54 protein-coding genes and 1 pseudogene (2 of these 55 running past the window's edge) are annotated in these 57,671 nt (G+C 43.3%); 38 read left to right on the top strand and 17 right to left on the bottom strand.

Features of this window, described 5'->3' with window-relative positions:
- Positions 1–455: the 5' end (the start) of a DUF3549 family protein gene (locus tag OCU38_RS09320; RefSeq protein WP_261822878.1), read on the bottom strand. 589 nt of this gene lie to the left of the window's left edge; the window shows 455 of its 1,044 coding nt (coding positions 1–455); the start codon lies at positions 453–455; its stop codon lies beyond the left edge, outside the window.
- Positions 456–556: 101 nt separating this feature from the next.
- Between OCU38_RS09320 and OCU38_RS09315 the strand changes: the two genes are divergently transcribed.
- The 3 genes from OCU38_RS09315 to OCU38_RS09305 all read left to right on the top strand — a co-directional run bounded on the left by OCU38_RS09315 (position 557) and on the right by OCU38_RS09305 (position 3,296).
- A complete protein-coding gene (locus OCU38_RS09315; RefSeq protein ID WP_261824268.1) occupies positions 557–853 on the top strand; it encodes a YqcC family protein in 297 nt (98 codons plus the stop codon).
- Positions 853–1,584 (top strand): tRNA pseudouridine(65) synthase TruC, encoded by a 732-nt coding sequence (gene truC / locus OCU38_RS09310; protein WP_261822877.1) that lies wholly within the window; start codon positions 853–855, stop codon positions 1,582–1,584. The genes OCU38_RS09315 and truC overlap by 1 nt, the downstream gene beginning before the upstream one ends.
- A gap of 278 nt (positions 1,585–1,862) precedes the next feature.
- Entirely contained in the window at positions 1,863–3,296 is a 1,434-nt protein-coding gene (locus tag OCU38_RS09305) for an EAL domain-containing protein (RefSeq protein WP_261822876.1), read from the top strand.
- A gap of 187 nt (positions 3,297–3,483) precedes the next feature.
- Here OCU38_RS09305 and OCU38_RS09300 read toward each other — a convergent pair whose 3' ends face one another.
- Both OCU38_RS09300 and glnD read right to left on the bottom strand, forming a co-directional pair.
- Entirely contained in the window at positions 3,484–3,867 is a 384-nt protein-coding gene (locus tag OCU38_RS09300; protein ID WP_261822875.1) for a DUF3461 family protein, read from the bottom strand.
- A 234-nt stretch (positions 3,868–4,101) separates the two neighbouring features.
- A complete protein-coding gene (gene glnD / locus OCU38_RS09295; RefSeq protein WP_261824267.1) occupies positions 4,102–6,726 on the bottom strand; it encodes a bifunctional uridylyltransferase/uridylyl-removing protein GlnD in 2,625 nt (874 codons plus the stop codon).
- 201 nt (positions 6,727–6,927) lie between these two features.
- Between glnD and OCU38_RS09290 the strand changes: the two genes are divergently transcribed.
- Complete coding sequence (locus OCU38_RS09290) at positions 6,928–10,089, top strand: HD domain-containing phosphohydrolase (protein ID WP_261822874.1); 3,162 nt, start codon at positions 6,928–6,930, stop codon at positions 10,087–10,089.
- Positions 10,090–10,164: 75 nt separating this feature from the next.
- On the opposite strand, the gene map is transcribed toward OCU38_RS09290, so the two are convergent.
- The gene (gene map, locus OCU38_RS09285) at positions 10,165–11,040 is read right to left on the bottom strand and encodes a type I methionyl aminopeptidase (protein WP_261822873.1); all 876 of its coding nucleotides are present in this window, start codon (positions 11,038–11,040) and stop codon (positions 10,165–10,167) included.
- A gap of 344 nt (positions 11,041–11,384) precedes the next feature.
- Between map and rpsB the strand changes: the two genes are divergently transcribed.
- The 21 genes from rpsB (at position 11,385) to OCU38_RS09180 (ending at position 33,890) form a co-directional block, all read left to right on the top strand.
- The gene (gene rpsB / locus OCU38_RS09280; protein WP_021712066.1) at positions 11,385–12,116 is read left to right on the top strand and encodes a 30S ribosomal protein S2; all 732 of its coding nucleotides are present in this window, start codon (positions 11,385–11,387) and stop codon (positions 12,114–12,116) included.
- 129 nt (positions 12,117–12,245) lie between these two features.
- A complete protein-coding gene (gene tsf, locus OCU38_RS09275) occupies positions 12,246–13,088 on the top strand; it encodes a translation elongation factor Ts (RefSeq protein ID WP_261822872.1) in 843 nt (280 codons plus the stop codon).
- 169 nt (positions 13,089–13,257) lie between these two features.
- Positions 13,258–13,989: a UMP kinase gene (pyrH, locus tag OCU38_RS09270; RefSeq protein ID WP_261822871.1), complete on the top strand. Its 732-nt coding sequence runs from the start codon at positions 13,258–13,260 to the stop codon at positions 13,987–13,989.
- 61 nt (positions 13,990–14,050) lie between these two features.
- The gene (gene frr, locus OCU38_RS09265; protein WP_023403375.1) at positions 14,051–14,608 is read left to right on the top strand and encodes a ribosome recycling factor; all 558 of its coding nucleotides are present in this window, start codon (positions 14,051–14,053) and stop codon (positions 14,606–14,608) included.
- Between the two features lie 102 nt (positions 14,609–14,710).
- The gene (locus tag OCU38_RS09260; protein WP_261822870.1) at positions 14,711–15,466 is read left to right on the top strand and encodes an isoprenyl transferase; all 756 of its coding nucleotides are present in this window, start codon (positions 14,711–14,713) and stop codon (positions 15,464–15,466) included.
- Positions 15,467–15,476: 10 nt separating this feature from the next.
- On the top strand, positions 15,477–16,322 hold the full coding sequence (locus OCU38_RS09255) for a phosphatidate cytidylyltransferase (protein WP_261822869.1): 846 nt from the start codon (positions 15,477–15,479) through the stop codon (positions 16,320–16,322).
- Positions 16,323–16,346: 24 nt separating this feature from the next.
- Positions 16,347–17,543, top strand: a complete 1,197-nt coding sequence (gene ispC / locus OCU38_RS09250) for a 1-deoxy-D-xylulose-5-phosphate reductoisomerase (RefSeq protein ID WP_261822868.1) — start codon at positions 16,347–16,349, stop codon at positions 17,541–17,543.
- 11 nt (positions 17,544–17,554) lie between these two features.
- Positions 17,555–18,910 (top strand): sigma E protease regulator RseP, encoded by a 1,356-nt coding sequence (gene rseP / locus OCU38_RS09245; RefSeq protein WP_261822867.1) that lies wholly within the window; start codon positions 17,555–17,557, stop codon positions 18,908–18,910.
- Between the two features lie 46 nt (positions 18,911–18,956).
- A complete protein-coding gene (gene bamA / locus OCU38_RS09240) occupies positions 18,957–21,395 on the top strand; it encodes an outer membrane protein assembly factor BamA (RefSeq protein WP_261822866.1) in 2,439 nt (812 codons plus the stop codon).
- A gap of 18 nt (positions 21,396–21,413) precedes the next feature.
- Complete coding sequence (locus OCU38_RS09235; RefSeq protein ID WP_023403381.1) at positions 21,414–21,926, top strand: OmpH family outer membrane protein; 513 nt, start codon at positions 21,414–21,416, stop codon at positions 21,924–21,926.
- A gap of 6 nt (positions 21,927–21,932) precedes the next feature.
- Positions 21,933–22,952, top strand: coding sequence for a UDP-3-O-(3-hydroxymyristoyl)glucosamine N-acyltransferase (gene lpxD / locus OCU38_RS09230; protein WP_261822865.1), 1,020 nt, complete (start codon positions 21,933–21,935; stop codon positions 22,950–22,952).
- 107 nt (positions 22,953–23,059) lie between these two features.
- The gene (gene fabZ / locus OCU38_RS09225) at positions 23,060–23,491 is read left to right on the top strand and encodes a 3-hydroxyacyl-ACP dehydratase FabZ (RefSeq protein WP_261824266.1); all 432 of its coding nucleotides are present in this window, start codon (positions 23,060–23,062) and stop codon (positions 23,489–23,491) included.
- 1 nt (position 23,492) lies between these two features.
- Positions 23,493–24,284, top strand: coding sequence for an acyl-ACP--UDP-N-acetylglucosamine O-acyltransferase (gene lpxA / locus OCU38_RS09220; protein ID WP_021712054.1), 792 nt, complete (start codon positions 23,493–23,495; stop codon positions 24,282–24,284).
- A gap of 89 nt (positions 24,285–24,373) precedes the next feature.
- Positions 24,374–25,516, top strand: coding sequence for a lipid-A-disaccharide synthase (gene lpxB / locus OCU38_RS09215; protein ID WP_261822864.1), 1,143 nt, complete (start codon positions 24,374–24,376; stop codon positions 25,514–25,516).
- Complete coding sequence (gene rnhB / locus OCU38_RS09210; RefSeq protein ID WP_261822863.1) at positions 25,517–26,137, top strand: ribonuclease HII; 621 nt, start codon at positions 25,517–25,519, stop codon at positions 26,135–26,137.
- An 18-nt stretch (positions 26,138–26,155) separates the two neighbouring features.
- Positions 26,156–29,635 (top strand): DNA polymerase III subunit alpha, encoded by a 3,480-nt coding sequence (dnaE, locus tag OCU38_RS09205; RefSeq protein WP_261822862.1) that lies wholly within the window; start codon positions 26,156–26,158, stop codon positions 29,633–29,635.
- A gap of 46 nt (positions 29,636–29,681) precedes the next feature.
- Positions 29,682–30,641 (top strand): acetyl-CoA carboxylase carboxyl transferase subunit alpha, encoded by a 960-nt coding sequence (gene accA, locus OCU38_RS09200; protein WP_261822861.1) that lies wholly within the window; start codon positions 29,682–29,684, stop codon positions 30,639–30,641.
- 99 nt (positions 30,642–30,740) lie between these two features.
- On the top strand, positions 30,741–32,078 hold the full coding sequence (gene tilS, locus OCU38_RS09195) for a tRNA lysidine(34) synthetase TilS (protein WP_261822860.1): 1,338 nt from the start codon (positions 30,741–30,743) through the stop codon (positions 32,076–32,078).
- Between the two features lie 16 nt (positions 32,079–32,094).
- Positions 32,095–32,406 (top strand): c-type cytochrome, encoded by a 312-nt coding sequence (locus tag OCU38_RS09190; protein ID WP_261822859.1) that lies wholly within the window; start codon positions 32,095–32,097, stop codon positions 32,404–32,406.
- Between the two features lie 114 nt (positions 32,407–32,520).
- A complete protein-coding gene (gene glnB, locus OCU38_RS09185; RefSeq protein ID WP_023403391.1) occupies positions 32,521–32,859 on the top strand; it encodes a nitrogen regulatory protein P-II in 339 nt (112 codons plus the stop codon).
- Between the two features lie 143 nt (positions 32,860–33,002).
- Positions 33,003–33,890 carry an endonuclease/exonuclease/phosphatase family protein gene (locus OCU38_RS09180; RefSeq protein ID WP_261822858.1) on the top strand — a complete coding sequence of 296 codons (888 nt, stop codon included), beginning with the start codon at positions 33,003–33,005 and terminating at the stop codon, positions 33,888–33,890.
- Here the strand turns inward: OCU38_RS09180 and OCU38_RS09175 are convergent.
- The gene (locus OCU38_RS09175; protein WP_261822857.1) at positions 33,874–35,463 is read right to left on the bottom strand and encodes a LysM peptidoglycan-binding domain-containing protein; all 1,590 of its coding nucleotides are present in this window, start codon (positions 35,461–35,463) and stop codon (positions 33,874–33,876) included. The genes OCU38_RS09180 and OCU38_RS09175 overlap by 17 nt on opposite strands.
- 147 nt (positions 35,464–35,610) lie before the next feature.
- Entirely contained in the window at positions 35,611–36,369 is a 759-nt protein-coding gene (gene gloB / locus OCU38_RS09170; protein WP_261822856.1) for a hydroxyacylglutathione hydrolase, read from the bottom strand.
- Between the two features lie 38 nt (positions 36,370–36,407).
- Between gloB and OCU38_RS09165 the strand changes: the two genes are divergently transcribed.
- Positions 36,408–37,133 (top strand): class I SAM-dependent methyltransferase, encoded by a 726-nt coding sequence (locus OCU38_RS09165; RefSeq protein ID WP_261822855.1) that lies wholly within the window; start codon positions 36,408–36,410, stop codon positions 37,131–37,133.
- Between the two features lie 18 nt (positions 37,134–37,151).
- On the opposite strand, the gene rnhA is transcribed toward OCU38_RS09165, so the two are convergent.
- Positions 37,152–37,616 carry a ribonuclease HI gene (rnhA, locus tag OCU38_RS09160; protein ID WP_261822854.1) on the bottom strand — a complete coding sequence of 155 codons (465 nt, stop codon included), beginning with the start codon at positions 37,614–37,616 and terminating at the stop codon, positions 37,152–37,154.
- A 58-nt stretch (positions 37,617–37,674) separates the two neighbouring features.
- Between rnhA and dnaQ the strand changes: the two genes are divergently transcribed.
- Positions 37,675–38,397: a DNA polymerase III subunit epsilon gene (gene dnaQ / locus OCU38_RS09155; protein ID WP_261822853.1), complete on the top strand. Its 723-nt coding sequence runs from the start codon at positions 37,675–37,677 to the stop codon at positions 38,395–38,397.
- Between the two features lie 105 nt (positions 38,398–38,502).
- On the opposite strand, the gene fadE is transcribed toward dnaQ, so the two are convergent.
- Positions 38,503–40,953, bottom strand: coding sequence for an acyl-CoA dehydrogenase FadE (gene fadE / locus OCU38_RS09150; protein ID WP_261822852.1), 2,451 nt, complete (start codon positions 40,951–40,953; stop codon positions 38,503–38,505).
- A 303-nt stretch (positions 40,954–41,256) separates the two neighbouring features.
- On the opposite strand from fadE, the gene lpcA reads away from it, so the two are divergent.
- Entirely contained in the window at positions 41,257–41,835 is a 579-nt protein-coding gene (lpcA, locus tag OCU38_RS09145) for a D-sedoheptulose 7-phosphate isomerase (RefSeq protein ID WP_023403399.1), read from the top strand.
- A 35-nt stretch (positions 41,836–41,870) separates the two neighbouring features.
- The gene (locus tag OCU38_RS09140) at positions 41,871–42,713 is read left to right on the top strand and encodes a class II glutamine amidotransferase (protein WP_152819584.1); all 843 of its coding nucleotides are present in this window, start codon (positions 41,871–41,873) and stop codon (positions 42,711–42,713) included.
- Here OCU38_RS09140 and OCU38_RS09135 read toward each other — a convergent pair.
- The 3 genes from OCU38_RS09135 to purM form a co-directional block, all read right to left on the bottom strand.
- Positions 42,697–43,809 carry a S1 family peptidase gene (locus OCU38_RS09135; protein ID WP_261822851.1) on the bottom strand — a complete coding sequence of 371 codons (1,113 nt, stop codon included), beginning with the start codon at positions 43,807–43,809 and terminating at the stop codon, positions 42,697–42,699. The genes OCU38_RS09140 and OCU38_RS09135 overlap by 17 nt on opposite strands.
- A gap of 185 nt (positions 43,810–43,994) precedes the next feature.
- Positions 43,995–44,594, bottom strand: a complete 600-nt coding sequence (gene purN, locus OCU38_RS09130; RefSeq protein WP_261822850.1) for a phosphoribosylglycinamide formyltransferase — start codon at positions 44,592–44,594, stop codon at positions 43,995–43,997.
- A 2-nt stretch (positions 44,595–44,596) separates the two neighbouring features.
- Complete coding sequence (gene purM / locus OCU38_RS09125; RefSeq protein WP_261822849.1) at positions 44,597–45,637, bottom strand: phosphoribosylformylglycinamidine cyclo-ligase; 1,041 nt, start codon at positions 45,635–45,637, stop codon at positions 44,597–44,599.
- A gap of 291 nt (positions 45,638–45,928) precedes the next feature.
- On the opposite strand from purM, the gene upp reads away from it, so the two are divergent.
- Positions 45,929–46,555: a uracil phosphoribosyltransferase gene (gene upp / locus OCU38_RS09120; protein ID WP_023403404.1), complete on the top strand. Its 627-nt coding sequence runs from the start codon at positions 45,929–45,931 to the stop codon at positions 46,553–46,555.
- Positions 46,556–46,660: 105 nt separating this feature from the next.
- The gene (locus tag OCU38_RS09115) at positions 46,661–47,884 is read left to right on the top strand and encodes a DUF2066 domain-containing protein (protein ID WP_261822848.1); all 1,224 of its coding nucleotides are present in this window, start codon (positions 46,661–46,663) and stop codon (positions 47,882–47,884) included.
- A gap of 117 nt (positions 47,885–48,001) precedes the next feature.
- Here OCU38_RS09115 and OCU38_RS09110 read toward each other — a convergent pair whose 3' ends face one another.
- The 3 genes from OCU38_RS09110 to bepA are packed head-to-tail and all read right to left on the bottom strand — an operon-like array spanning position 48,002 to position 50,271.
- Positions 48,002–48,439 (bottom strand): DUF2069 domain-containing protein, encoded by a 438-nt coding sequence (locus tag OCU38_RS09110; RefSeq protein WP_261822847.1) that lies wholly within the window; start codon positions 48,437–48,439, stop codon positions 48,002–48,004.
- A complete protein-coding gene (gene arsC / locus OCU38_RS09105; protein WP_261822846.1) occupies positions 48,439–48,789 on the bottom strand; it encodes an arsenate reductase (glutaredoxin) in 351 nt (116 codons plus the stop codon). Before arsC ends, OCU38_RS09110 begins: the two co-directional genes overlap by 1 nt.
- 12 nt (positions 48,790–48,801) lie before the next feature.
- Entirely contained in the window at positions 48,802–50,271 is a 1,470-nt protein-coding gene (bepA, locus tag OCU38_RS09100) for a beta-barrel assembly-enhancing protease (protein ID WP_261822845.1), read from the bottom strand.
- 202 nt (positions 50,272–50,473) lie between these two features.
- Here bepA and OCU38_RS09095 point away from each other — a divergent pair, with 202 nt between their 5' ends.
- Both OCU38_RS09095 and OCU38_RS09090 read left to right on the top strand, forming a co-directional pair.
- Positions 50,474–50,695 (top strand): sulfurtransferase TusA family protein, encoded by a 222-nt coding sequence (locus OCU38_RS09095; RefSeq protein WP_261822844.1) that lies wholly within the window; start codon positions 50,474–50,476, stop codon positions 50,693–50,695.
- 8 nt (positions 50,696–50,703) lie between these two features.
- Complete coding sequence (locus OCU38_RS09090) at positions 50,704–51,807, top strand: AI-2E family transporter (RefSeq protein WP_261822843.1); 1,104 nt, start codon at positions 50,704–50,706, stop codon at positions 51,805–51,807.
- A gap of 114 nt (positions 51,808–51,921) precedes the next feature.
- Here OCU38_RS09090 and bcp read toward each other — a convergent pair whose 3' ends face one another.
- Positions 51,922–52,395, bottom strand: coding sequence for a thioredoxin-dependent thiol peroxidase (gene bcp, locus OCU38_RS09085; RefSeq protein WP_261822842.1), 474 nt, complete (start codon positions 52,393–52,395; stop codon positions 51,922–51,924).
- A gap of 16 nt (positions 52,396–52,411) precedes the next feature.
- Positions 52,412–52,939 (bottom strand): glycine cleavage system protein R, encoded by a 528-nt coding sequence (locus OCU38_RS09080; protein ID WP_261822841.1) that lies wholly within the window; start codon positions 52,937–52,939, stop codon positions 52,412–52,414.
- 232 nt (positions 52,940–53,171) lie between these two features.
- Between OCU38_RS09080 and dapA the strand changes: the two genes are divergently transcribed.
- From dapA to OCU38_RS09060, 4 genes are all read left to right on the top strand, one after another.
- Entirely contained in the window at positions 53,172–54,050 is an 879-nt protein-coding gene (gene dapA, locus OCU38_RS09075; RefSeq protein WP_261822840.1) for a 4-hydroxy-tetrahydrodipicolinate synthase, read from the top strand.
- Positions 54,051–54,104: 54 nt separating this feature from the next.
- Complete coding sequence (gene bamC, locus OCU38_RS09070; protein ID WP_261822839.1) at positions 54,105–55,157, top strand: outer membrane protein assembly factor BamC; 1,053 nt, start codon at positions 54,105–54,107, stop codon at positions 55,155–55,157.
- 215 nt (positions 55,158–55,372) lie between these two features.
- Positions 55,373–56,347, top strand: a complete 975-nt coding sequence (locus tag OCU38_RS09065; RefSeq protein ID WP_261822838.1) for a hypothetical protein — start codon at positions 55,373–55,375, stop codon at positions 56,345–56,347.
- A 132-nt stretch (positions 56,348–56,479) separates the two neighbouring features.
- Complete coding sequence (locus OCU38_RS09060; protein WP_261822837.1) at positions 56,480–57,016, top strand: PD-(D/E)XK nuclease family protein; 537 nt, start codon at positions 56,480–56,482, stop codon at positions 57,014–57,016.
- Between the two features lie 80 nt (positions 57,017–57,096).
- Here OCU38_RS09060 and OCU38_RS09055 read toward each other — a convergent pair.
- A pseudogene (locus OCU38_RS09055) lies at positions 57,097–57,396 on the bottom strand (CcdB family protein); the annotation flags it as partial.
- Between the two features lie 166 nt (positions 57,397–57,562).
- On the opposite strand from OCU38_RS09055, the gene OCU38_RS09050 reads away from it, so the two are divergent.
- Positions 57,563–57,671 carry the 5' end (the start) of a LysE family translocator gene (locus tag OCU38_RS09050; RefSeq protein ID WP_261822836.1) on the top strand. The gene runs 503 nt beyond the window's last position, so the window shows 109 of its 612 coding nt (coding positions 1–109); it begins with the start codon at positions 57,563–57,565; the stop codon falls past the right edge of the window.

Below are 57,671 nucleotides of genomic sequence, written 5' to 3'. Positions count from 1 at the left end.
TAAGTCAGTGCGTGGGCGTAGTATTGGCTCGCCGATAGGCCAAGCTCTGCGCTTACTTGGCTGTTAAATACCGCCAACTTATCTTCTTTGGGTTTAAAGGTGTATGGGTTGCTTGCCAGTTGCTCTTGAGCTTCTTCACTGAGCTCTTTTTGTAATCTAGAGCCCATCGCTTCTAGTACAAATTTAATAAAATTACCGATATCGGTCGCGCTTAATAGACCGCGCTCATCGAGGTCAAATTTAAGGAACCATATCCACGGCTGTTTTTGCTCATTCCAGTAGGTGATGGCAAATTGGGCTTGGCGCTGAATTGGATAAGGGTAGGCTTGTCGGCCTAATTCAATGTTTTCAAACTCGTCGTTTGCAATCAATTCAATGCGACGACCTAGGTCATGTACTTTAAATTGACAGTCGCTGTCGTTCAAAATTTGTGTCAGTGTTGAAATAGTTTTCATTTGCCTGCGTCTAAATAGCCCATACTCTCCCTATAACATGGTAATCTTGCGCCGAATTTCAAGAGCAAATGAGAAATACCTTGAATACTATCTCTAAACAAATGCAAAAATTGCTATTATCTGCACAAAGTAGGCTCCAACAAGCCGATTTGTGGGAGGCGAATAGACCTTCACTAGAGGCGTTGAGCAGTGAACAACCTTTCGCTATTGATACTTTGCGCCCAGAGCAATGGTTGCAATGGATTTTTATTCCTAAGATGAATCAACTGCTTAATGCAAATTTTGCCTTGCCGCGCGGGTTTGAGATTACTCCCTATTTTGAGCAAGTGTGCAGTGATGATGTTCGCTGGTATCCAGTGTTAGAAGTACTAAGACAGATTGATGAGGTTTGCGCGTAATGTTAGAAGTTATTTATCAAGACGAGTACATAGTGGCAGTCAATAAGCCTGCTGGTATGTTGGTGCATCGTTCTTGGTTAGATAAAAAAGAGACTCAGTTTGTGATGCAAACACTGCGCGACCAAATTGGTCAACATGTGTTTCCTTTGCATCGCTTAGATCGCCCAACTTCTGGGGTATTGGTTTTTGCCTTGTCTAGCGAAGTGGCTTCACAAATGATGCCGATGTTTGCCGAACACCAAATGCAGAAAACCTACCATGCGATTGTGCGTGGTTGGATTGAAGAGAGCGATAGACTCGACTATGCCCTGAAAGTGGAATACGACAAAATTGCCGATAAGTTTGCCAATAAAGATAAAGAAGCGCAGGAAGCAATCACAGATTATAAGCCTCTAGCAAAGGTAGAGGTGCCATTCTCAACTGGGCGTTTTCCAACCTCTCGCTATTGTTTAATGGAGCTACAACCTCTTACCGGTCGCAAGCATCAACTTCGTCGCCATATGAAGCATCTACGTCATCCCATTGTCGGTGATACCACGCACGGTGACGGTAAGCACAATCGTTTGTTTAAAGATAATCTGCAAAGTGACCGCTTACTATTACACGCTTCAAGACTTGAGTTTGAACACCCGTTTACTGGCGTTCAATTAGTTCTGGAAGCTCGCTTTGATGAAACTTGGCGTCAGTTGATAGAGCGCTTTACTTGGCAAGAGGTATTTGCTGAGGAGTAACTGGAGGGGGTGACCAAAAGAATAATGGATTTATCTTGAGGTGTTTTGTGCATTATTGACTATTTCTGTAGTAAGAAAATAGGGTGCTAATACGCCATTAGATCAATTATAGCTAGAGAAGTTCGTGAAGTATCTTTTAGTCAATAATGATCTTAAAACTAAACATTCATGCAGTTACTTTTGATAGTAAAGTGCCACTGAATTTAGGTGGTGACATATTTTTGTAATATTTAAATGAGACAGTAACTATTTAAGATTAAACTATATTTGATATGTTTTTGCAAAAGCTTCTATTAAAACTAGGTCTATTAAACTCTATAATATTAAGTTTTATAGTTAGTATTGCCACTGTGTTATTGTTATTTGCTTTTTTTATGGTAAAAGAAATAAATAGTGATTCCATAAAGCTATTAAATGTAATCTATCACGACATAAAACCAATCGTAGACTTTCCGGGTAAACATGAAGATTTAAATTATAATAAACAAGATCTTATGATAAAAAACAAAGGTTGTAATAATTTACCAAATAATAAAGACTGTTTGTTTGAATATAATAAACCATTGTATATATACTTGAATGATATTAATGGCTCAAATATAAATACGCCATATATGACGATAACTTCTCCATTAGATGAGTATGTGCAAATAAATGAGAGTGGAGGGATATATGCATATAATCTACCTCAAATTCTTTTCTTTTATGAGCATAATAAAAAAGAGTATCGTTATGTAAATGTAAGAGTAAATGACCACCATATAGCATCGACTAGGAAATATGAAAAGTTATTGTTTGGATTTAAAGTTAAAAGTAGTTTTAATCAGGAATGGCTTGATATTTCAATAACTTCTGTCGTTTCATTATCTCGATTGATTTTCGAAATTAAAGAAAATATAGCGAATGCAATATTTATATTTGTCTGTATATTCACGTTTATGTTAACTTCTATAGTTTGCTTAAAAAATAACAAAAAAATTTTAATTTATAAATACTTGTCCGAAGAAAGGTATGTGCCTTATTATCAACCTATCGTTAATATAAGAGGTGAGATTGTAGGTACTGAAGTTCTTGCTAGATTAAAAACACCTAAAGGTAAGATAATTTATCCAGATGGATTTATTGATATAATAGAGAGTAATAGGTTATCTTTCTTATTAACCAAACAAATGTTACTTAAATCTCAAAGTGAGTTATCACATATTCTAGAAGATAATCCTAATTTTTATTTTAGCATTAATATAGCATCTTATGAATTAATGAATGATGATCTTTTTAATTTTATTTCATCTAATGTTAAGTATTTAGATAATTTAGTGTTAGAGTTAACGGAGAGACATGAAATAAGTAAGTTCATTCTTATAAAAGAACAAATGAATAAGTTAAATAATATAGGTGTTACATTCTATCTTGATGATGTGGGAACTGGTTTTTCAGGTGCTAGATATTTAAAAGAATTACCTATAGATACAGTGAAAATAGATCGTTCTTTTGTCAATATATCAAATAATAAAGACGAATTATTATTAAGAGGTTTAATAGGAATGTGTCATGGAATGGGACTAAAGTGCTTAGCTGAAGGTATCGAAACTTTAGAACAATCCGAAAAGATAAGCCAAATGGATGTTTCTTTTCAACAAGGTTATTTTTTTAGTAAGCCTGTTCCAATTAATGATTTATTCGAGGTGATATCTAGATTCAACAATAAATAAGTGGGAGACTCGATTCTGTCACAAATATAAATTAGGATATGGTTGATCCTTTTTTCAATATCAATGGGTCTGCGAATGTATGAATTTTTCTAAGGTTATATTCTGCGTGCTATCTTATGACGAAAAAGCTCATAGGGTAGACCCTTATGAGCTTTTTTATTGGCTTTAAGTTATAAGCCTGTATGCACTATTTCAGCTTTTCTAAGTCCGCTTCTATCTCGGCAATTTTGCTTGAAACCACTTTTTCTAAATGGCGCAAATCTGACAATATTTTTTGCTTGGTGGTGAGCTTGGTTGGCGCAGTGGGTTTGGTCAGCATATTTAGCTCATCAATCACCAAGGTTAGATTACGGTTGATCTCGGTTTTGTTGCGGTATTGGCCGCTACCGTCATCAAGTAATACGCTTTTTACTTGTCTTGGGTATTTGAACTTGACGCTCTTTGCAAACAATTCACCTTTCTGCTTTTTAAAGTAGATCTTCAGTACATCTTTTTGAGCTTCTTGGCGCAAAGAATAGCGTTCAATCTGCGTTGGCTCATTAATTCCCAACCCGGTTAGGTGTGGATACATAGGCACCTCTGTGGACAAATATGATGGAGATGTTTACAAAAGGCAGAGCTGTACCATCGTAGTCACTCATGGCTCATTCTAACGGGCTAAAAGCCAGATATGAGTGTTGATTGACCGTGATTGATATTCAAGAGAACACCTTTTATATAGAGTCCTCAATTTAGCAGGGAAGCAAGCACTTAGGTAGCTACTTACCTCCCAACTCTGCTCTTATTCACACTAATATTTATGGGATTAATGGGGAGCCAGTTTACTGATGTTTTCAATCAGTTTAGTGCGCAGTAGTTGTTGCAGTTGTTCGTCTAATTTATTCCCCTCGGGAGAGGTGATAATAAACAAATCTTCCGCTCGCTCTCCAATGGTGGTGATCTTAGCGGCATGCAGATGCAAATCGAGCTTGGCAAAGGTTGCGCCTACCGCAGCTAGCAGTCCCGGAGTATCTAATGCCACCAACTCCATTAAGGTTTGGCTGTTATTTTTTGTGGCAATGAACTCAGTGTGAGTTTTCACCTTAAAGTGCACCAGATTACGCGGTGTGCGTCTTGGTTTGATTTTAGTTAGACGACCGTCTTTGATCACATCTTGCAGATGCTTAATAATCCCCGCATGTCGGCTCTCCTCTAGCGGCTGATTGTTTTGATCTAAGATGATAAAGGTATCTAAAATGTATTTATCACGACTGATCATCACCTGCGCATCGTGCACATTGAAGTTTCTACGATCAAGCTCCGCCACTACGCTGGCAAATAATACCGGTTGATCTTTGGTATACACAAATAACTCAGAGCCGCCACGAGTCGGTTGCGGGTTGATCAGTATCAGCGGCGAGTCTGGATCTTCTTGTTGTAAAATAGCTTGAGCGTGCCACGCCAACTGTTGTGGAGTATGGCGTAAGAAGTAATCGGCTTTAAAACGTTGCCACAATAACTCAATTTCTCGCGGGGTGAAGCCTTGGCTTCTTAACACCGCAGATGCTTGTTGTTGGTTATGTCTTATCCTTTCTCTGACATCGACTGGGTTTTCTAGTCCTCGTCGCAAAGCCCTTTGCGTTGAATAGAATAACTCAGTCAAAAGGGAGCGTTTCCAACTGTTCCATAGCTCAGGGTTGGTAGCACAAATATCAGCTACCGTCAGACAAACCAGAAACTCTAGATACTCTTCGGTTTTTACTTTTTTCGCAAAATCGGCAATCACTTCTGGGTCTTGAATATCTCGTTTTTGCGCCGTAACCGACATCAATAAGTGATGTCTGACTAGCCAAGCGACCAGTTTGGCTTCTGGCTTCGATAAATTGTGCTCAATACAGAAATCATACGCTTCACCTTCTCCGATAACAGAGTGATCGCCGCCGCGCCCTTTGCCGATATCGTGAAAAATTGCGGCAATGATCAATAGCTCAGGTTTTTGAATTCTAGGCAGCACTTCACAGCAAATAGGGTGCTTTTCTCTGTTTTGAATATCACTAAAGGTATTGATGTGTTTGAGCAGACGCATGCTGTGTTCATCAACGGTATACACGTGGAACAGATCAAACTGCATTTGCCCTACAATCTGACTCCATTGTGGTAGGTAGGCGGACAATACTCCGAGTTGATGCATTAGACTAAAGGCCTTGTTTAAACAGTTAGGGTGCTTAACCAATAACATGAATTTTTCGCGCGCTTCAGGAATATCATGCAGAAAACGGCTTAATCGTCTTCTGGCGGTGCGCAGTTGACGAAGGGTAGGCGGCGCCACTCCGGTAATGCTTGAGTCATTGGCGATATGGATAAACATATCCAATATGGTATCGGGACGAGCTTGGAAGAGTGCCGGTTTTCTGGCTTCGATTAAGTGCCCGCGACGTTGAAAATCGTCATTGATAATGTCTGCTGGAACTAACTTACCTTGATTTAAAATCGCTTGGTCAAAAAGTTTAAGCAGCATTTTGTTCAGTTCTATGATGCGGCGTAAAGTACGGTAGAACTCTTTCATCATGCGTTCAACGGGTTGGTTTCTCTCTCCGGTAAAGCCTAAGTTTTCAGCCACTTTTGCTTGGTAGGCAAAAGAGAGGCGGTTGTCATAGCGTTTTAATTCAATATGCAGGGCAAAGCGAATTTGCCAAAGAAAGTTCTGGCACTCTTGCAGTTCGCGGTACTCGGCATCAGTTAAGAAACCGTGATGGCTCATTTCAAGTAGCGAAGATGCACCAAAGTGACGTCTTGCTACCCAACTTAATGTATGGATATCACGCAGACCACCGGGGCTGGATTTAATATCGGGTTCTAAGTTGTAGCCGGTATCATGATAGCGTGCGTGACGCTGTTTTTGCTCTTCTAACTTAGCGCGATAAAACACCGCGCTTGGCCAAAAAGTCTCTGCATGAATTTCGTTTCGCAATAGCTGAAAAGAATTTTGGCTACCACAAATTAAACGTGATTCTTGCAGGTTAGTGGCAACGGTCAAGTCATCTTTTGCCACTTCAATACATTCATCGATGCTGCGGACACTGTGCCCAACTTCAAGTCTAAGATCCCACAACAAAGTGACAAATTCGCTGATCTTAGGTGTGACCTCGTCTTTTAACGGTCGTTTAGACAAGATCAGAATATCAATATCTGATAATGGGTGCAGTTCGCTACGACCATAACCGCCAACGGCTACCAGAGAGATGCCTTCCATATTGTGGAAGTTGAAGTAATTCCAAATTCGCTCTAGTAGCGAGTCCATAAAGTCACTGCGCTGTTGAACCAATCCACTGACTGGTTGGCGTTCTAGAAAAGCGCTTTTCTGCTGTTCACTAAACAGGTTTAGCAAATGACGTAGGTTTTGAATATCCAGTTGTTGATCAGACAGTTGAGCTGGAGATAGAGCATCGATGTTTGGCACGCACGAAGTCCTTTTATGCAGTAGAGTCACTACAATTGATATTTCCTGAAATTGTGAGTGATAGCAAGATAAAGTTGGAAAACAAAATAGTTTGCATATCTAAAATTAGACAAAAAAATCAATATATTCATACACTTTCATATTTATTGTTCTAATCTAATTTAGTGAGGGAGTTTCATTAATGAGGGTTGGATGAAAAGGCGATTTACGATAAAGGTGACGGTAATCAGTCTCTTTATCCTGACAACGTGTATAACCGCTGGTGTTGCAATTAGTTTGCAATACTATTTTAGTCGTCAACAAGCCCTTTATACTGCGCTAGAAAAGTATCAAGGTATCTCTCACAGCATTGGCAATGAAGTTCGTGAATTTGATGAGTTTGTTACCAATCTAAGCAAAGTCCTTGCCAGTCTTGAGCAAGAGCTAGAGCAATTTGAACACAACCATATCGCGCGCAATGCGTTTGCTCAGTTGATGGAAAACAGCCCGATGTTTTATAGCGTTTATATTGCTAGAAAAGACGGGCATTTTTATCAGCTTATTAATTTAGATTCAGTAGCAGATTTACGGCCGCGGATTGGCGCACAATCTCAAGATCGCTGGGCGCTGGTGGAAATAAAAAAAGACCAGCAGGCCAATATAAAGGTGACCTCTTACTTTAGTGACGACTTTGAGCTCAGAGAGAGCGTTAAAGGTAACAGCAAGTTTAATGCGGTTGAACGTCCTTGGTTTGTTGGCGCTGAACATGCCGAAGTGTATAAAACCGATCCGTATTTATTCCACAATGTGCAGTTAAATGGTCAAACTTACGCATCACGTATTCGCAACTCTAAATATGGCAGTGTGGTAGGGATTGATGTAGTGGTTGCTTCCTTAGCCCATGAAGTGAAATCAGGGCTAGGGCCAGTACAAACCCACTTACCTGCGCAGTTTTTCATTTATGACCAATCCGGCACCTTAAAAGCCTCATCTCACGAAGATCACTATTCATTACTACCCGGCGTTAGCCCTCTTAAACTCACCGCTGAGCAACGAGCCTTAGTGAAAAATTCAGATACGCTTGAAGTGTCAAACCAAACCGATTGGCCTCCTTTAGATTTTGCAGTGTCTGGTAAGCCTAGTGGGTATTTTGTTGATGTGATGCGCATTATATCGCTAAAAACAGGCATCCAATTTAAGTTCATTAATGGGCTCAGTTGGCTGGATATGGTGCAAGCCTATAAGCACGGTGATGTTGAGGTGTTATACCCCGTCGCATATAACGCGACCAGTCGCGGGTTGGGGGAGCTTAGTACCCCATTAGCCAATTTTGATTTTGCTGTGGCGGTTTCCAGTCAGCGCATTACCAAGCTGAGTGATTTAGAAGGAAGAAAAATTGGCATCTTAAAAGGGTGGTCGATTATTGACCAAATTAAACATGAACAACCTTCGGTTGAGCTAGTTGAATTGGATGATATATACGCAGGTCTCATACAAGTTGAAAACGGGCAGCTCGATGGCGTAATTGATCTGGCGGTAATTTTACAAAGCAAAATTGATCGACATTTTATCGAGGATCTCAAGGTTCATCAAATTGACGCTGAAAGCCTATTGCAAGTGCAAAACTCGTTTCATTTTGTGGCAAAAAACATAGACCCTAAGCTTGCTGAGATTATGAATTTGGCGATTGAAAGTTTAACGCCGAGTGAAATACATTTTCTGGAAAATAAATGGTTTGGTATAGGCAGCCCTAACAGTGTTGTGCCGTATAAGTTTTTGATTGATGCGACCAAAGATCCTAGCTTGCGCAATCAACTGTCTAAATTTGATGTAGATGGCGTACCTTATTTTGGTTTTGTGCAACAGCTGGATTTATATGAAGATGGAACCGAATATCTAAGCATTACCATTCCTGCTGAATCTTTGTTAAAGGTGGCACTGAGTAATGTCATGACGGTGACATTAGGATCTGCGGCTATTTTGTTGCTACTTATTCCTTTATCGCATGTTTTTTCCAACCCTATTGTTAAACCGATTCATGCCTTGATTGCGCAAACGGTGAAAGTCCGTGAGCGTAAATACAGCAGTGTTGAGATAGTGCCAACCATGATTAAGGAATTGGATGAACTGTCGATTTCTATTCAAACGACAGCGGATGAATTGAGTAATTACGAACAGCAACAGCAAGAGTTTGTAGACTCATTTATCAAGTTAATAGCGCAAGCTATCGATGATAAGTCGCCATACACCGCAGGCCATTGTAATCGAGTTCCTGAGTTGGCCATTATGTTAGCGAATGAGGCTGAAAAGTCGGCAGAGGGCTCGTTGGATCAGTTTGAATTTGCTAATGATGCGCAGCGACGAGAGTTTAAAATTGCCGCTTGGTTACATGATTGCGGCAAGATCACCACTCCAGAGTACATTGTGGATAAAGGCTCAAAGCTAGAGGTGAATTACAATCGTATTCATGAAATTCGAACTCGTTTTGAAGTGATGATTCGCGATCAAATTATTGCGTTTTATCAACAACAATCTCCGCAGCTTAATCCTGATATGGACAGTCAACTGCAAGCTAATATTGAAGAGTTAAAACGCGAGTTTTCATTGGTTGCCAAAGCTAATGTCGGTAGTGAAATGATGGATGACGAAGCCATTGAGCGCATACAACAAATAGCGCAAAAAACCTGGGTTCGTTATTTAGATAATCGAATAGGGTTGTCTCCAGAGGAGGCGCGTTATTATGCTGAAACCGATCTTGAACATGCTCAATCAAAATCTGCAAATACTTCTGTAAATATGCAGGCCATTGAGCCTTTGCTGGCGGATAAACCTGAGCATTGTATTCCTCATCCGCAGAAGGTGGAATTTGACCCAAGCTTTGCCATTAAGATGGAAGTGCCTAAGTATCTTGCCAACCGAGGAGAGATCTATAACTTATGTATTCGCAAAGGAACCTTGACCGAGGAAGACAGGTTTAAGATCAATGAGCATATTATTAGCACCATCAAAATGCTCGAAGCAATGCCATTCCCTGACGAGTTGTCGAATGTGCCGCGTTACGCTTCAACGCACCATGAAACAATGAAAGGCACTGGCTATCCAAGAAAACTCACAGGTGATGAGCTAAGTATTCCAGAGCGTATCATAGCGCTATCGGATGTATTTGAAGCGCTTACCGCCGCTGATAGACCGTACAAAAAAGCCAAAACGCTTAGTGAGTCATTGAAGATCATGAAGTTTATGGTGCTCGATGAGCATTTAGATAGGGAAGTGTATCGCTTGTTCTTGAGCAGTAAGATTTATCTTGATTATGCACAGCACTATTTAGCACCTGAGCAAATAGACGATGTGGATATAGAAGAGTATTGGGTGTGATTAGTGGGTGGTAATTAGTGACCGTAAACAAAAAGCCAGCAGATGCTGGCTTTTATCCATTCAACCACGCCTTGATTAGTTAATCATTAAACGAGGAATTGATTCATCACTGCGTAGAGTCAGTACTTCACAGCCTTGCTTAGTCACCACAATAGTGTGTTCCCACTGCGCTGAGTTTTTGCCATCACCTGTGTACACCGTCCAATCATCATTGGCATCGATAGAACAACCAAATTTGCCGGCATTGATCATAGGTTCAATGGTGAAGCACATGCCTTCTTTTAGCACGCGGCGGTCAAAGTTTTTGTAGTGCACGACTTGCGGCTCTTCGTGGAACTCGTTACCAATGCCGTGACCACAGAAGTCTTTAACAATGGAGAACTTATTGCGTGGGTTCTTTTTGTTATTTTCTTTGATGTATTTTTCAATAGCAGTGCCAATAGCACCAACGGTTGCGCCTGGTTTTACTTGTTTCATACCCAAGTAAAGCGCCTCTTGCGCCACCATACACAGACGTTTGTCACTTGGCGCAACATCGCCAATCAAGAACATCTTAGACGTATCGCCGTGATAGCCTTCTGGACGAGTGCTAAGATCGGCATTTTCATCGTCTGGGATAATCACAGTGATGTCGATATTAACAATGTCGCCGTTTTTAAGCACAGCCGGTTTTTTCTGACCGTTACTGCCCACTTCATCTTCAAGGGCAGGGATACCATGGCAGACAATATGGTTAATAGAAGTACAGATTGATTTCGGGAATCCGTGGTAATCCAGAGGAGCCGAGTAGGCACCGTTCTGTAAAGTAAATTCATGACAGAGTTTATTCAACTCTTCGGTGGTTACCCCTTCTTTTACGTGTGGGGCAATCATCTCTAAAACATCCGCTGCTAATTTACCTGCAACGCGCATTTTTTCGATTTCAGCTTCAGTTTTAATTTTTATCGACATGCTGTACTCAGTTAACTCTTGCTACAATTGCTTTTATTCTAACAATACTGCGCTTACTCGCAAATGAAAATAAAACTCAGCTAGCGACATCTTTAGTCTCAAACGCAAAATAAACAGGATATTTCTGGTAATTAGACCAAAAAATATGGTATAAAGCGCGCCGAGATAGATTCCATTGTCTTCCTATTTTAGGGCGATATGGATACCTAGCTCATAAACTAACTTAATTTAAATCACACACATTTCGACACATGATTCGGGGTGCTCCACGGTTTGCTTATGCAAATTGAGGGAGTCGAATTCATGGGGAATGTGGAGGCCTAACCCCAATAGAGGATTATAAAATGGCAACTGTATCAATGCGCGATATGCTAAAAGCTGGTGTTCACTTCGGTCACCAAACTCGTTACTGGAACCCAAAAATGAAACCATTCATCTTTGGTGCTCGTAACAAGGTTCATATCATCAACCTAGAAAAAACTGTTCCTATGTTCAACGACGCTCTAGCTGAAATTGCTAAAGTTGGCGAGAAAAAAGGTAAAGTTCTTTTCGTTGGTACTAAACGCGCTGCATCTGAAGCTGTTAAAGAAGCTGCTATCGCAAGCAACCAATTCTACGTTAACAACCGCTGGTTAGGTGGTATGTTGACTAACTACAAAACTGTTCGTCAATCAATCAAGCGTCTAAAAGAACTTGAAGCTCAAGCTCAAGACGGTACTTTTGAGAAACTAACTAAGAAAGAAGCTCTAATGCGTACTCGCGAAATGGAGAAGCTAGAGAAATCTCTTGGTGGTATCAAAGACATGGGCGGTCTACCTGACGCTCTATTCGTTATCGATGCTGATCACGAACACATCGCTGTTAAAGAAGCGAACAACCTAGGTATCCCTGTATACGCTGTTGTAGATACTAACTCTGACCCAGACGGTGTTGATTACATCATCCCTGGTAACGACGATGCAATCCGCGCGGTACAACTATACCTTAACGCGGCTGCACTAGCTGTGACTGAAGGTCGTAACAAAGACGTTGCAACTGCTGCTGATAAAGACGGTTTCGTAGAAGAAGCTGAATAATATCTGCTCCGCGTCACACTTAGTTGTTTGTCGGAATACCGATTAATAAAGACTAAGTGCTAGTATACATCAGGGGCCCCAATTTAGGCCCCTGAATTTTACCTTTTGAATCAACTTGAGGATTAGAGAATGGCTGTAACTGCTGCTCTAGTAAAAGAACTGCGCGACCGTACTGGCGCAGGTATGATGGACTGTAAAAAGGCTCTTAACGAGACTGACGGTGATATCGAACTAGCAATTGAAAACATGCGTAAATCAGGCGCTGCTAAAGCTGCTAAAAAAGCAGGTAACGTAGCTGCTGAAGGCAAAATCATTGTTAAAGATGCAAACGGCGTTGCTGTTCTTCTTGAAGTTAACTGTCAAACTGACTTCGTTGCTAAAGATGCAAGCTTCACTGCATTCGCAAACGAAGTAGCTGACGCTGCTCTAGCTTCAAAAGCTACTGCTGAAGAACTTCAAGCACAATTCGAAGACACTCGTATTGCTCTAGTTGCTAAAATCGGCGAAAACATCAACATCCGTCGCGTACAGTACGTTGAAGGTACTGCTATCGCTTCTTACCGTCACGGTGAGAAAATCGGTGTAGTTGTTGCTGGTGAAGGCGACGCAGAAACACTTAAGCACGTAGCAATGCACGTTGCTGCTTCTCGTCCTGAGTTCCTAAACCCAGAAGACGTACCAGCTGAAGTTGTTGCAAAAGAAAAAGCGGTTCAAGTTGAAATCGCAATGAACGAAGGCAAACCAGAAGCTATCGCTGAAAAAATGGTTGTCGGCCGCATGAAGAAATTCACTGGCGAAATATCTCTAACAGGTCAAGCGTTCGTAATGGAACCTAAGAAATCTGTTGGTGAAATCCTAAAAGAGCGTGGCGCATCAGTATCTGATTTCGTTCGCTTAGAAGTAGGTGAAGGCATCGAGAAAGCTGCCGAAATGAGCTTTGCTGACGAAGTAGCAGCGGTTCAAAAAGGTTAATTAATAGCCTTGTTAATATTTTAAAAGACCGTGGCTTATGCTGCGGTCTTTTTACGAATAAACACTAATATTTAGTGGTTGAGAATTGGGATTTAACTTAGCTTCTGTCAAAATTAGCAAGTCTCTATCCTCAACTGTTAATCGATAACTCTTTTAGAAGGTATACTTCATGACTACAAATCCTAAACCAGCATATCAGCGTATCCTATTAAAACTGAGTGGTGAGGCTCTACAAGGCTCAGAAGGTTTTGGTATTGACCCAACAATTCTTGAGCGTATGGCTCAGGAAATAAAAGAGTTAGTTGAACTTGGCGTAGAAGTGGGTGTTGTTATCGGTGGTGGTAACCTTTTCCGTGGCGCAGGTCTTGCAGAAGCTGGCATGAATCGCGTAGTCGGGGATCACATGGGTATGCTAGCAACGGTAATGAACGGCCTTGCAATGCGTGATGCTCTGCACCGTGCTTATGTTAACGCTCGCGTAATGTCTGCGATTCAACTGAAAGGCGTGTGTGACGATTACAACTGGGCGGATGCTATTCGTGAATTACGTCATGGCCGTGTGGTTATTTTCTCTGCAGGTACAGGTAACCCGTTCTTCACAACAGATTCTGCGGCATGTCTACGTGGTATCGAAATCGAAGCAGATCTAGTGCTAAAAGCAACAAAAGTTGACGGCGTATACAATGCTGACCCAGCGAAGAACCCAGACGCTGAACTTTACAGCCAGTTAACGTACAATGAAGTTCTAGATAAAGAGCTTAAAGTTATGGATCTAGCGGCGTTTACATTGGCACGCGATCACAACATGCCAATTCGTGTATTTAATATGAACAAGCCAGGCGCACTACGTCGCGTGGTAATGGGTGAAGCTGAAGGTACTCTTATCAGCAGCGCTGAATAATCGCCCTAGCACAACTTAGAATGGCCATTCATTTGGCCTAGACAATTTCAAAGGTGAAATCGTGATTAACGAAATCAAGCAAGATGCGCAACAGCGTATGGACAAAAGCGTTGAAGCGCTAAAGAACACTCTTTCAAAAGTACGTACTGGTCGTGCTCACCCAAGTCTTCTATCTGGTCTTTCAGTAGAATACTACGGCGCACCAACGCCTCTTAATCAAGTAGCAAACGTTGTTGCTGAAGATGCACGTACTCTAGCAATTACTGTATTTGATAGAGAACTAGCGCCTAAAGTTGAAAAAGCAATTCTACAATCAGATCTAGGTCTAAACCCTATGTCTGCGGGTACGGTTATCCGTGTACCACTTCCACCGCTAACAGAAGAACGTCGTAAGGATCTTGTTAAGATCGTTCGTGGCGAAGCTGAAGGTGCACGTGTTGCAATCCGTAATATCCGTCGTGACGCAAACAGTGATTTTAAAGCGCTTCTAAAAGACAAAGAAATTTCTGAAGATGAAGATCGTAAAGCACAAGACGAAATTCAAAAACTGACTGACGTAGCCGTTAAGAATGTTGATGAAGTTCTTGCTGCAAAAGAAAAAGAGTTGATGGAAGTTTAATCAAAACTGATTATCGATTGATTCTTAAAACGCTGCACATCTACAGTGCAGCGTTTTTTTCTGCTATTATCTCCCACCTGTTAATTATTCAATATCTTCTTTATGTCTGACACTTCAGTAACACCTAGCTCTATTCCTCAACACATTGCCATCATCATGGATGGAAATGGACGTTGGGCGAAATCTCATGGCAAACCTAGAGTTTATGGGCATAAGAAAGGGGTGAGCGCGGTCAGAAAAACCATTACCGCAGCCGCTAAGCTAGGCATTAAGTCAGTGACTCTATTTGCATTTAGCAGTGAAAACTGGCGCCGACCACAAGAAGAAGTCAGTCTTTTAATGGAACTGTTTATCACTTTGCTATCAACGGAAGTGAAGCGTTTGCATAAAAATGATCTTAAACTGAGAATAATTGGCGATAAAAGTGGTTTCAATTCTCGTTTACAAAAAAAAATAGCAGAAGCCGAAGCGCTGACACAAGATAATACTGGATTGGTTATCAATGTGGCGGCCAACTACGGTGGTAAATGGGATATTACACAGGCAACAAAACGCATTGCTGAAAAAGCAATGCGTGGTGAAATTCAACCTTTTGATATTACCGAAGATCTGATTTCACAAGAAATATGCCTCGCAGATTTGCCTGATGTGGATCTTTTGATTCGCACCAGTGGTGAATCACGCCTCAGTAACTTTTTATTATGGCAAGTTGCTTACGCAGAATTTTACTTTTGCGACAAACACTGGCCTGACTTTGATGAAGACGGCTTAGCCGAAGCAATCTCTTGGTATATTAATCGCGAACGTCGATTTGGTTGTACTGGAGAGCAGATCAAAGCACTTATGGATAACAAATAAGGAAGTAGCCTTGAAGCAACGTATTATAACGGCTTTAATCCTCGGCCCTCTGGTCATTTTAGGCGTATTTCAGCTGCCATTTATTGGTTTTATGCTGATGTTAGGCGCAATCACTTTGATCGGCTTATGGGAGTGGACTCAGTTTATTGAATCCGGCAACCGAGCAACAAAAATGATTTTGTTGTTAACGGGCTTTCTTACCTCTTTTTCCTGCATTCCCTCGCAATCTGTGCTCGCCCCCGAATTAACCGGCAGTTTAGCAGTGGTGATCGCAATCGGAGCCGTGTGGTGGATTATTGCTAGTGGACTGGCGATTACCTATCCGAAAAGCGCAAAATGGTGGAAAGATTCCGACATTCTTCGATTTGCGTTTGGCCTACTGACATTGTTGCCTTTCTTTTGGAGCATCGTCGCTCTTAGAGCGGTAAACCTAGATGTGGATTTCTACTATGGCGCTAAACTTGTAATGTACGTTTGTGCATTAGTATGGGCAGCCGATAGCGGCGCATACTTTACAGGCAAACGCTTTGGTAAACATAAAATGGCGCCACACGTTAGCCCAAATAAAACCATCGAAGGTTTAGTGGGCGGCTTAGTGGTTGCTTTACTAGTGGGATGGGGCATGGCGACATGGTTTGAGCTTGAATTCTCTACCCCTTGGCTGATGATACTACTGACTTTCGTGACGGTAGTGATTTCAGTGCTAGGCGATCTAGTTGAAAGCATGTTTAAACGTGTTGCAGGCATTAAAGACAGCAGCAACATCATTCCAGGACATGGCGGTGTATTAGACCGCGTAGACAGCTTAACCGCTGCGTTCCCTGTCTTTACCATTCTTTATTTCATGTTGCAGTAACCCGCACTTGATTGGTCAATTAGCATGAAAAACATCACTATCCTAGGCGCTACCGGTTCTATCGGTAGCAGTACCTTAAAGGTTATTGCCGAAAACCCTGAGCATTATCAGGTGTACGCACTAGGTGCGGGCACTAACCACGCGCAAATGTTCACCTTGTGCCAGCAGTGGCGACCTAAATACGTTGCTATGGCCGATAAGTCGGCAGCTCTCACACTACAAAAAGAGCTACGCGCCGTTGGCAATACAGCGCAAGTACTGGCTGGGGACGCAGGGCTTTGCCATATTGCTGAGCTTCCTGAAGTAGACATGGTTATGGCGGCGATTGTTGGCGCAGCTGGTCTATTATCGACCATGGCAGCTGTTAAAGCGGGTAAGCGAGTGCTATTGGCGAACAAAGAAGCACTGGTGATGTCTGGACAGCTATTTGTGGATGCGGTGAAAAAATATGACGCTGAGCTTATGCCAGTGGATAGTGAACATAACGCCATTTTTCAATGCTTGCCTGAGCACATTCAAACAAACTTAGGACACTGCGACTTAGATAAAGCTGGCGTACATAAAATCTTATTAACAGGCTCTGGCGGCCCTTTTCGATACAGTGATATCGAATCACTGAAATCGGTGACGCCAGCGCAGGCTATTGCTCATCCCAACTGGTCGATGGGGCCTAAAATTTCGGTCGATTCTGCGAGCATGATGAACAAAGGTCTTGAATATATTGAAGCTCGCTGGTTATTTAATGCCAACAAAGAACAGCTGAAAGTGGTTATCCACCCGCAATCTGTTATCCATTCAATGGTGCAATACAAGGACGGCTCCACTCTGGCGCAAATGGGCGAACCGGATATGTGTACCCCAATTGCATTGACGATGGCGTACCCAAATCGCGTCAAAGCGGGCGTTAAGCCCCTCGATTTTACCGAGATGGGCGAGCTTTCCTTTATTAAACCAGACTTCGCTCGATATCCGTGCTTGGAACTGGCGATTGAAGCTTGTTATAGTGGACAACACGCCACAACCGCGTTGAATGCGGCAAACGAAGTGGCGGTACATGCGTTTTTACAACAAAAAATCGCTTTCACTGATATCGTACAAGTGAACCGAAGTGTAATGAACAAAGTATGTGCAACTGAACACGCTCATCAATTGGATAGCTTGGAAAGCTTGATTGAGCTCGATAAAATGGCACGTATTTTTGCTAGTGAGCAACTAAATTAGGGATAGATGTAATGGCCTCCGCTTTATGGAATTTTGCTTCATTTATTGTGGCACTTGGCATCTTAGTTGCCGTGCACGAATACGGACATTTCTGGGTCGCTCGTCGTTGTGGCGTAAAAGTTCACAAGTTTTCGATTGGCTTTGGTAAGTCTATTTGGAAAAAAATAGGCAAAACGGGCACTGAATACTCTATTTCTGTGATACCTCTGGGTGGCTACGTCAAGATGCTTGATAGCCGCGTGGAAGAAGTCGCAGAGCACGAAAAACCTCTCGCATTTGATCAAAAGAAACTATGGCAACGTAGCGCGATTGTCGCCGCCGGTCCTATGGCCAACTTCCTATTTGCTATCGTGGCCTATTGGTTGGTCTTTTTGATTGGTGTTCCCGCCGTAAAACCCGTAATTGGTGAAGTAACCCCCAATTCCATTGTTGCACAAGCAGGAATTCAACAAGGAATGGAACTTAAATCCATTGATGGCGTCAAAACCGCAGATTGGGAATCTGTTAATATGGGGCTGATTGCCCGTATTGGCGATAAGCAGATGACAATGACGGTCGCATCAGCGGATGAAATTGGTCAACAGAAAACCGTAATTCTTAATATTGAAGATTGGCATTTTGATTTAGAAACTGAATCGGCAATGACCACTTTAGGATTTAGACCTTATTCTCCTGAATTGCATCTCACGTTTGCCAATGTTCAAGAGGGAGGCGCCGCGGCTAAGGCTGGATTAGAAGTAGGAGACACTGTTTTATCAGTGAATGGCAACTCTGTGAGCGAGTGGCAAGATTTTGCTTCCATTATCCGCCATAATCCGGACCGGTCATTACAACTTGAAATACAGCGCAATGGCACGACGTTACCTATTACCCTCATTCCTGGCGTTCGAGAAACGGCAGATGGCAAAATAGGATTCGCTGGTGTGTCGCCAAAAGTAGGCACATGGCCAGAGGAATATCGATTCGATCTGAGGTTTGGTCCTATAGATTCTATCGGTCGAGCGATTGAAAAAACTAAGCAAGTCACATCTTTGACCTTCAATATGCTGAAAAAGTTGGTGGTAGGCGATGTTGGATTGAATAATCTCAGTGGGCCTATCTCTATTGCTAAAGGAGCAGGTGCTACGGCCGATTATGGCTTAGTGTATTTCTTGGGCTTTTTGGCCTTAATAAGTATTAATTTAGGAATTATCAACTTGATGCCATTACCCATCTTAGATGGTGGTCATCTGTTGTTTTTTGCGGTCGAGGCGGTTACCCGTCGCCCGGTACCAGAAAAAATTCAAGAAATGGGGTACCGCGTCGGTGGCGCAATAGTGTTTGCACTGATGTCTATCGCAATTTTAAACGATTTTATGCGTCTGTAATTCTTTCGAGCTCACAGCGTATTTTTATAGGAAATTAGAAGTCGATATGTCGCTAAAACGTATCCTGCTTACCGCGTTACTACTTGGAAGTAGTGCAGTTTACGGTGCAGAAAATTTTGTGGTCCAAGATATAAAAATTGAAGGTCTTCAACGTGTAGCTCTCGGTGCTGCTCTGTTGGAGATGCCCGTTCGCGTTGGTGATACTGTTGGCGGAAAAGATGTATCTGACATTATCAAGTCTTTGTACCGTTCTGGTAACTATGAAGATGTAAAAGTGATGCGTGATGGCAACGTTTTAGTTGTCCGTGTGACTGAGCGTCCTACCATTGCTAGCGTGTCTTTTTCAGGCAACAAAGCCATTGAAGAAGAACAGTTACAGCAAAACCTTAATTCCTCTGGTGTACGTGTCGGTGAAGCGTTAGACCGCACGGCGCTAAGCACCATTGAAAAAGGGCTTGAAGACTTTTACTACAGCGTAGGTAAGTACAACGCTTCAGTACAAGCGGTTGTAACACCACTTCCTCGTAATCGCGCCGATCTTAAATTTGTTTTCTCGGAAGGCGTTTCAGCTAAGATCCAGCAAATCAACTTTATCGGCAACACCGTATTTACGGATAGCGAACTATTGTCTCGCTTCAACTTGAATGTGGATGTGCCTTGGTGGAACTTCATGGCCGATGAGAAATATCAAAAGCAAGTTCTTGCTGGCGATCTCGAAGCGATGAAGTCGTATTACCTGAATCAGGGCTACCTCAAATTTAAAGTAGATTCTAGCCAAGTGGCGATTTCTCCGGATAAGAAAGGCGTGTATATCTCGCTATTCTTAGACGAAGGTGAGCAGTACACAGTTAAAGACGTAAAAGTTCGCGGTGAGCTCATTGGTAAGCGCGATGAATTTGAACAGATGAACCCGTTCAAAAAAGGCGATGTTTACAGCGGTGGCGCAGTTACCGGAATGGAAGAGTCCATCAAGCGCGTATTGGGTGAGTCAGGATATGCTTATCCTAACGTTCGAACTATCCCTGAATTTGATGACGAGAACCACACAGTTTCGTTAGTGGTTAACGTAGAAGCGGGCAACCGTATCTATGTGCGTGATATTCGCTTTGTGGGTAACAACTCCACTAAAGATGAAGTGCTGCGTCGTGAAATGCGTCAAATGGAAGGCAGTTGGTTAAATTCTAAAAACCTAGAAACAGGTAAAACACGTTTAAATCGTCTTGGTTTCTTTGAAACTGTTGATGTGCAAACCGTGCGCGTGCCAGGCACAGATGACCAAGTAGATGTGGTTTACTCGGTAAAAGAAGCCAACTCAGGCAGTGTTAATTTTGGTATCGGTTATGGTACTGAATCAGGTATTAGCTTCCAAGTCGGCCTACAACAAGACAACTTCTTAGGTACAGGTAATCGCGTTGGTATTAATGCCATGATGAACGATTATCAGAAAAACGTTAGCTTAGAGTACCGTGACCCTTATTGGAACTTAGATGGTGTCAGTCTGGGTGGTAAGGTCTTCTACAACAAGTTTGAAGCATCTGAAGCGGGTATTGTTGACTATACCAACGAAAGTTATGGTGGCTCATTAACTTGGGGTTTCCCATTTGATGAATTGAACTTTGTGGAAGTCGGATTTGGCTACACACACAACAGTTTATCGAACCTAGACCCTTATGTTCAGATAGAAAATTTCCTTCAATCTCAAGGTAATAACTACAATGCGATTGAAAATACGTTAGAAACTGATGATTTTGACGTTTCTCTGACTTGGACGCGTAATAATCTAAACAGAAGTATCTTCCCTACGTCGGGTAACCACCAACGTTTGACCGGTAAGATTACCGTTCCGGGTTCTGATGCGCAGTACTATAAAATTCAGTACGATGCGAGACAGTACTTCCCGCTTAACCACAAACAAACTTTCGCGTTATTGTTCCGCGGTCGTTTAGGTTACGGTAATGGTTACGGCAAAACCGGTGGCAATGATAACTTGTTCCCATTCTATGAGAACTTCTATGCGGGTGGTTTCACTACCTTGCGTGGCTTTGGTTCAAACAGTGCGGGTCCAAAAGCGGTATACGATGATCCATCAGGCTGTTCTGGTAACGCCGGTGGCAACAACCCATGTTATTCCGCAACCGATGAATCGGCGGGTGGTAACGCCACTATGTTGGGTAGTATCGAGTTAATCGTACCGACACCATTTGCAGGGGACAGTTTCCGTAATCAGCTGCGTACCAGTCTGTTCTTAGATGTCGCCAGTGTATGGGACACAGAGTTCAACGACGTTGACGTAGATGAAAACTTGCCGGGCTCAGAATATTATTACGATTATTCAGACCCATTTGCGTACCGCGCATCAGTAGGTGCCGCAGTACAGTGGATGTCACCAATGGGGCCATTAGTGTTCTCATTAGCGACTCCGATTGAAATTTATGAGGGTGATGACAAAGAGGTCTTCACTTTCACAATTGGTAGAACCTTCTAAACATTTGAGGATAATAAATTGAAAAAACTAATTAAAGCAGCAGGCCTGAGTCTTGTAGTCTTGTCTACATCTTTGGTTGCGCACGCCGCAGAAGCTGCCCAAAAAGTTGCTTATGTAAATACCGCTCAAATTTTCCAAGAGCTACCACAACGAGAAGCTGTGCTTAAAACTCTTCAAGAAGAGTTCAAAGACAAAACAGCAGATTTAAAAGCAATTGAAGCTAAGATTAAATCTAAAGCGGATAAAGCACGTCGCGATGCGGCACTACTAGGTGATGATGGCGTTCGTAAACTACAAATCGAAATCGCTGGCCTAGAAGCTGAATACAAACTAAAAGGTCAATCTCTAGAGCGTGATGGCAAACGTCGTGAAGCTCAAGAGAAGCAAAAACTATTTAAAGTGATTCAAGACGCGGTAAATGTTGTTGCTAAACGTGAAGGTGTAGACATGGTTGTTGATGCGCAAGCTCTTCAATACGCTAAGCCTGAACTAGACCTATCACAAAAAGTGATTGACGAACTAAATAAGTAATAAATTATGACAGAACTGACGCTACAACAACTTGAACAAATTACCGGTGGTACACTTTACGGTGATCCCAACACTAAGGTTACTGCGGTAGCTGCAATGGATAAGGCCGAAGAAGGGCACATTACCTTCTTGTCCAATCCACGCTATAAAAAGCAATTGCCAGAGTGTAAGGCGTCAGTGGTTATGGTTAAGGAAAGCGAGCGCTCGCTATGTGTAGGTAACGCTCTTGTGGTCGCAGACCCTTATGTTGCTTACGCTAAGGTCGCTCAAGCGTTAAATACGCCTCAGCTTCCTGCCACAGGAATTGCAGCTTCGGCAAACATTGCTGATGATGCAGTTCTTGGCAATAATGTTTCTATTGGTCCAAATGCCACTATCGACTCTGGTGCGGTGCTAGGAGACAACGTCTCTATTGGCGCGGGTGCTTATGTGGGTAAAAATGCGGCCATTGGCGCGGGTACACAATTGTGGGCAAATGCGACGGTTTATCATCACGTACAAGTGGGTGAGCGTTGCGTTTTTCATTCTAGCTCAGTGATTGGTGCAGACGGCTTTGGGTACGCTAACGAGCGTGGCGAATGGATCAAAATCCCGCAAGTAGGCACAGTCAGAGTTGGCGATCGTGTCGAAATTGGCGCAAGTACAACCGTTGATAGAGGTGCGTTAGACGACACTGTTATCGGTAGCAATGTGATTTTAGATAACCAAATTCAAATTGGTCATAATGTCTGTATCGATTACGGCTCTTGCATTGCAGGTGGTACAGTAGTCGGTGGTAGTACTCACATTGGTAAATATTGTATTATTGGTGGTGGTGCTGCCATTTCAGGGCACTTAGAAATTGCTGACGGAAGCATGATATCTGGTCGTGCAATGGTGCTTCGCAGCATCACTGAGAAAGGCGTATATTCATCAGGTATGCCAGCGCTACCTAACCGAGAATGGCGTAAATCTGTTGCTCGCCTTAATAGGCTTGAGGACATGCTCCATCGCCTAAATGAACTCGAGAAAAAGCTCGGCTCTTAAATTCTCTATTAAGGCCTGCAATAAGCAGGTCTTTTTAGTCTATAATTCTTAAATAAATTAAAGCGTTACATTAAAGGAAATGCACTTTGACTTCTGAAAAAAAGACCATGGATATTATGGAGATTCAATCTCTTCTTCCACACCGTTATCCGTTTTTACTTCTTGATCGTGTAACCGATTACGAAGAAGGAAAATATCTAGTTGGTTTGAAAAACGTGACCTTTAATGAACCTCAGTTCACCGGTCACTTCCCACAATTGCCTGTATTCCCTGGGGTTCTTATCCTAGAAGCAATGGCTCAGGCAACGGGCTTGCTTGCATTTAAAACCTTTGGCGCACCAAAAGAAAATGAATTGTATTACTTTGCTAGCGTGGACCAAGCAAAGTTCCGTAAACCTGTTAGCCCAGGCGATCAAATGTTTATCGAAGTAGAACTGTTGAAAAACCGTCGCGGTATTGCGATGTTTAACGGTGTTGCAAAAGTAGACGGTGAAGTTGTCTGTTCTGCAGAACTAAAATGTGCTCGTCGAGAATTCTAATATGATTGATCCTACTGCAAAAATTCACCCAACTGCAGTTATTGAAGGCAATGTAACAATTGGTGCCAACACAACGGTTGGACCGTTTACATACATCAGTGGCGATGTTGAAATTGGTGAAGACAATGAGATTATGTCTCATGTTGTTATTAAAGGCTTAACCAAAATTGGTAACGGAAACCGCGTGTTTTCTTTTGCCATTTTAGGTGAAGAAAACCAAGATAAAAAATATCACGGCGAAGCTACCCAGCTTGTGGTAGGTGATCGTAATGTGATTCGTGAAAGTGTGCAGATGCACCGCGGCACAGTACAAGATAAGGGCATTACTCAAGTAGGCAGTGATAACCTATTTTGTGTGAACGCACATATTGCACATGACTGTGTGATTGGCGACAACGTCATTCTTGGTAACAACGCCACTCTTGCAGGACACGTAAAAGTACAAGACTACGTGATTCTTACTGCGCTCGTTCCTGTGCATCAGTTCTGTACTTTGGGCGCGCACGCGTTCATCGGTGGCGGTTCAACTGTAGCGCAAGACATCCCTCCATTTGTGATGGCGCAAGGTAACCACTGTAGCCCTATCGGTATTAACTCTGAAGGCATGAAACGTCGCGGCTTTGAGAAGCAAGATATTCTCGCTGTACGTCGTGCATTTAAAACCTTATACCGTTCAGGTCTCACTTTAGATGAAGCGAAAGTTGAAATTGCCAAATCAGCAGACGAATACCCTGCGGTTAAGCAATTCATTGATTACCTAAACAATGATGTGAATCGTGGCATCATTCGCTAATAACAGCGTTTAGTTTTCCTTTTTAAAAGATCGCTGTAATGGGCGATCTTTTTATTTGTATCCTTATTTTGTGTCTAGGAGTGCAATGTATGAGTCGACCATTACGTATCGGTGTTGTTGTTGGAGAGTTGTCTGGGGACACGCTGGGTGAAGGTCTTATCAAGGGAATTCAGCAAAAATATCCTGATGCTGAATTTGTTGGAATTGCTGGACCAAAAATGCAAGCATTGGGCTGTCGCTCTCTGTTTGATATGGAAGAGTTATCGGTCATGGGATTGGTTGAAGTCCTAGGGCGATTGCGTCGAATTCTGCACATCAAAAAAGAAACCGCTAAGTTTTTCAAGCAGTGGCAACCGGATGTTTTTATTGGTATCGATGCCCCTGATTTTAATTTGCGACTTGAGCTAGAATTAAAAAATGCTGGCTTAAAAACCGTGCATTACGTGAGTCCTTCAGTATGGGCATGGCGTCCAAAGCGCATCTTTAAAATCGATGCCGCAACGGATCTTGTGCTGGCCTTTCTCCCTTTCGAAAAGGCCTTTTACGATAAGTATCAAGTGGCGTGTGAGTTTGTTGGACACACATTAGCCGACGCGATTCCTATGCATTCAAGCAAAAGCGAAGCGCGTGAACGTTTTGGCCTACAGCAAGACAGACGCTGGCTGGCGGTACTGCCGGGCAGTCGCCGTGGTGAAGTGAAGCTAATGGCGCAAGACTTTATCGAAGGCTGTAAACTGCTGCATGAAAAATACCCAGATATTGGTTTTATCGTATCGGCGGTCAATCCAGCACGAAAAGCTCAGTTTGAAGAAATTTGGCAACAAACCGCTCCTGAACTCGATTTTCAAATCATTGAAGAAAACTCAGCACGTAATATTATGGCCGCAGCCGATTTCATTTTGCTTGCCTGTGGCACCGCCGTATTAGAAGGCATGTTGGTTAATCGTCCAATGGTGACCGCATACAAGGTCAATAAAATATCAGGCTTTATTGCTAAGCGTATGATGCTAAATAAGTATTACAGCTTGCCTAATCTGCTCGCGGATGAAGAGCTACTTACTGAGCTGATTATGGAAGAATGTAATCCACAGCAAATATTCACGGCAATGCAGAATATTATCGATGGTGATACCACCTATATGACGGATAAGTTTAGCGAAATGCACGCGTGGATAAAGCGTGACGCTGATACTCAAGCAGCCAATGCGGTACTGAATTTAATAGGCAAGTAAATGGCAAAAGCAAAAGTAGAATACCCTCCCTTTGAGTACCCGCAAGGTTACTCTTTGTTTGCCGGAGTGGATGAAGTAGGGCGAGGCCCCTTAGTAGGGGATGTTGTCACTGCCGCGGTTATTTTAGACCCGAATAATCCTATTGAGGGGCTGACCGATTCAAAGGCACTGTCTGAGAAAAAACGTTTGGCGTTATTTCCAGAAATTAAACAAAAAGCGCTAGCATGGTCAGTAGGTCGCTGTTCACCTGAAGAAATCGATGAGCTGAATATTTTACACGCCACTATGCTGGCAATGACGCGCGCCATTGAAGGCTTGTCTGTTCAGCCTGATTTTGCCTTAATTGATGGCAATCGAGTGCCGACCATCGCGATGCCGGGGCTTGCGGTAGTGAAAGGTGATTTAAGAGTGGCTGAAATCAGCGCCGCCTCGATTATCGCTAAAGTGGTACGCGACCAAGAAATGGTTGAGCTTGATGATAAGCACCCTCAATTTGGCTTTGCTAAACATAAAGGGTATCCGACTAAAGCACACTTTGCCGCTATCGAAGAGCACGGCGTGATTGCCGAGCACAGAAAAAGTTTTAAGCCAGTTAAACGAGCGTTAGGTCTACTTGACTAACGGAACAATAGAGTAATTATGACAGAGCCGAAGTTTATACATTTACGCGTCCACAGTGACTATTCCATGGTGGATGGCTTGTCGAAAGTGCCGCCTCTAGTCAAGAAAGTGGCAGAGCTTGGCATGCCTGCGGTGGCATTGACCGACTTTACTAACTTATGTGGGTTAGTGAAGTTTTATAATAAGGCTCACGGCGAAGGCATTAAGCCTATTATTGGCGCTGACTTTATGATGCAGTCAGCTGAATTTGGTGATGAATTAACCCGCATCACAGTCTTATCTGCCAATAACCAAGGTTATAAAAACCTGACTCTATTGATTTCTAAAGCCTACCTGCGCGGTCATGTTCAGCACCACCCTGTAATAGATAAAGAGTGGCTGGCTGAGCTAAACGAAGGCTTAATTGTTCTCTCTGGCGGTAAAAGTGGTGAGCTAGGTAAAGCCTTATTAAAAGGCAATGATGAACTGACTCAGCAGTGCATCGATTTTTATCAGCAATATTTTGCTGACCGCTTTTATGTTGAATTAACTCGTACTGGCCGCGTTGATGAAGAAAGCTATCTGCACTTTGCGCTAGAATGCGCCAGTAAAAGCAACCTACCAGTAGTAGCGACCAACGAAGTTGTATTCCTAAATGCTGAACAGTTTGACGCCCATGAAATCCGTGTGGCGATTCATGATGGTTTCACGCTAGAAGATCCGCGCCGCCCAAAAAATTACAGTGCTCAGCAGTATTTGCGCACTGAAGAAGAAATGTGTGAGCTGTTCTCAGACATTCCTGAAGCCTTACAAAACAGTGTCGAAATAGCCAAACGTTGTAACGTTACCGTACGCCTAGGGGAGTATTTCTTACCTAACTTCCCAACCGGTGATATGAGCATTGAAGAATTCTTAGTGCATAAGTCTGAAGAAGGCTTAGAAGAGCGCTTAGAGTTTTTATTCCCCGATCCCAAGGTGCGCGCCGAGCGTCGCCCTGAATACGATGAGCGATTGCAAATCGAGCTAGGCGTTGTCAACCAGATGGGCTTTCCCGGTTACTTCCTGATCGTAATGGAGTTCATCCAGTGGTCGAAAGATAACGATATTCCAGTAGGCCCAGGCCGTGGTTCAGGTGCAGGTTCATTGGTGGCTTACGCGCTGAAAATCACCGACCTTGATCCACTAGAATACGATCTGCTCTTTGAACGATTCTTAAACCCTGAACGTGTTTCGATGCCCGATTTCGATATCGACTTTTGTATGGATAAGCGCGATCAGGTTATTGATCACGTGGCTGAGCTGTATGGTCGAGATGCGGTATCGCAGATCATCACCTTCGGTACTATGGCGGCCAAAGCGGTTATTCGTGATGTAGGGCGTGTGCTAGGTCACCCATACGGGTTTGTTGATCGTATCTCCAAGTTAGTACCGCCTGATCCGGGAATGACGCTAAGTAAAGCATTTGATGCTGAGCCACAACTGGGCGAGCTCTATGATGCCGATGAAGAGGTAAAAGATCTTATCGATATGTGTCGCATCCTAGAAGGGTGTACACGTAACGCCGGTAAACACGCTGGTGGCGTGGTGATCTCACCAACCACCATTACCGACTTCTCACCAATCTATGCCGATGCTGAAGGGCATTTCCCGGTTACTCAATTTGATAAAAATGACGTAGAAACCGCAGGTCTGGTTAAGTTTGACTTCTTGGGGTTACGTACTCTAACGATCATCGATTGGGCGCTAGGGCTGATTAACCCAAGGCTTGAAAAAATGGGCGAAGCGCCGGTTCGCATCGAATCGATTCCTTTGCAAGATGAAGCCTCATTCAGAGTGCTACAAAACTCCGAAACGACTGCGGTATTCCAGCTTGAATCTCGCGGTATGAAGGATTTGATCAAGCGCCTTAAACCGGACTGTTTTGAAGATATCATCGCACTGGTGGCGCTATTTCGTCCCGGCCCACTGCAATCGGGCATGGTAGATAACTTTATCGACCGTAAGCACGGCCGAGAAGCGATCTCTTACCCTGATGAAACGTGGCAACATGAGTCATTAAAAGAAACCTTAGAACCGACCTACGGCATCATTCTGTATCAAGAACAGGTTATGCAAATCGCCCAGATTTTAGCGGGCTATACGCTCGGCGGCGCAGATATGTTGCGCCGTGCTATGGGTAAGAAAAAACCGGAAGAGATGGAGAAGCAACGCTCGGTCTTTAAAGAAGGGGCAGAAAACAATGGCGTAGATGGCGAGTTGTCGATGAAAATCTTCGACTTGGTAGAAAAATTTGCTGGCTATGGCTTTAACAAATCGCACTCGGCGGCGTATGCATTGGTTTCATATCAAACGCTATGGCTAAAAACCCACTATCCTGCCGAATTTATGGCGGCGGTAATGACCGCGGATATGGATAATACGGAAAAAGTGGTCGGCCTAGTCGATGAATGTATCCGTATGGGGCTGAAAATCTTACCGCCAGATGTGAACTCGGGTCTATATCGCTTTAACGTCGATGAAACCGGCGCGATTGTGTACGGTATTGGTGCAATTAAAGGGGTCGGTGAAGGCCCGATTGATAGCATGATCGAGGCGCGAGCCAAAGACGGTCACTTTAAAGATCTGTTTGATTTTTGTGCGCGTGTTGATCTTAAAAAATGCAACAAGCGTGTGATTGAAAAGCTCATTCAAGCAGGCGCGTTAGATCGCTTAGGCCCACACCGAGCGGCTATGATGGCTTCTGTGGATGCAGCGGTAAAAGCGGCGGGTCAATACCACCAAGCGGAAGCCTTTGGACAGTCGGATATGTTTGGCGTATTAACCGATACCCATTCCGATGTTGAGCAAGCCTATGCGCAAGTGCCTAAATGGCCTGAAAAAGTATGGCTAGAAGGGGAGCGAGAAACGCTCGGCTTATATCTAACCGGTCACCCTATTAACTTGTATCTACGCGAACTGGCAAAATACACCAGTTGTCGATTAAATAACGCCACACCAACTCGGCGCGATCAATCCGTTACCTTAGCGGGTTTAGTGATTGCGGCTAAAGTGATGACCACTAAGCGCGGTTCTCGCATTGGTATTCTGACTTTAGACGACCGTTCTGGGCGAATGGAAGTGATGTTATTTTCTGATATGCTAGAAAAGTATGCAGAACTTGTAGAAAAAGATAGAATTGTAGTGGTTTCTGGACAGGTCAGCTTTGATGATTTCAATGGTGGCCTTAAAATGACGGCTCGTGAAGTCATGGATCTTGGCCATGCTCGTGAGAAATACGCTTCTGGACTCAGTATCTCGATATCAGAGTCTCAAATTGATGCACAGTTCTTTGAACGCTTCAGTCGAGTGTTAGAGCCGCATCGCGCTGGTACTATTCCAGTCCATATTTATTATCAACGTAGCGACGCAAGAGCCAAGTTATCCTTGGGTGTTGAATGGCGAGTTACGCCAAGCGATACGTTGATTGACGATTTAAAGCAGCTACTTGGGAATGACCAGGTAGAACTCGAATTTAACTGATTACAGAACACCCTGTATTCAGAGCAAAAAGATGAAGGAATGCTAGATGAGTTTGAACTTTCTAGAGTTTGAAAAGCCAATTGCAGAGCTTGAAGCTAAAATTGAAGCCCTACGCGATGTAAGTCGCCACGGTGGAGGAGATGGAGTAGACCTAGACAAGGAAATCACTTCTCTTGAAAAGAAAAGCTTAGAACTGAAAAAGAAAATTTTTGGTGATCTAGGTGCGTGGCAAGTGGCTCAACTTGCTCGTCACCCACAGCGTCCTTACACTTATGATTACATTGAAAACGCCTTCACTGAATTTGATGAATTATGCGGTGATCGTGCGTTTGGCGATGACAAAGCTATCGTTGGTGGCATGGCTCGTCTAGATGGACGTCCGGTAATGGTTATTGGTCATCAAAAAGGCCGTGAAACCAAAGAAAAAGTCATCCGTAACTTTGGTATGCCAAAACCTGAAGGTTACCGTAAAGCCTTACGTCTAATGAAGATGGCAGAGCGTTTTAACATGCCTGTTATTACCTTTATTGATACTGCGGGTGCTTACCCTGGTGTTGGTGCAGAGGAGCGCGGTCAATCAGAAGCGATTGCCACTAACCTAAAAGCAATGGCTGGCCTTACTGTTCCCGTTATTTGTAACGTGGTGGGCGAAGGTGGTTCTGGCGGTGCATTGGCGATTGGTGTCGGTGACTACGTGAACATGCTTGAGTACTCAACATACTCAGTTATCTCTCCAGAAGGTTGTGCTTCTATCTTGTGGCGTGACTCTGAAAAAGCACCACAAGCTGCTGATGCAATGGGCTTGGTTGCACCGCGTTTGAAAGAGTACGGCTTGATTGATGAAATTATCACTGAACCTCTAGGCGGCGCGCACAGAGATCCAGTGCATACAGCTGAAAATATTAAAGCGGTATTGATTCAGCAGTTAAACGAGCTAGATAGCAAAAGCGAACAAGAGCTGCAAGATCGCCGCTATGAGCGCTTGATGAGCTACGGTTACTGTTAATCTAAATTTGCTCAACCGCAAATGATGACATAATAACAAAGGTGAGCACTAGCTCGCCTTTTTTGCTTTATTAAGATTTTGAATATAGTGAGAAATGCAGTGGACATTATTTTTGATACTTTTTGCAAAGTCATCGAGGCTTATCGAAGTTCTGATTCAAAAATCGTGCTGGCGTTAAGTGGGGGATTAGACTCCCGAGTGATGCTTCATTGCTTATCTCGTTATCAGGGCTTATCCCGTTATCAAACTCAAAATCCAACAAGCAAAGTGATGGCGGTGCATGTCAATCATGGTTTAAGCCAAAATGCAGCGCACTGGACGGCGCAATGTCAGCAGTGGTGTGAAGCCTCCTCAGTCAGTTTTTGTGTAGAACATGCTCATTTGGATATTAACAGTAAACAGAGCTTAGAAGCGCAAGCCCGAGACGCTCGCTATGAGTTATTGGCTAAGCACCTGCATAAAGGTGATTTACTATTAACGGCCCAACATGCCGATGATCAGCTCGAAACCCTATTACTGGCATTAAAGCGTGGCAGTGGCCCAAGAGGGCTGGCTGGAATGGGCGCATCATCGCCTTTTCAGGACAGCTTATTAGTGAGGCCTTTTCTGTCCTTACGCCGAGAACAACTGCATGATTATGCTACTGAGCATCAATTACAGTGGGTAGAAGACGAAAGCAATCAAGACACTAAGTTTGACCGTAACTTTTTAAGACATGCAGTGGTTCCGCAATTATCCAAGCGTTGGCCTGAAATACAAAAAAATGCCCTGCGCAGTGCTGAGCTATGCTTTGAACAAGAGCAGCTGCTTGATGAATTACTGCAATATCAATATCAGCAAGCATTGAACCCTGATAATAGCCTGAGTATGCAACGTTTAAGCGCGGTATCGGACGCGATTCGCCATCGCTTAATTCGTCAATGGTTTAAACAGCACAATCAGCCCATGCCCAGTCGCAAGCAGCTTATTTTATTGTTCAATGAAGTGATAGGGGCGAGCGCAGATGCTAACCCTAAACTGGTTATTGGTGATATGACAGTGCGCCGATTCCAAAACTCAATTCATTTGGTTAAAGATATTGAGCCGCCACACAACTGGCAGTCACAGTTAAAGAGCAACGAAACAGTGGAGTTGCCGCATCCATTAGGCAATGTTGTGCTAAGTAATGAGATCGCTGATGGTCTTAGTGTGCGCGCAGCAAATGCGGATGAAAAAGTGTGGGTTCAGTTTAATCCGAGTGGTTTAAGCGCTCACCCAGAAGGGCGCGTCGGCAGTCGAAAACTAAAAAAACTGTTTCAGGAGTATCATATTCCGCCATGGAAACGATCACTTATACCCATTTTGATGTATAACGATAAGGTGGTAGCGGTTGGCGATTTGTTTGTATGTCGAGACTTTACTGGGTCAAGTCACCGTTTTTATTGGAAGAAAATATAATCAACAAGGTAATATTATGAAAAAGTCTCTCGTTGTTGCGGCTCTTTTGGCATCGGTTATCGGTGCAACGGCGAATGCTGCTGATGTTGAAGCTGGGAAAGCAAAAGCTCAAATCTGCGCGGCTTGTCATGGCGCTGATGGAAAAGCGGTGATCGATGGTTACCCGAACCTTAATGGGCAAAATGCGAAATACATCGTGAGCTCACTCAAGGCGTATAAAGCGAAAGAAAGAACCGGCGGGTTAGCGGTGGTAATGCAAGCACAAGCGTCTTTGCTTAACGATCAAGATATGGAAAATCTAGCGGCTTATTATGCTGCAATGAAATAATAAGGCTGTTTTGTCTTAGCTTAGTCAATATAGATGAATTCCTATTTGGTAATTTAGGAAAAAACATTGATAATACTTGGACTTGCCATAGGCTAAGCAAATTAGGGAGTAGAAATGAAAAAGATTGAAGCAATCATAAAACCTTTTAAACTCGACGATGTACGAGAAGCATTGGCAGAAGTCGGTATTACAGGGATGACTGTATCTGAAGTAAAAGGCTTTGGACGTCAAAAAGGTCATACTGAACTGTACCGTGGTGCTGAATACATGGTTGATTTTCTACCAAAAGTGAAATTAGAAATCGTAGTCTCTGACGATGTTGCTGCACAATGTATCGATAAGATTGTTGAAACAGCGCAAACGGGCAAAATTGGCGACGGTAAGATTTTCGTTTCTGATGTTGAGCGAGTTGTACGTATTCGTACTGGCGAAGAAGACGAAGACGCAATCTAATTTTAGGTAGTATCACACCTTAACTAGTTGATTAATCTTTTAAGCCCCTGCCTTAGTGCGGGGGCTTGTTGTTTTCTATACTTAGCCAAATTGCTACTATGGCAGCACATTCCATTCGTTCAGGTTTTTTCAACAGGTACTCTATGGCCGCACATAAAAAAATACGCTGGTTTTTATTCATTATTGCAGGGCTCGCCATAGCCACAGTAGTGGTGTTTAAAGTTTTATTTTCTGTGCCTGATGCTGAGCATTTAATTGTTACTGATGGCGTGAAAGATACCCAAGCAGAGAGTCGCTTTGAGTGCCAGAGTTTTGCGCGAAATGGCCGCACTTTGGATGATAATGGGCAGATTGATGTTTTGGTGTGGAACTTATACAAACAAAATCGAGAAAACTGGAAGCCGGTACTGAGTGAATTACTCAAAGGTAAGCAGTTAGCTCTATTACAAGAGGTGAGCTTGACTGATGAGTTCAAAAGTTGGCTGTATCAAATTAAGTGGATAGGGCAACAAGCCAAAGCTTTTGAAACTTTTGATGTCAGTGCTGGGGTGCTGAACTTAGCGCCCGTGTATCCGCTTCGTATTTGTGCTCAGCTAGATTCTGAGCCGTGGCTACAGCTGCCAAAGTCTGCATTATTTGCCACTTATCCTTTGTCTGATGGCAGTGAATTAGCCGTAGGTAATTTGCATGCAATCAACTTTACGGTGGGGACTGATGAGTATCAACAGCAGGTGCTTGCATTGGTGCATAAACTGCAAAGACACCAAGGTCCGGTGATTTTTGGTGGGGATTTTAATACTTGGAGTGACGAGCGAATGCAAAAGCTCAGCCAAATTATGGCGACAGCGCATTTTAAAGAAGCGGTATTTCCTAGCGGTCAACGCTCAGAATTTATGAATGGGCATGTATTGGATCATATTTACTATCGTGACTTACAGTTAATAACAGCAGAGGCGCCAACGAGTGACGCCTCCGATCATAATCCTTTACTGGCAAGTTTTACACTAATAACCGCTAAACCGTCACTTTAGTCACATCCACATACAGCTTCAGCTTTTGCCCTAGTTTAAGGTATTTTGACGTGTTCAAGTTGTTCCATTTGACCACGTCACTGGTGCGTACTTTAAAGCGATGCGCAATACTGCTGATGCTATCTCCACTGCGCACATTGTAGTAAACGGTGCGCATTACCGCGCCAGCAGAGCCTTTCTTCCACACCACTAACTTTTGACCTACGTGCAGAGTATCTTTAGGCGCCATGCCGTTCCATTTCGCTAAAGATTGCACTGAGACATTATGCTGTTTGGCAATAGTCCAAAAGCTTTCGCCTGATTTCACGGTATGCGAGACTTTGTAATCCCCTCGGCTGCGAGATTGAGTCTGCTTCAGTCGATTTTCCGCGCTGAGTATGTAAGCACTGTTCGATTGTGTTGATGTTGGGATCAACAGGTAGTGCCCAGCGCGAATATTTGAGTTAGACATGCCATTAGCAGTTTGAATCACTTTGACCGTGGTTTTATGTTTCTGCGCAATCAGGCCAAGGCTGTCACCGGCTTGTACTTTGTAGCGAATTAGCTTGATGCCTTTACCGCGATTTTTTTCTACTTGCGCTAAAAACTGATCTTTTTTCTCAATCGGAATCAATAGCTGATGCGGCCCATCTGGCGCGGTTGCCCACTGGTTATAAGCCGGGTTATAGCTTTGCAGTTCTTTAACGCTTATATCTGCGTATTGAGCAGCAATGCCAAGATCTAACTGCTCTTTAGGATCGACTTGTACCAGCACAGGTTTATTTTCAATGGCTGGGATTTCAACGCCATACTTTTCTTGGTGAGCCACAATATCTGCAATCGCCATTAGTTTTGGCACATAGGCGCTGGTTTCTTGCGGCAGTTCAAGGGAGAAAAAATCCGTTGGTTTATTCAGGCGACGGTTTTTACGAATAGCACTGCTCACACGGCCACCGCCACTGTTATACGCCGCAATAGCGTGATTCCAGTTACCATCAAAACGATTATTTAAGTCACTTAGGTATTTTAAAGCCGCATCTGTAGAGGCCGAAACGTCACGGCGACCGTCATACCAATAGTTTTGTTCAAGCCCATACCATTTACCGGTTCCGGGAATGAACTGCCATAAGCCTGCGGCGCTGCCATGAGAATAAGCAAAGGCATCAAAAGAGCTTTCTACAACAGGAAGTAATGCTAGCTCCATTGGTAAGTTCTTTTGCTCGATTTTTTCTACAATAAGGTGCAGGTACGGCTCGGCTCTTTTAGAGACGATTCTAAGGTGGCTTGGGTGTTTGATATACCAATTACGGTAATATTCAACTTTCTCATCATTGGCGACAGGCAACTTAAGTTGCATGCCAATACGTTTCCACAAGTCTTGCTGTTGCTGAGGCGTTAGCTCAGGCGCCTTTTCCACTTCTTCAACGGGCTCTACAGCCACTTCTTGAGGTTTTTCTTGGGCTGGTGGCGCAATCTCAACTTGGCTTTGTTGTGTTGTTGGAGGAAGCTCTGTGACCTCTTTTTCTGTGGGCTGCTGTGGTGTCTGACAGCCTGTAAGTACCAGAGCTAATATCCAGCTGTATTTCAATTTCATGCAAAAGCCTTCGTGCTATGTATTTCCCATTGTTCTTAATAGCTGTTCAATATTATTGGTTTTATGAACAGGAGTGTTATACCCGTTGTCGTTAATAACGGGTCATTAAATGGGTGTAAATAAAATATTGTGCCAGAGTGTACTTAATTAGAAGCTATCTTTCCATTTACGCAGTGCGGTAAAAACACCTTCTGGAGTAAGATCTTCAGTTTTATGTGCTACTGAGTTAATGACTTCAGGCATATCAACCCTTAAAAAAGGATTAATCCATTTTTCTTGTTCAATTGTGGTCGGTAGAGTGGGCTTTTGATGGGCTCTAAGTTGATTTACTTTTTCACGGTAAATTTGTAACTGGGGGTTACTAGGCTCGATTGCCATGGCAAACGATAAGTTATTCGAGGTGTATTCGTGTGCACTGTACACTTCGGTTTCTACTGGCAGTGAAGCCAGTTTTTGTAGTGATTGCCACATCTGTGCGGGTGTTCCTTCAAATACACGGCCACAGCCGGCAGAAAACAACACATCACCACAAAACAGTTTACCATCGCCTAGAAAACCAATGTGCCCTAAAGTGTGCCCCGGTAAATCAAGCACTAAGAAGTGTTCGCCAAATAGTTCCAAGTGGTGTCCTGAGCCTACAGAGTGAGTCAGCCCTGCCACAGCATCTTTTTGTGGGCCAACAATAGTGACCTCTGAAAATTCACGTTGAAGCTCGGAAACGCCGCCAATATGATCCGAATGGTGATGAGTGATCAGTATTGTGGTCAGTTGTAGATTGTGTTCTTTTAGGTAAGCCAAAACAGGAGTTGCGTCGCCTGGGTCGACAACGGCACACTGACCTTGGTTATTGTGAATAAGCCAGATGTAATTATCATTAAATGCAGGTATGCTTTTTACGACTAACATTAAGATATTCCTATTGTTTCTTTACGGATGACTGCTGAATGCGACCAGCTCGGATATCACGGAAAATAACCCAACCCCATTCATGGGATGACCTACCTAAGCATAAGTGGGTTCGTGACGCTATACAGATGCGTTTGGATGAGTGGTGCCCGAAGTTATTTGGCTACCATATGCTTAAATTAGGTGGCTTGAGCTGTGAGATTACCAGTTGTAACTGTAATATTCAGCATCAAATCAACTTGGACATCAAAAATCCTGTGCATAATGTGATTGCGGATGCCTATGATTTACCATTCTTAGAAAAAAGCATCGATGTTGTGTTAATGGCGCATCAATTGGATTACTGCTTGGACCCGCACCGTTTATTGCGCGAAGTAGACCGAGTCATGATTGATGATGGTTATCTGATCTTAACCGGATTTAATCCGATTAGCTTATCTGGGCTTAATAGTCTGATGCCATGGCGTCGGCGCAGTATGCCGTGGTGTGGGCGAATGTTTACCCCGCACAGGGTTAAAGATTGGCTGAGCGTGCTTAACTATCAAGTGGTACACATGGATAGCTATGGTTTAGTGCCAGTGAAAAAGCAAAGGGCCATTTGGACATGGTTAGAAAATGGCATTGGCAATTGGAGCACGCCTTTTTGTAGCCAATATTTTATTGTGGCGCGTAAAAGAACCTATCCATTAAAACCGATTAAACCCCACTGGAAACTGAAACGTCGTCTTGCGCCAGTGAGGCTTAATTGTCGAGTTAAGTCTTAACTCTTAATTTTTGTCGCTTCAAGATGGCTGATAGCCAGTGTCTTCATCGGTCGGGGTATCAGCCGCTTGGCGAGCAATTTCATCACAGATTTCGTTTTCTCTGTGACCTGCATGACCTTTTACCCATCTCCAATCCACATCATGGCGCTGGCTTTCTGCATCGAGAGCCCGCCAAAGGTCGGCATTTTTAACCGGTTTTTTATTGGACGTTTTCCAATCGCGCTTTTTCCAGCCATGGATCCATTGGGTGATTCCTTGGCGCACGTATTGGCTATCGGTGGTCAACACCACTTTGCATGGCTCTTTAAGAAGTTTTAGCCCCTCAACTGCCGCCATCATTTCCATACGGTTGTTGGTGGTCATAATGAAGCCTTTAGAAATCAGCTTCTCGTGTTCTTTGTAACGCATGACGATGCCATAGCCACCGGGACCTGGGTTGCCTAAGCATGAGCCATCGGTGAAAATCTCAACTTGTTTATTCATGATTTGATATGATTGCCTAATAACAGCCTTACCTTTAGTCTGACACAGTTTTAATTTTATGAATACTAGTAACAATTCGCGCCGCATAGTGGTGCTCGATACAGAAACAACCGGTATGAACCGTGAAGGCGGTCCAACTTATCTTGGGCACCGAATCATTGAGATTGGTGCGGTTGAGATAGTGAACCGTAAGCTAACGGGTAATCACTTTCATGTTTATATTAAGCCTGATCGAGAAATACAGCCGGATGCGATTGCAGTACACGGTATTACCGATGAGTTTTTACTTGATAAGCCAGAATACAAAGACGTTCATAAAGAGTTTCTTGAGTTTATCGACGGCGCTGAATTGGTCGCGCACAACGCGCCCTTCGATGTCGGCTTCATGGACTATGAATTTAGTAAAATTGGCGCTTCGGTAGGTAAGACCCAAGACTACTGTAAAATTACCGATACCTTGGCGATGGCAAAACGCTTGCCAAATATGCCTGCGCGTAAAAACTTAGACTCGTTAGCAAAACATTTCACTATCGATATTTCAGCTCGTGTATTGCACGGCGCATTACTCGATGCCGAGATCTTAGCCGACGTTTACCTGTTTATGACCGGTGGTCAAACAGCCATTCAGTTTGGTGGCGGTAACGCTGAAGGGGCGGCAGGTTCTACTATTCAACGTGTGGAAGCAGGCCGTGCGCCACTGCGCGTGATTAAAGCCAGCGATGAAGAGTTAGCCGCTCACGCTGAGCGTTTAACCTTGCTCTCTGGTGAGCCTAATTGGTAAGTGAGTTGCTAAGACTTAGCCTTGATTCATCAGGCAACAGTTAAAATGCGATAGACAGTAAATAGCCCTGAATATTCAGGGCTATTTTGTTTTAGAGGTTAAATCTTAATGAGCAGTATCCGTTTGTTGCTGAGGCTGTTTATTTTTTGCCGCTAGGTGAGCAGGATCAAAATCATCAACATTAATGGTTTTCAGTCTATGCAGCTCGGCTTCTTGTAATATTTCGGCCTCTTCTTGGCTTATCATGTTCGCTTCTAGCGCTTGTTTCGCTATCTGGTCTAAATGAGTAAAAGGCTTACGCTTGCCTAATTGCTGACAGATTTTGTCAAAAATAGGCTCAGCTTGCAGAACCACGGTCAGGGCTAATTCTAATTGCCCATGCACGCAGTGTTTCGAGGGTTCAAGGTATTGGTTGCGCCCAAGTCTGCTGCGGGTTGCGCTTGGCGTTTGCAAAATTTTAGCCAGCTCACTATCGAGCTTATCGGAAGGGGCTTTGCGTACGCGTCCCAGTGGCATCAGCAATACACGCAGTTTTAAGCCAACAAACTTCACCGGGAAATTGACTAAGAAGTCATACATAGCCGACTCTATTTTAAATAGGCTGTCTTGAGCACACCAATGTACAAGGGCAAGGTCTTCTTTAGGGCTACCGTCTAACTCAAAGCGTTTTAACATGGCTGAGCATAGGTAGAGCTGACCTAGCATATCGGCAAGGCGCGCTGATAAACGCTCCTTACGTTTGAGTGAGCCCCCTAGAAATGCCATTGAAATATCCGATAACAAGGCAAGGTTAGCACTGTAACGGTTGAGCTGCTGATAGTAGCGCTTAGTGGCGTCTTTAGTGGGAGAGTCGGAGCCGATACCATCGGTTAGCCCAAACACTAGGCTGCGCGATAGGTTACTCATGGCAAAGCCAACATGTCCAAACAGTGCCTTATCAAATTTTTCGAGTGCGTCTGGCGCATCTGAGTGGGCGATTTCCATCTCTTTTAAAACGTATGGATGACAGCGTATTGCGCCTTGTCCATAAATCATTAATGAGCGGGTTAATATATTGGCGCCTTCTACAGTGATAGAGATAGGTGCGCCCTGATAAGCACGACCTAAGAAGTTAGATGGCCCTAACATCACCCCTTTACCGCCCGCCACATCCATGGCATCAATCGCCGCTTTTTGCCCTAGATGCGTACAATGATATTTCACAATGGCAGAGATAACCGAAGGCTTAGCGCCGTTATCAATCGCGCCCATAGTCAACAGGTTGGCTCCTTCAAGCAAATAAGCACTGCCTGCGATGCGTGCTAATGGCTCTTCAATGCCTTCCATTCGACCAATAGGCTGTTTAAATTGACGACGAATACGTGCATAAGCGCCAATGGCCAGCGCATTGATCTTGATGCCGCCAGTATTGGTTGATGGCAAGGTAATAGCGCGTCCAACCGACAGACACTCGACCAACATTTTCCAGCCTTGACCAGCCATTTTTTGCCCGCCAATGATGAAATCAATAGGCACGAATAAGTCTTTGGCTTGGGTAGGGCCATTTTGAAAGGGAATATTGAGAGGGAAGTGACGACGACCAATTTTAACCCCGTCTAATTGGGTCGGAATAAGCGCACAGGTAATGCCCAGATCTTCTTTATCGCCCAGCAGTCCATCAGGATCTCTCAGTTTAAAGGCTAAGCCTAATACCGTGGCGACAGGGGCGAGGGTGATGTAGCGTTTGTTCCACGTTAAACGCATACCCAGTACATCTTTGCCTTGCCATTTTCCTTTACAGACCACACCAAAATCAGGGATAGCGCCAGCATCAGAGCCTGCTTCTGGACTGGTTAACGCAAAGCAGGGGATCTCTTGACCGTTCGCCAACCTTGGAAGGTAATGGTCGCGCTGTTCTTCTGTGCCATACATTTGCAAAAGCTCGCCCGGCCCAAGCGAGTTAGGTACGCCTACTGTTGAGGCAACTACGATTGATGAGCCAGCCAATCTTTGTAGAACAAGGGCTTGCGCGTAAGCGGAAAACTGCAAGCCGCCGTATTGTTTTTTAATGATCATGGCAAAGAATTTGTTGTCTTTTAAGTACTGCCAAATCTCAGCGGGCATATCCGCTTGTTGGTGAGTGATTTCATAATCATTAATCATGGCGCACAGTTCATTTACTGGGCCATCGAGAAAGGCTTTTTCTTCTTCACTGAGTTCAGATTTAGGAATGTCTTTTAAAAATTGCCAGTTGGGTTTGCCTTGAAATAATTCGGCTTCCCACCACGTTGTGCCTGCATCAAGGGCTTCTTTTTCTGTTTGAGACATAGGAGGAAGTACGCTTTTAAATGCTTTGAGCAGTTTTTTGGTGACGGTTTTTTGACGCCATTGGTCAAATAACATAAATGCAGTGACTGCCAACAAGATGAGCCAAGCAATGAAAGAGACTCCAGCGATAAACGAGCACAGCAGCAGTGCTATTGCGTTACTGATAAACCCAATAAACAGTGATTTACGGTGATAAAGGCAAATGCCAGAAACCACAAACAGTGTGAGTAGAGCAAAAAGTATATCCATGTAAAAGGTCTCTCCATTAACCACGTTTATCACAACCTAAAATCCAATCACTGCATTGATGTAGCAATGGTAAGAGGTCGAACCAGTTATTTTAGTATCGCAAATGTTAAAATTTTGTAAAGAGTGAGTGTGGTTTTTTTGTGAGTTGAGTCGTTTGCACGTGGCAGGAGGAAAAGCTGGCGCAATAGTAGACAATGAAACAATTGAGTTAGAAATCTAACGACATGCCCCTCGACACTGCTAAACTTTTCTTGTTACATTCGAGGCTACAGCAATAGCATATAATTTTAGGAGAGATCGGCTATGTACCAAGACCTTATCAAGAGTGAGCTATCGGAAGCAGCGACTGTCTTGCAGGCATTTTTATCCGATGACAACAACATTGCACAGATAGAATTGGCCGCTAAAACGATTGCCGACTCATTCAAGCAAGGTGGTAAAGTTTTATCTTGTGGTAACGGTGGCTCTCACTGTGATGCTATGCACTTTGCCGAAGAGCTTACAGGTCGCTATCGTGAAAACCGCCCAGGTTATCCTGGCATCGCTATCTCAGACCCAAGCCACCTATCATGTGTGAGCAACGATTTTGGCTATGACTTTGTTTTTTCTCGTTATGTAGAAGCCGTGGGTCAAAAAGGTGATGTACTGTTTGGTCTATCTACTTCAGGTAATTCTGGCAACATTTTAAAAGCTATTGAAGCTGCCAAAGAAAAAGGCATGAAAACTATCGCCTTAACCGGTAAAGATGGTGGTAAAATGGCAGGTGTTGCGGATGTAGAAGTACGCGTACCACATTTTGGGTATGCGGATCGTATTCAAGAAATCCACATCAAGATTATCCATATCATTATTCAATTAATCGAAAAAGAGATGGAAGCTTAATAAGAATACAACGAAAACCTTAGTAGGAGATTTATATGTGTGAACTGCTTGGCATGAGCGCTAATGTGCCAACAGATATCTGTTTTAGCTTTACTGGCCTGATTCAACGCGGCGGCAATACTGGCCCGCATAGAGATGGCTGGGGGATTACCTTTTATGAAGGGAAAGGGTTTCGCACCTTTAAAGATCCTAATCCAAGCTGTGATTCAAAAATTGCAGAATTGGTCCAAAGCTATCCTATCAAGAGTCGTGCTGTTATTAGTCATATTAGGCAAGCGAATCGTGGCGGGGTCAATCTAGAAAATACCCACCCGTTCACTCGTGAATTGTGGGGACGTTATTGGACCTTTGCACACAATGGTCAACTGACAGGCTATCAAGATCTACCGATATCTCGCCATCGCTCTGTAGGGGAAACCGACAGTGAAAAAGCGTTTTGTTGGATCTTGGATAACTTAGAAGCTCGTTACCCTCATCCGCCTAAAGATATGAAAGAAGTATTCCTATTTTTAGTTGAGAAATGTGATGAATTAAGAAAGATGGGCGTATTTAATATGCTGCTTTCAGATGGTGAGTACGTACTTGCTTACTGTACCAACCACCTTTATTACATTACTCGCCGAGCCCCGTTTGGCAAGGCAAGGTTGATTGATGAAGATGTGACGATTAACTTCCAAGAAGAAACAACACCCAACGATGTTGTTTCCGTTATCGCCACACAACCGCTGACACAAGATGAGGTATGGCACCGACTTAAGCCGGGTGAATTTACCTTATTTCAGTTCGGTGAAGTGATTGACAGCAATGTGCAGGCTTTATCTGATGTTGCCCATGCAGAAGCAAAACCGCGTAGTCAAGCACCTACTGAAGCGCTTTAGAGCTGATATTATTGGTTGCTCTTCGTTGAGCAACCAACAACCCCATTAGCAACAAGCACCACATTCCCATCGTACCGCCACTTCTTTTTGAATTACTGCTTGAATCCACCGTTACTGGCTCACTAATATGCGTTGGTTCTTTCTCCTCAACAGTCACCGTCTCAACGTTATGATTTACCGTTTCAACAATGCCAGATTGTCGATTTTCCTCGCTAATGCGTAGGTGAGTGGTGATCTCTGGGTCAATTTGGTTGTTGAGCACATCAGTAATCCAGAAGTTATAATCGGCGACTTCAGTAAATACCGAGGTGAGGCTACGCAAAGGCGTGCCACAGACAGTTGGACCAAAACTGGTTATGCCAACTAGGATATTGCGGCCATTGTGCGTCCAATACAGCGGGCCACCTGAGTCACCATTACAGGTGGAATTTTTTAATTGGGTGACAGGGTTGTATTCGCCATCAAAACATAAGTGCGATTGGGTAATGCCATCGCCAAATTCTTGTCGACATTTTTCATTATCGACTAAGGTAAGCCCAACCTTTTGCAGTGCATGGTTACCTAAATTGTCATCGTTGGTTGTACCATGGCCTACCGCTGTAAATTGCGCATTGCTATCGTGTCGATAAGATTCATCCATCGCCCAATCTACGGCTTCACCTACTTGTCTTGGGGCATTTAATTTCAGTATTGCAATATCATTGGGCATTCTGGCACTGAGGTCATCGTTGTAGTCATTTCGATAGTAAATATCGGAAACGCGTCGACTAAAGCCAGCAATAGTTGGATGGTTGATGAGTTCATCTTGCGCTAAAAACACCACCGAGGTGTACAGTTGAGCTAAGTGGTTGTTGTAAATGCAATGAGCGGCGGTGAGTACATACTGCGGAGCAATCAATACGCCACCACAATAGGAGTAATAACGGTCTGTTGATTCCGGTGGATTGTAATAGAGGCTCACAAAAGAGGGGTAGCTAGTCACACTGGCATTAACACCATTGATGATATAGGGACTTTCTTGATTTACAGATGAAGGTGCTGCGTGAGCTCCTAGTGTAATAAAGACAAAAACAAGCATCAGCCATTGCGTGCGCATATCAACCCCAGTCAGATGAAAACCAAGATTTTATGCTGATGATAAATTCTCTACCATATGCAATAGAGAGACAAAGTAGGGAATATTTTTTATCTGTGATCGTTCGATTAAAAATGAAGTGAGCAAAATACTCGAAGATTGAATATTAATAAGGCGAATAAAGGCGCTTTGTGCCGTGGCTTTGATTAAGCCTTTTGCTTCATACCTTGCCAAACTACGCGACCTGCAATGATATCTTGCACCACTTTAGGGTAAAGAATATGCTCTGCTTTTTGCACTTTAGCCAATAGTGATTGCGGACAATCGTGCGCTTCAATCACAACTTTCGCTTGCTCTATGATAGGGCCGCTATCTAGCTCTGGTGTGACAAAGTGTACGCTACTGCCGTGTTCATTGTCTCCAGCTTCAATCGCGCGCTGGTGGGTGTGTAAACCTGGATATTTAGGCAATAAAGAAGGGTGGATGTTGATCATTTTACCTAGGTAATGATTCACAAAACCGTCGGTAAGAATACGCATGTAACCTGCTAGCACTATGATATCTGGCTGATAGTCATCAATAATGCTCATCACCGCTTGATCAAAGGATTCTCGGTCGGAGAAGTCGGTGTGCGATTTTACATGGGTAGGGATATTGGCTTTCTGTGCTCGCTGTAAACCAAATGCATCAGCGCGGTTACTGATAACCGCACTGACTTGACCGTCAATGTCGCCCTTAATACAAGCATCAATGATAGCTTGTAAATTACTTCCATTCCCTGAAATTAAGACGACAATTTTAGTCATTATTATTTGATCTCTACTTGCTCTTCTTCGCCATTTGCTTGTGCAATTTGACCAATAACCCAAGCGTTTTCACCTTCTTCTTTAAGAAGTTCAACAGCTTGCTCAGCTTGATCTTGAGGCAAAGCAACGATTAGGCCAACACCACAGTTAAATGTACGATACATTTCGCGAGTGTCAACGTTGCCGTTTTCTTGTAGCCAGTTGAAGATAGTTGGCCAGTTCCAGCTGTTACCATCGATAACTGCTTTAGTGCCTTCAGGTAGAACGCGTGGGATGTTTTCCCAGAAACCGCCACCAGTAATATGAGAGATAGCATGGATATCGTGCTTCTCAATCATTTTAAGTGCTGATTTGATGTAGATTTTTGTTGGTTCTAGTAGGTGTTCGCCTAGAGGTTTGCCTTCTAGATCTTGGTTTAGATCCGCTTTAGACACTTCAAGGATTTTACGAACTAGTGAGTAGCCGTTTGAGTGTGGGCCACTTGAACCTACAGCGATAAGTGCATCACCAGCAGCGACTTTAGTGCCATCAATGATGTCTTCTTTTTCAACAACACCTACACAGAAGCCAGCAACATCGTAATCGTCGCCTTCATACATGCCCGGCATTTCTGCTGTTTCGCCACCGATTAGTGAACAACCAGATTGCACACAACCTTCAGCGATACCCGCAACAACGTCAGCGGCTGTATCTATGTCAAGCTTCCCTGTTGCATAGTAATCTAAGAAAAATAGAGGTTCAGCACCTTGAACAATAAGGTCATTTACACACATAGCCACTAAATCAACACCTATGGTGTCGTGTTTTTTCATGTCTAGTGCAAGACGCAGTTTAGTACCAACGCCGTCTGTACCCGAAACCAGTACCGGTTGCTTATATTTGGTTGGCAATTCGCATAATGCACCAAAGCCACCAATGCCACCCATGACCTCTGGACGACGTGTGCGCTTTACAGCACCTTTAATTTTGTCAACCAGTGCGTTGCCAGCGTCAATGTCTACACCAGCATCTTTGTAGCTAAGAGAAGCCTTGTTACTACTCACGGGAAATTCCTCGTTTAGATAAAGTTAGGGAAGAAAAATCGGCGCTATTCTAACAAGGGATAATCGACAATAGCAAACGTTTGCGCGGTTATTTACGTTTGTTATTGATTTATCCCCTTTATGTGAGAGAAAAATAACCACAAAAACCGAATAAGATAGGTAGATTGAAGCAATTAACAGATTGCGCTCGCAATCTTGAATTAATTGCCCACTAATACCTATGTAGCTCGTAAGTTAGCATAGTTTGGGTATATAATTCGGAGGTTTATTGAATTCAGATTGGAGAAAGATATGAGAGTTGTTGAGGTAAAACATCCACTTGTAAAGCATAAACTTGGTTTAATGCGCGAAGGCAACATTAGCACTAAGCGTTTTAGAGAGTTAGCAACTGAAGTGGGTAGCCTACTAACTTATGAAGCAACCGCTGATTTTGAAACAGAACGTGTCACTATCGAAGGATGGGATGGTTCGGTTGAAGTTGACCAAATTAAAGGCAAAAAAGTAACCGTAGTGCCAATCTTACGTGCAGGTCTTGGCATGATGGACGGCGTATTGGAACACATGCCGAGTGCTAAAATCAGTGTTGTGGGTATCTACCGTGACGAAGAAACATTAGAACCTGTACCGTATTTTAATAAGTTGGCATCATGCATCGATCAACGTATCGCTCTAGTTGTTGACCCAATGCTAGCAACTGGCGGGTCTATGATTGCGACCATTGATCTATTGAAAGAGAAAGGCTGTAAAGTTATTAAAGCACTGGTTTTGGTTGCCGCTCCTGAAGGTATCGAAGCGCTAGAAAAAGCTCACCCAGATATCGAGCTATTCACTGCAGCTATCGACGAATGCCTAAACGACAAAGGCTACATTGTTCCGGGTCTTGGCGATGCGGGTGACAAGATTTTTGGTACTAAGTAACGCTAAATAAAACCACACAGTAGGGCACTTTTAAACAGGCTCTACTTGTTGGTTTTAGTATCTTCGCTTATTCTTTTCTAACTAATTAATATTACTGAGTTATTTATGCGATTATTAGCTTGTTTGCTAGCAACATTAACCTCTTTTTCTGCGCTTGCGGTTACAAAAGTGAATGTGTTTGATACTGAGGCTGTCGTTTTTGAACAGCAAGAAGGCGCCAAACACAGCGGTGAAGAGTTAGCGCGCCGTGAAGGTATGCGAGAAGTTATTGTACGAGCAACGGGTGATTCTGCCTCTTTAGATAATCCAGTTGTGCAAAAAGCCATTACTCAAAGTAGCCGCTTTTTGTCGACGATCATGTCATCTCAAAGAAATGATCAACCTATCTTAAAAATGTCTTTTAACTCAAAACAGATCCAATCTTTATTAGCTCAGGCAAATTTACCTTATTGGCCGGAAGAGCGCGCCCGTTTGTTGGTTTGGGTTGTAGAAGACAATGGCTATGATAGAACCATTAGCTGGGAGCAGTCAGAGCGAACCTCTGTCGCGAACCTAAGATATGTGGCAGGTCAAAAAGGGCTTCCGATTATTGTCCCAGTTGGCGATATCGATGATGTCACTAGCATCAAGCCGACAGAACTATGGGGTGGCTTTACCAAGCAAATCTCTAATAGCAGTCGTCGCTATAATGTTGATGCCGTCGTAGTGGCTCGAATTGCCCGTAATGGTCATCAGCAGCGTCTGCGCTGGACACTCTACGATGATAAACCCCAGTTTATCGACGATAGTGCATTGTCTCCGGTTTCTGGCGAGGCTTCAGGAACAAATAAACAAGTGACAGAAGCTTTGGTGGCAGAACTAGGTCGTTACTACGCGAACAAAAGCGCAACCAAAAGCAGCGGTGAAGTGGCTTCATCAATTGATGTTAAGTTCTCTGGCGTAAATGACGCGTTCTCGTTTTTCAGCATTGAACGTATGCTAGAGAGTTTACCAAGTGTTGCTTCGGTAGAGCTGAGTCATGTAGTGGGTGATGACGTTGATTTTCAAGTTAACTTAATTACCGATAAAGCCGACTTTGAACGTCAATTACTCAGAAGCAATAAAGTGAACAAAGCGGCTAAGCCTGTTCCTACTGCTCCAACTGCACCTGCGACAGAAAAAGCGCAAGCCGTTGCGCCAGTGCAAGCTGACAGCAATACAGATACCGCAACACAGCCGTCGACTGCAGTTTCAGTGCCTGTAACAACGCCCGCGACAACGGAGAGCGCACCTGCAACTCCAGTGGCAGAAGAAGAGCCGCAAACTCTTGACTATGAGTGGCAATCTTAGCTTCTTCATTACTGACGATTTAGCGTAATCTAAAAAAGCCCCTGTATTACTACTAAAAATAGATAATACAGGGGCTTTTTATTGTTTGTTGTATGGGTTTTTTAGCCACTAGAGATACTAACGCTCAAAGCGTTGCTGTTCTTCTTGCTTATATTCAGACAGTTTTTTTAGCTTCAAACCTAACTCGCGTCCTCTTAATCGGCTATATAGCGTGTTGCCAATAAAGGCAATACTGGTCATAACCAACTCGATGATAGCCAGAGTTCGCTCTCCTTCATCTACATACACCAATGTCAGTGAATGTAGGAAGTAGAGTAGCAATATAAAGTTTGCCCAAGCAAAGGTGTACGGCTTTTGCGTCAATATGCCTTTGATAGGGAACAGCAAAGGTACACACCAAGCAATGGTCAGAAACCAAGGGCTAATTTCAGCCGGTGGCGAAATGACACTGTGCCAAAGTAGTACCCAAGCCAATAAGCAAAAGTGACCTATTTGCGCGGTTCGTAGCCATAGCTTGGTGTTAGGGGCCATTTCTATGGCGTTAGAATCGGGCATTATAGGATCTCTAAAACCTGCTCTGGTGGACGGCCGTGTTTAGCTTTGCCATTTGCCACGACAATCGGGCGCTCAATCAGTTTGCGGTTGGCTAGCATAGCTTCAAACAACGCATCATCGCTTAATGCGCTATCGCTAAGGTTTAGCTCTTTATAGATAGCTTCTTTGGTGCGCATCATTTGACGCACTTCAGTCAGCCCTAATTGGCTGTAGATAGTGCGTAGTGAATCTAGGGTCAGCTCAACATCTAAATACAGAACCACTTCTGGTGCTATTCCTTTTTCTTCTAGTAGAGCTAATGTCTCTCGGCTTTTTGAACAGCGAGGGTTATGAAAAATAACAACAGACATGAAATTTCCTTTTTAGTTTTGGAGCGCCATAAACTGGTCGCGTTGTTGTAAAAGCTGATCGATACGCGCATCAAAGCGAGCTTGCTGATTACTGCCTAGCTGTGACAATTGAGCGGCTTGAGTAAAGCTTTGAATCGCTCGATTCCAGTTAGCGCTAAGAGCGTACAGTTCACCGCGAGCGGCAACTTCATTTGCCGAATCCCCTAAGTTAGCGTGCGCTTTACTTAATAGATGCCAGCCGTTGCTGTCATCGGAATTAGCGTGCGTGTATCGCTGTAATAATCGTATCGCTTCTTTGTTTTTATCTTGTTCAATCAAAACGTTTGCCAGATTGATCTCTAATGTTGGGTTACCCGGCTTGGTTTTCAATGCGTTTTCTAACAACAGTTGCGCTTTTTGCGGTGTTTTCTTGGCAATGTTTAAATCGGCCAGCGCATCCAGCACAAAGTTGCTATTCGGCAGCTGTTTTTGCAATTGCACGAGCAAAGCTTCGGCTTTATCCAGCTGTTTAGTATCTAAATAAACCAGAGCCTTACCGTATTGATAGGCGGGCTTTATTTCGGCTGATGCGGATTTTTCTTTGCGTTTAAGCCAATCTAACGCGCTATCGCTATTGATGCCTACATAACGGGCTACGATTCGCGCCTTTGCCATGTGAAAGTCCAACACAGGAGCATGTGGCTTAGAAGGGTATGCGTCAGCACGAGCACGAGTATCGGTAATACGATCTTCGGGTAATGGGTGAGTCAGTAGCATTGGCGGCGGCTTGCTCGCATAGCGATATTGATCGGCTAAGCGGCCAAAGAAATGCGGCATCGCATGCGGATCGTAACCTGTTTTGATCAAGGTGCTCATGCCCACTCGATCCGCTTCTTTCTCATTACTGCGGGTATAGTTGATGGCGCTTTGCATTGCGCCTGCTTGCGTGGCAGTTATAGCCGCGATTCCCGCTTCTGGAGCGGCAATCGCCAATAAAATAGAACCGGCTAATGCGGCGATAGTCACCGGAGTTTTACGCGCTTGATCTTCCATACGCCTTGCTAAGTGGCGCTGGGTAACGTGGGCAATTTCGTGGGCAACCACTGAGGCGAGTTCGCCTTCGGTGTTGGCGTGTAAAAAGAGCCCAGTATGTAACGCGACGTGCCCACCAAAAAAGGCAAAGGCGTTAATGTTTCGGTCACGAATCAAAAAGAACTTAAAAGGCGTTTTTACATCAGAGGCATTGGCAACTAATCGATAACCCAGACTTGAGACATATTCACTTAAAACAGGGTCACTGACGATAGGCTGACTGGCTCTAAGAATGCGCATATAGGCATCGCCGTAATTGCGCTCTTGATCTATGGTCAGGGTCGCACCAGCGGTTGTACCGATATCGGGTAAGTCTGTGGAGTTGGCAAGACTCGGCGCGCTAAAGCATAAAGATGCGCTTAATAGCGTCGTTAATATCGATACTTTGCGTTTTAAATTAATGGCAGTCATTGTTTAATTAACGTGAGATCCGATTTCCATTGAAAGAGGGTTGTCTAATGGTAAGACCCTATTGAGTCCATTTGGTTTCTTGATAAGAGCAAAATGACACTTGTTAACAACTTAGTCACTAGGTTAACACGGGATAATAGTGGTTTTGAACTAAAAAAGATTTACAATAGGCGTATTTAGAATAAATAGAACTCGTTCAAATATGTCAGTCGAAATCATAGATCTTACTGAAGAACGATGTCCTATGACTTTGTTGTTGGCCAAGCGTGCGAGTAGGGCATTACTATCGTCTCAAAGCCTCACTTTTTTAGTGTTAGATTTAGTCTCTATCAACGATATGCAGGCTTATTTTTTACGTCACGGTATGCAGGTGGACGTAAAGCAAGCTACTGATTTTTATTCCTTAACCATAACCAAAGAGTAACCCTTACTATGCTAGATATGATGAAGCAATGGTATAAACGCAGATTCTCTGATCCTCACGCCGTTAGCTTAGTGACCATCATTCTATTTGGATTTATCACCATCTATTTTTTTGGACACCTGATTGCGCCATTGCTGGTTGCTATCGTATTAGCCTACCTTCTAGAGTGGCCGGTGGTTCAGTTAGTTCGCATTGGTGTACCTAGAACTCTGGCTGTTATTTTAGTGTTGCTGCTGTTTGTTGGCTTAGTGCTTGTTGCATTTATTGGCATAGTGCCAACCATTTGGCAACAAATTGGTAATTTCTTCAATGATGTGCCGAACATGTACCGTCAGTTGCAAGATTTTATCAACTCAATCCCAGAACGTTTTCCTGAATTTGCCACCGTCACTAACGCTGAATTTATGTTTGCTGACATGAAAAATAAATTCGTTGGGCTTGGGGAAAGCGCAGTGAAAGGCTCATTAGCATCATTGGTGAGTTTGGCTACGGTGGGTGTTTACCTTATTTTAGTGCCGCTACTGATCTTTTTCTTGCTTAAAGATAAAGAACAAATGCTAAGTATGCTTAGCGGCATACTGCCAAAAAACCGTAATCTTGCTTATCAGGTATGGCATGAAATGAACGGTCAAATCTCCAATTATATCCGCGGTAAAGTGGTGGAGATCGTCATCGTCGGCAGTGCCAGTTACATTACTTTTGCCATATTGGATTTGCGCTACTCAGTGTTGCTTGCGGTTGCCGTTGGCTTGTCGGTGTTAATTCCTTACATCGGCGCTGCTGCTGTTACTATTCCGGTGGCAATCGTGGGGCTATTTCAGTGGGGGCTTGCTCCGCAGTTTTATTACCTTCTAATTGCTTACGGCATTATTCAGGCGCTTGATGGTAATGTATTAGTGCCAGTGCTCTTCTCGGAAGCGGTCAATCTGCACCCAGTAGCGATTATTATTTCAGTATTGGTATTTGGTGGATTGTGGGGTTTTTGGGGGATATTCTTCGCCATCCCACTTGCCACCTTAGTGAAAGCGGTAGTGAATGCCTTTAATCACCCTGACTTGGATGTTTCGCAACAGTCGCAACAACAGCAAGAAGTACCAGAGTCACAACAGTAATAACTATCGCTTATTGCTTTCTGATTAGCGCTTGCTGATTACTAAACAACGAAAAAGCCAGTCACTTTATATGCGACTGGCTTTTGATTTTTATATGCTTTTCTGAAGCTGTGACTAGGATTCAGCTTGGTTCAAATAATCCAACACCACTTCATGGTGCGTCTTAGTTTTAAACTTGTTGAATACGTGCTCAATCACGCCTTCTTCATTGATCAAAAAGCTGATGCGGTGCAGACCGTCATACACTTTGCCCATGAATTTCTTTTCTCCCCAAACGCCAAAGGCTTCGGCTGCAGAGTGATCTTCATCGGATAATAGCGTGAAGTTTAGGCTATCGCGTTCAATGAACTTACCTAAGCGTTTTACTGGATCAATACTGACACCGAGCACTACGACATTGTGAGCTTCAAGCTCGGCTTTCACATCACGTAAACCTTGCGCTTGCACGGTACAACCTGGAGTCATCGCCTTTGGGTAAAAGTAAAACAGAACTTTTTGCCCTTTAAGGTCCTTTAGAGAGACGGAGTTGCCATCCTGATCGAGCAGAGTGACATCAGGTGCGGGTGTGCCTGCCGTTAATGTTTGCATTGAAAATCCTTGAACATTATCCATTATTGATGAAATTAAGCGTTCCTTGCACATTGAGTGAATCACAAAATGAAGCAAAGTCCTCTTGTAACTGCATTAAATTATACTCATCTGACAGCGATGCGCTCAATGCAATTTGAAACTTATCTTTGTTTTCTCCGCTGAGCATTTTAGCACTTAACGAGTTAATCCCTATTTCTTTACTGGCGAAGAAAAAGGTGACTTGTTCCGTCAGGCCAATTCTGTCTTGTGCTTGAATATGCGCTTCAATGGTAAATTTGGGTGCCAATTCGGTATGTGGCGAGGTACGTTTTACCATAGTCAGTAAATCATGCTGCGCCCCTAATTGGGGAAGAGAGTGCTCAACGCGAGTCGCTTGAGAAGATGTGCCAGAAGTGAGCATTATTAACGTGAAATCGTTACCCAGTATTGCAATGCGGGTGTCGATAATATTGCAACCAAGTTCAGAAATAAGATGGATGATTTTGTTGCCAATACCCGGGCGATCTGTACCAACGGCAGTGATAATTAAATGCTGCGCCATAATAGTATCCTTTGACTGACGAATTTTAATAGTCTACACGCAATCATTTGTTTTGGTGCCGGTTAATGTTGGAAACTTTAACTGAATTAACATATCGGCTTTGATGAACGTCGATCCTGTCAACTTGAATGCAAATAATTGGTAAAAACTTGACGCCAGTGCCTATATCCGCTTGTGTTTTCTAATCTCAATCAAGTACCATGCGATATTAATGAAATTTAGGGAGTGAGTCATGTTTTCGGGAAGTATTGTTGCTTTGATAACGCCTTTCAATACAGATGATGAAGTAGATTACCAAAGTCTTAAGAACTTAGTTGAGTTCCACGTTGATGCGGGTACATCTGCAATAGTCGCAGTAGGCACTACAGGTGAGTCGGCAACGCTTACCGTTGAAGAACATGTGAAGGTCGTCGGCAAGATAGTTGAATTTGCTAATGGTCGCATTCCTGTTATTGCAGGTACGGGTGCAAATGCAACTCATGAAGCCATTACATTTAGCCGTTTGCTAAATGATTCGGGCATTGCCGGTTGCTTGAGCGTGACACCGTACTACAACAAGCCGACTCAAGAAGGCATTTATCAGCATTTTGTCGAAATTGCTAAAGTCAGCGCGGTTCCTATCATCCTATATAACGTACCGGGTCGTACAGGTGTTGATATGCACCCTGAAACGGTAGCAAGACTGTCTAAGATTGATAACATCGTGGCGCTGAAAGACGCGACAGGCGAACTATCAAGAGTGGCACAACATAGAGAACTTTGTGGCGATGATTTTGTCCTACTTAGTGGTGACGATGCGACAGGTCTCGATTTTGTGAAGCTAGGTGGTCAAGGTGTGATTTCTGTGACCAACAATCTTGCACCAAAAGATATGGCTGATATGTTTAGACTGGCTGGCGAAGGCAAATTCGCAGAAGCTGAAGTTATCAACGAACGTTTGATGGGCTTGCACCACGGATTGTTTGTTGAATCTAGCCCAATCCCAGTTAAATGGGCAGCTCAGCAATTACACCTTGTTGAAAACAGCGCATTGCGTTTACCAATGACGCCATTGTCAGAAGCAGGCCAAGAAGTAGTGAACGCTGCACTTGAGCAAGCTGGCATTCGTTAAACCTAATTATCTACGATTCGAACCTCAATCAGGTGCTAAGGATCAGGAGTCTCAATGAAGTTTGTTAATCAGCTAGTGCTTAGTACACTGGCTGTCGCTATTTTAAGTGGTTGTGCTGGTAGTGCAGCGGAGCGTCGTCAAGCAAAAGACGACTTTAAATACCTTGAAGCTGAACCTCGCCCTGATCTTGTATCAGCGCCAGATCAGCAGCTTGAGTTTTACCCTGACTATAATATCCCGAGTGGGGATTATGTCGGTGGTATTGGCAAACAGGTAGATATTCGCCCGCCACAACAGGTTCTAGAACTGATTCCTGGTGCTCGCACTGAGCAAGTTGATGGGGTAGTGACCTTATGGCTACTAACCAAAGACGAGCGCGATAAAGTATGGCAAACAGCGCAAGATATGATGGATTCTCGTGATATCAAACGCCTAACCTCTACTGACGACCGCATTGAAACAGATTGGATCGTATGGGAAGAAGAAGACGAAGAGGAAACGCTAAGCAGCCGTTACCTTATCGAACGCTTTGAAGAAAACTCTCGCTTTGGATTCCGCATTAGCTTAATTGCATGGAAAGAAGGCGGTGAAGAGCAAGAAGTTAGCCTTACCAACAAAGAACGTTATAACACCTTTATGACTAACTTAGTGATGTCGCGTTACGACCAAGTGGTTCGTGATGAAGCCGCTAAGAAAGCGTTGGAACTGGTTAAGATAATTCCTTTGAGCATGGGACAAGATCGCAGCGGTCTGCCTATTATTATTGCGCGCGCCCCTTACGATGTCTTCTGGCAACGTATCCCTGAGCTATTGCCTACAATGGGCTTTACCATGGATGGACGCAACCAATCTCAAGGTACTATCGAAACATCATTCTCCCAACCTAATGATGACTTCTGGCAAAGCATCGGCATGAAGCCGCTAAGCTACGACTCACAAACATACACCTTCTTGTTAGGTGATTTAGGTAACCGAACTTCGATTAACATTACCAATGAAGCTGGAAAACCAGTGACAGAAGAGATGCTAAAAGAAATGCTACCTGTATTAGCCAAGATGATGGAACAAACTAGCACAGCCAAAGACGGCGAAGCTGACCAAGAGTAATCCATACTCTTTAATGAATAACAAAAGGAGCACCTGATTGGGTGCTCCTTTTTTTTGTTATTTATGTCGGTGCAAAATGGACGTAGATAGATATTGTCGATAAAATGTGCACCTATTTGCACATTAATTTCAATTACTTATAAAGAAAATCGAATGATTATAGAAAGTGTGCTTCCTGAAAATTATTACTAAGTACTTTTATATATGGATGCCTTATGAAAAACATTACAAAATACCTTTTACTTTTTATTGTGCCTATCTTGGCCGCTTGTGGCGACGAAGTACTCACCCCACCTAAGTTCAACATCGAAATTTCTGAATACGCCAAGTTCCCCGAAGAGTACGTGGGCCCCGACGCAAGTTTTAGTCTAGCGTATCTCAATCTTGAGCAGCTTCTTACCGCTAGAGAGATAGGGGCAATGGAAGAGGTTTTTTATTCACATAACACTTTATACACCTTTCTTGATTCAGGTACGGCTGAGAAGACCTACAAACGATTAGAAATGTTGGATTACAAACTAGAAGATAAAACACTCACAGACTTTGAAACTCGACTCCTTAAACACCTTAAAATTCAATCGCAACAACCACAAGTATTAACTGAGCGCTTTTTAGATTTACGTCATAAGTATCTTCTTTCTCACGTTGACGAAATTCAGCAGAATATCAATAAATATGCCGATGAATCTAACACACATATACGTCACAGAAGGGCTTTACTAAGGCACGCAAAAAAAGATCTAGCATTTGCACAAGATCCTGAATTTAACCGTCCACCACGAACTGAATTTGGTCGCTACATCAAACGAGCACTATATTCCAAAGTCTTTACACCAGAGGGCAGAGCTTATATGTATGATAATCAAGAGTTTTTTGATGAAATTCTTACCAAAAAACAAGAGTTGTTTAATACATTGCAAGTTCAAGAAATTCGTGAAAATGAAGCTTTCACCACCAATTATGACAACAAAGCAGCATTAATATATTTATCACAATACGGCTTTGAAAGCACCCACCCTTTTATTCACGCATTCTGTCTTTATGACAACGAAGATGAATTCAAAACCATACTTAATTCAACACTATCTTACAGTAGCTATAAAGAGCGCGATTATCTAACAGAGCACATCTTAGACTATAACAGAATGGTACTTTCAACAACGGCTCCCGCCCTAAGATCTTGCGATTAAGTCACTATGGCGTGGCGATTCAGTCACGCCTTTTTTACGTAAATAAAACAATATCACTCGCCGAACATACAGTATCCCGATCTAAGCAATCTGGCTTACTTTGCGTCATATCTAGTGACTAAATAAATGTATATGAAAAAATTAAGCGAAATAACAAGAACGGAAGTTTTCTATACCTCACATCTATATTATGGGTGTCTTAATGATAGTGAGTCGTTTCAAACCCTGTTGATCAAGACGTTGGGCTTAAGCAGGAGTGTTAAAATAGTAGACAGTGGTTATGAGATTTGCCTTTTTAGAGATTTGGCTAAGGCAGGTTATATTGATCGTGAAAATAAGTCATTTGAAAAGCAGACATTCGATAATGTGTTTGTTCTTTCAGATGAATCAATTGTGTTGATTGAGGCCAAAGCAAATCAAAAATTTAGCCCTAGTCAAATCAATAATATGATTTTAGCCAAAGAGAAGATACAAAGTAGTAATGATCTACCTTGGAAAAAAGTACATCTTTTAGGCTTGTGCTCATCAAAATATAAGCCTAAAAATACGACCATTAAGGATTTTGATGCCGTTATTACTTGGGCTGAAGTTGCGGCATGTTTGAGTGACATGAGAAGTATTTTTGAACGAGCTGATAACATTTACAATGATCGTGCGCTGTGCAGGTAACAAATAGTTCAAGATGGGAGCGTAAATGCGGGCTGGACTCCCTTGCTTCGCTCAGATTTAGCTTACCACTTAACTTAGTTTTATATGCCAGTAATCAGAAAGTCGATGGCAGCAATAATCTCGTTTCTAAAGGTGCTCAACTCATTTACTGGATCACGTAAGATCTTAGTTGGTACACTCGCCATTCGGTGAGTGAGGATTACAAAATCCCCTTCGTCAATATGGATTATTGGACATAGGTGGGTAGGGGCTTTCTTTTCTAACATTTCAACTGGCGTTAAAGGGATCACTAGTCGGGTATTCAATGTATCAAGCATTTCACTTTGAACATCAACAAAGTATGGGTAAGCAGTAGCCGTTCTCTTATCGTTATTTGGGTGTCGTCCTCCCTGCTAAGTCAAGTATTAGGCTGTTCCCTCTGATGAATACTTTAAATAACCCTTTTTATTATTCAATAATTAGGGCAATAAATAGCAGTTTTGTACAATATTGATGCTAAAAGCCGTTTTATTGTGTAGTGCATTTAATTGTACAAAGGACTACACAATGATTTCACTACTAGTAGCGATGGCGACTTTTGCCTTGGTCACTTCAATTTCGCCAGGCCCTGTAAATATTTTAGCCACTGTAACCAGCGCAAATTATGGATATATCC

It is taken from the genome of Vibrio neonatus (assembly GCF_024346975.1).
Classification (GTDB): Bacteria; Pseudomonadota; Gammaproteobacteria; order Enterobacterales; family Vibrionaceae; genus Vibrio; species Vibrio neonatus.
This window is presented reverse-complemented; position numbering and strand designations above follow the sequence as displayed.

Bases quoted from the DNA above. Each gene is read 5' to 3' on its own strand.
- OCU38_RS09315 (WP_261824268.1), top strand. From the start codon at position 557: ATGCAAAAATTGCTATTATCTGCACAAAGTAGGCTCCAACAAGCCGAT.
- truC (WP_261822877.1), top strand. From the start codon at position 853: ATGTTAGAAGTTATTTATCAAGACGAGTACATAGTGGCAGTCAATAAG.
- OCU38_RS09300 (WP_261822875.1), bottom strand. From the start codon at position 3,867: ATGTATCCACACCTAACCGGGTTGGGAATTAATGAGCCAACGCAGATT.
- OCU38_RS09290 (WP_261822874.1), top strand. From the start codon at position 6,928: ATGAAAAGGCGATTTACGATAAAGGTGACGGTAATCAGTCTCTTTATC.
- map (WP_261822873.1), bottom strand. From the start codon at position 11,040: ATGTCGATAAAAATTAAAACTGAAGCTGAAATCGAAAAAATGCGCGTT.
- rpsB (WP_021712066.1), top strand. From the start codon at position 11,385: ATGGCAACTGTATCAATGCGCGATATGCTAAAAGCTGGTGTTCACTTC.
- tsf (WP_261822872.1), top strand. From the start codon at position 12,246: ATGGCTGTAACTGCTGCTCTAGTAAAAGAACTGCGCGACCGTACTGGC.
- pyrH (WP_261822871.1), top strand. From the start codon at position 13,258: ATGACTACAAATCCTAAACCAGCATATCAGCGTATCCTATTAAAACTG.
- OCU38_RS09260 (WP_261822870.1), top strand. From the start codon at position 14,711: ATGTCTGACACTTCAGTAACACCTAGCTCTATTCCTCAACACATTGCC.
- ispC (WP_261822868.1), top strand. From the start codon at position 16,347: ATGAAAAACATCACTATCCTAGGCGCTACCGGTTCTATCGGTAGCAGT.
- rseP (WP_261822867.1), top strand. From the start codon at position 17,555: ATGGCCTCCGCTTTATGGAATTTTGCTTCATTTATTGTGGCACTTGGC.
- bamA (WP_261822866.1), top strand. From the start codon at position 18,957: ATGTCGCTAAAACGTATCCTGCTTACCGCGTTACTACTTGGAAGTAGT.
- lpxD (WP_261822865.1), top strand. From the start codon at position 21,933: ATGACAGAACTGACGCTACAACAACTTGAACAAATTACCGGTGGTACA.
- fabZ (WP_261824266.1), top strand. From the start codon at position 23,060: ATGGATATTATGGAGATTCAATCTCTTCTTCCACACCGTTATCCGTTT.
- lpxA (WP_021712054.1), top strand. From the start codon at position 23,493: ATGATTGATCCTACTGCAAAAATTCACCCAACTGCAGTTATTGAAGGC.
- lpxB (WP_261822864.1), top strand. From the start codon at position 24,374: ATGAGTCGACCATTACGTATCGGTGTTGTTGTTGGAGAGTTGTCTGGG.
- rnhB (WP_261822863.1), top strand. From the start codon at position 25,517: ATGGCAAAAGCAAAAGTAGAATACCCTCCCTTTGAGTACCCGCAAGGT.
- dnaE (WP_261822862.1), top strand. From the start codon at position 26,156: ATGACAGAGCCGAAGTTTATACATTTACGCGTCCACAGTGACTATTCC.
- accA (WP_261822861.1), top strand. From the start codon at position 29,682: ATGAGTTTGAACTTTCTAGAGTTTGAAAAGCCAATTGCAGAGCTTGAA.
- OCU38_RS09190 (WP_261822859.1), top strand. From the start codon at position 32,095: ATGAAAAAGTCTCTCGTTGTTGCGGCTCTTTTGGCATCGGTTATCGGT.
- glnB (WP_023403391.1), top strand. From the start codon at position 32,521: ATGAAAAAGATTGAAGCAATCATAAAACCTTTTAAACTCGACGATGTA.
- OCU38_RS09180 (WP_261822858.1), top strand. From the start codon at position 33,003: ATGGCCGCACATAAAAAAATACGCTGGTTTTTATTCATTATTGCAGGG.
- OCU38_RS09175 (WP_261822857.1), bottom strand. From the start codon at position 35,463: ATGAAATTGAAATACAGCTGGATATTAGCTCTGGTACTTACAGGCTGT.
- gloB (WP_261822856.1), bottom strand. From the start codon at position 36,369: ATGTTAGTCGTAAAAAGCATACCTGCATTTAATGATAATTACATCTGG.
- OCU38_RS09165 (WP_261822855.1), top strand. From the start codon at position 36,408: ATGCGACCAGCTCGGATATCACGGAAAATAACCCAACCCCATTCATGG.
- rnhA (WP_261822854.1), bottom strand. From the start codon at position 37,616: ATGAATAAACAAGTTGAGATTTTCACCGATGGCTCATGCTTAGGCAAC.
- dnaQ (WP_261822853.1), top strand. From the start codon at position 37,675: ATGAATACTAGTAACAATTCGCGCCGCATAGTGGTGCTCGATACAGAA.
- fadE (WP_261822852.1), bottom strand. From the start codon at position 40,953: ATGGATATACTTTTTGCTCTACTCACACTGTTTGTGGTTTCTGGCATT.
- lpcA (WP_023403399.1), top strand. From the start codon at position 41,257: ATGTACCAAGACCTTATCAAGAGTGAGCTATCGGAAGCAGCGACTGTC.
- OCU38_RS09140 (WP_152819584.1), top strand. From the start codon at position 41,871: ATGTGTGAACTGCTTGGCATGAGCGCTAATGTGCCAACAGATATCTGT.
- OCU38_RS09135 (WP_261822851.1), bottom strand. From the start codon at position 43,809: ATGCGCACGCAATGGCTGATGCTTGTTTTTGTCTTTATTACACTAGGA.
- purN (WP_261822850.1), bottom strand. From the start codon at position 44,594: ATGACTAAAATTGTCGTCTTAATTTCAGGGAATGGAAGTAATTTACAA.
- upp (WP_023403404.1), top strand. From the start codon at position 45,929: ATGAGAGTTGTTGAGGTAAAACATCCACTTGTAAAGCATAAACTTGGT.
- OCU38_RS09115 (WP_261822848.1), top strand. From the start codon at position 46,661: ATGCGATTATTAGCTTGTTTGCTAGCAACATTAACCTCTTTTTCTGCG.
- OCU38_RS09110 (WP_261822847.1), bottom strand. From the start codon at position 48,439: ATGCCCGATTCTAACGCCATAGAAATGGCCCCTAACACCAAGCTATGG.
- arsC (WP_261822846.1), bottom strand. From the start codon at position 48,789: ATGTCTGTTGTTATTTTTCATAACCCTCGCTGTTCAAAAAGCCGAGAG.
- bepA (WP_261822845.1), bottom strand. From the start codon at position 50,271: ATGACTGCCATTAATTTAAAACGCAAAGTATCGATATTAACGACGCTA.
- OCU38_RS09095 (WP_261822844.1), top strand. From the start codon at position 50,474: ATGTCAGTCGAAATCATAGATCTTACTGAAGAACGATGTCCTATGACT.
- OCU38_RS09090 (WP_261822843.1), top strand. From the start codon at position 50,704: ATGCTAGATATGATGAAGCAATGGTATAAACGCAGATTCTCTGATCCT.
- bcp (WP_261822842.1), bottom strand. From the start codon at position 52,395: ATGCAAACATTAACGGCAGGCACACCCGCACCTGATGTCACTCTGCTC.
- OCU38_RS09080 (WP_261822841.1), bottom strand. From the start codon at position 52,939: ATGGCGCAGCATTTAATTATCACTGCCGTTGGTACAGATCGCCCGGGT.
- dapA (WP_261822840.1), top strand. From the start codon at position 53,172: ATGTTTTCGGGAAGTATTGTTGCTTTGATAACGCCTTTCAATACAGAT.
- bamC (WP_261822839.1), top strand. From the start codon at position 54,105: ATGAAGTTTGTTAATCAGCTAGTGCTTAGTACACTGGCTGTCGCTATT.
- OCU38_RS09065 (WP_261822838.1), top strand. From the start codon at position 55,373: ATGAAAAACATTACAAAATACCTTTTACTTTTTATTGTGCCTATCTTG.
- OCU38_RS09060 (WP_261822837.1), top strand. From the start codon at position 56,480: ATGAAAAAATTAAGCGAAATAACAAGAACGGAAGTTTTCTATACCTCA.